The sequence below is a fragment of the Mesorhizobium sp. CNPSo 4661 genome (assembly GCF_057784215.1).
This window is the reverse complement of the sequence record NZ_JBWGIO010000002.1, coordinates 112,643-169,743: the sequence shown is the minus strand read 5'-3', so window position 1 is coordinate 169,743 and position 57,101 is coordinate 112,643. Positions and strand designations below refer to the sequence as shown.

53 protein-coding genes, 1 other RNA gene and 2 pseudogenes (2 of these 56 running past the window's edge) are annotated in these 57,101 nt (G+C 64.4%); 46 read left to right on the top strand and 10 right to left on the bottom strand.

Features of this window, described 5'->3' with window-relative positions; translation table 11 throughout:
• Both AC0YKC_RS02840 and AC0YKC_RS02835 read left to right on the top strand, forming a co-directional pair.
• Positions 1–572 carry the 3' portion of a 3-deoxy-manno-octulosonate cytidylyltransferase gene (locus tag AC0YKC_RS02840; protein WP_488509859.1) on the top strand. Its footprint begins 157 nt before the window's first position, so only the last 572 of its 729 coding nucleotides appear in the window; the start codon falls outside the window, past its left edge; it ends in the stop codon at positions 570–572.
• Between the two features lie 9 nt (positions 573–581).
• On the top strand, positions 582–1,445 hold the full coding sequence (locus AC0YKC_RS02835) for a prephenate dehydratase (RefSeq protein ID WP_488509857.1): 864 nt from the start codon (positions 582–584) through the stop codon (positions 1,443–1,445).
• A gap of 257 nt (positions 1,446–1,702) precedes the next feature.
• Here the strand turns inward: AC0YKC_RS02835 and AC0YKC_RS02830 are convergent, their stop codons facing one another.
• Genes AC0YKC_RS02830 through AC0YKC_RS02820 form a run of 3 tightly spaced genes read right to left on the bottom strand, consistent with a single transcriptional unit; the run spans position 1,703 to position 3,410 of the window.
• Positions 1,703–2,005 (bottom strand): Dabb family protein, encoded by a 303-nt coding sequence (locus AC0YKC_RS02830; protein WP_140843772.1) that lies wholly within the window; start codon positions 2,003–2,005, stop codon positions 1,703–1,705.
• Positions 2,006–2,015: 10 nt separating this feature from the next.
• Complete coding sequence (nudC, locus tag AC0YKC_RS02825; RefSeq protein ID WP_488509853.1) at positions 2,016–2,957, bottom strand: NAD(+) diphosphatase; 942 nt, start codon at positions 2,955–2,957, stop codon at positions 2,016–2,018.
• A 33-nt stretch (positions 2,958–2,990) separates the two neighbouring features.
• On the bottom strand, positions 2,991–3,410 hold the full coding sequence (locus AC0YKC_RS02820; RefSeq protein ID WP_320297775.1) for an HIT family protein: 420 nt from the start codon (positions 3,408–3,410) through the stop codon (positions 2,991–2,993).
• A 182-nt stretch (positions 3,411–3,592) separates the two neighbouring features.
• On the opposite strand from AC0YKC_RS02820, the gene ffs reads away from it, so the two are divergent.
• From ffs to AC0YKC_RS02765, 11 genes are all read left to right on the top strand, one after another.
• Positions 3,593–3,689, top strand: an RNA gene (gene ffs, locus AC0YKC_RS02815) — signal recognition particle sRNA small type.
• A gap of 106 nt (positions 3,690–3,795) precedes the next feature.
• Entirely contained in the window at positions 3,796–5,619 is a 1,824-nt protein-coding gene (locus tag AC0YKC_RS02810; protein WP_488509847.1) for a DNA polymerase III subunit gamma/tau, read from the top strand.
• A gap of 23 nt (positions 5,620–5,642) precedes the next feature.
• Positions 5,643–5,966 carry a YbaB/EbfC family nucleoid-associated protein gene (locus tag AC0YKC_RS02805; RefSeq protein WP_040993963.1) on the top strand — a complete coding sequence of 108 codons (324 nt, stop codon included), beginning with the start codon at positions 5,643–5,645 and terminating at the stop codon, positions 5,964–5,966.
• Positions 5,967–6,182: 216 nt separating this feature from the next.
• Positions 6,183–7,184 carry a cell wall hydrolase gene (locus AC0YKC_RS02800; RefSeq protein ID WP_320297773.1) on the top strand — a complete coding sequence of 334 codons (1,002 nt, stop codon included), beginning with the start codon at positions 6,183–6,185 and terminating at the stop codon, positions 7,182–7,184.
• Between the two features lie 189 nt (positions 7,185–7,373).
• The gene (gene recR / locus AC0YKC_RS02795; RefSeq protein ID WP_320297772.1) at positions 7,374–7,979 is read left to right on the top strand and encodes a recombination mediator RecR; all 606 of its coding nucleotides are present in this window, start codon (positions 7,374–7,376) and stop codon (positions 7,977–7,979) included.
• 172 nt (positions 7,980–8,151) lie between these two features.
• Positions 8,152–9,423, top strand: coding sequence for a lytic murein transglycosylase (locus AC0YKC_RS02790; RefSeq protein ID WP_488509836.1), 1,272 nt, complete (start codon positions 8,152–8,154; stop codon positions 9,421–9,423).
• A 260-nt stretch (positions 9,424–9,683) separates the two neighbouring features.
• The gene (locus AC0YKC_RS02785) at positions 9,684–11,312 is read left to right on the top strand and encodes an ABC transporter substrate-binding protein (protein ID WP_488510310.1); all 1,629 of its coding nucleotides are present in this window, start codon (positions 9,684–9,686) and stop codon (positions 11,310–11,312) included.
• An 18-nt stretch (positions 11,313–11,330) separates the two neighbouring features.
• A complete protein-coding gene (locus AC0YKC_RS02780; RefSeq protein WP_434725118.1) occupies positions 11,331–12,398 on the top strand; it encodes an ABC transporter permease in 1,068 nt (355 codons plus the stop codon).
• Entirely contained in the window at positions 12,395–13,315 is a 921-nt protein-coding gene (nikC, locus tag AC0YKC_RS02775) for a nickel transporter permease (RefSeq protein ID WP_488509834.1), read from the top strand. Before AC0YKC_RS02780 ends, nikC begins: the two co-directional genes overlap by 4 nt.
• On the top strand, positions 13,312–14,151 hold the full coding sequence (locus tag AC0YKC_RS02770; RefSeq protein ID WP_320297768.1) for an ABC transporter ATP-binding protein: 840 nt from the start codon (positions 13,312–13,314) through the stop codon (positions 14,149–14,151). The genes nikC and AC0YKC_RS02770 overlap by 4 nt, the downstream gene beginning before the upstream one ends.
• Positions 14,148–14,894, top strand: a complete 747-nt coding sequence (locus AC0YKC_RS02765) for an ABC transporter ATP-binding protein (RefSeq protein ID WP_488509831.1) — start codon at positions 14,148–14,150, stop codon at positions 14,892–14,894. Before AC0YKC_RS02770 ends, AC0YKC_RS02765 begins: the two co-directional genes overlap by 4 nt.
• 210 nt (positions 14,895–15,104) lie before the next feature.
• On the opposite strand, the pseudogene AC0YKC_RS02760 reads toward AC0YKC_RS02765, so the two are convergent.
• The 3 genes and pseudogenes from AC0YKC_RS02760 to AC0YKC_RS02750 all read right to left on the bottom strand — a co-directional run bounded on the left by AC0YKC_RS02760 (position 15,105) and on the right by AC0YKC_RS02750 (position 20,353).
• A pseudogene (locus AC0YKC_RS02760) lies at positions 15,105–18,150 on the bottom strand (efflux RND transporter permease subunit).
• A complete protein-coding gene (locus AC0YKC_RS02755; protein ID WP_488509829.1) occupies positions 18,147–19,220 on the bottom strand; it encodes an efflux RND transporter periplasmic adaptor subunit in 1,074 nt (357 codons plus the stop codon). The pseudogene AC0YKC_RS02760 and the gene AC0YKC_RS02755 overlap by 4 nt, the downstream one beginning before the upstream one ends.
• Positions 19,217–20,353, bottom strand: a complete 1,137-nt coding sequence (locus AC0YKC_RS02750; protein ID WP_320297764.1) for an efflux RND transporter periplasmic adaptor subunit — start codon at positions 20,351–20,353, stop codon at positions 19,217–19,219. The genes AC0YKC_RS02755 and AC0YKC_RS02750 overlap by 4 nt, the downstream gene beginning before the upstream one ends.
• A 317-nt stretch (positions 20,354–20,670) precedes the next feature.
• On the opposite strand from AC0YKC_RS02750, the gene AC0YKC_RS02745 reads away from it, so the two are divergent.
• Positions 20,671–21,948 carry a 4-aminobutyrate--2-oxoglutarate transaminase gene (locus tag AC0YKC_RS02745; protein ID WP_434725124.1) on the top strand — a complete coding sequence of 426 codons (1,278 nt, stop codon included), beginning with the start codon at positions 20,671–20,673 and terminating at the stop codon, positions 21,946–21,948.
• Between the two features lie 119 nt (positions 21,949–22,067).
• Here AC0YKC_RS02745 and AC0YKC_RS02740 read toward each other — a convergent pair.
• Positions 22,068–22,299, bottom strand: a pseudogene (locus AC0YKC_RS02740) (ribbon-helix-helix domain-containing protein).
• 38 nt (positions 22,300–22,337) lie between these two features.
• Entirely contained in the window at positions 22,338–23,591 is a 1,254-nt protein-coding gene (locus AC0YKC_RS02735) for an NAD(P)/FAD-dependent oxidoreductase (protein ID WP_488509826.1), read from the bottom strand.
• A 414-nt stretch (positions 23,592–24,005) separates the two neighbouring features.
• On the opposite strand from AC0YKC_RS02735, the gene AC0YKC_RS02730 reads away from it, so the two are divergent.
• The 20 genes from AC0YKC_RS02730 to AC0YKC_RS02635 all read left to right on the top strand — a co-directional run bounded on the left by AC0YKC_RS02730 (position 24,006) and on the right by AC0YKC_RS02635 (position 42,180).
• The gene (locus AC0YKC_RS02730) at positions 24,006–25,295 is read left to right on the top strand and encodes an imelysin family protein (RefSeq protein ID WP_488509824.1); all 1,290 of its coding nucleotides are present in this window, start codon (positions 24,006–24,008) and stop codon (positions 25,293–25,295) included.
• Positions 25,296–25,355: 60 nt separating this feature from the next.
• Complete coding sequence (locus AC0YKC_RS02725) at positions 25,356–25,667, top strand: (2Fe-2S)-binding protein (protein WP_320297759.1); 312 nt, start codon at positions 25,356–25,358, stop codon at positions 25,665–25,667.
• The gene (bfr, locus tag AC0YKC_RS02720; RefSeq protein ID WP_320297758.1) at positions 25,633–26,118 is read left to right on the top strand and encodes a bacterioferritin; all 486 of its coding nucleotides are present in this window, start codon (positions 25,633–25,635) and stop codon (positions 26,116–26,118) included. The genes AC0YKC_RS02725 and bfr overlap by 35 nt, the downstream gene beginning before the upstream one ends.
• Before the next feature lie 129 nt (positions 26,119–26,247).
• On the top strand, positions 26,248–27,732 hold the full coding sequence (locus AC0YKC_RS02715) for a di-heme oxidoreductase family protein (protein ID WP_488509822.1): 1,485 nt from the start codon (positions 26,248–26,250) through the stop codon (positions 27,730–27,732).
• 20 nt (positions 27,733–27,752) lie between these two features.
• A complete protein-coding gene (locus AC0YKC_RS02710; RefSeq protein WP_488510309.1) occupies positions 27,753–28,832 on the top strand; it encodes an imelysin family protein in 1,080 nt (359 codons plus the stop codon).
• A gap of 3 nt (positions 28,833–28,835) precedes the next feature.
• Positions 28,836–29,951 (top strand): DUF1513 domain-containing protein, encoded by a 1,116-nt coding sequence (locus tag AC0YKC_RS02705; RefSeq protein WP_488509820.1) that lies wholly within the window; start codon positions 28,836–28,838, stop codon positions 29,949–29,951.
• A 126-nt stretch (positions 29,952–30,077) separates the two neighbouring features.
• Entirely contained in the window at positions 30,078–30,767 is a 690-nt protein-coding gene (gene tsaB, locus AC0YKC_RS02700) for a tRNA (adenosine(37)-N6)-threonylcarbamoyltransferase complex dimerization subunit type 1 TsaB (RefSeq protein WP_488509819.1), read from the top strand.
• Entirely contained in the window at positions 30,767–31,261 is a 495-nt protein-coding gene (locus AC0YKC_RS02695) for a GNAT family N-acetyltransferase (protein WP_140854118.1), read from the top strand. Before tsaB ends, AC0YKC_RS02695 begins: the two co-directional genes overlap by 1 nt.
• 27 nt (positions 31,262–31,288) lie before the next feature.
• Entirely contained in the window at positions 31,289–32,089 is an 801-nt protein-coding gene (gene olsA, locus AC0YKC_RS02690) for a lyso-ornithine lipid O-acyltransferase (RefSeq protein ID WP_488509816.1), read from the top strand.
• Between the two features lie 107 nt (positions 32,090–32,196).
• Positions 32,197–33,606, top strand: a complete 1,410-nt coding sequence (miaB, locus tag AC0YKC_RS02685) for a tRNA (N6-isopentenyl adenosine(37)-C2)-methylthiotransferase MiaB (RefSeq protein WP_488509814.1) — start codon at positions 32,197–32,199, stop codon at positions 33,604–33,606.
• Between the two features lie 136 nt (positions 33,607–33,742).
• Entirely contained in the window at positions 33,743–34,735 is a 993-nt protein-coding gene (locus AC0YKC_RS02680) for a PhoH family protein (protein WP_226892268.1), read from the top strand.
• A gap of 11 nt (positions 34,736–34,746) precedes the next feature.
• Positions 34,747–35,244 (top strand): rRNA maturation RNase YbeY, encoded by a 498-nt coding sequence (gene ybeY, locus AC0YKC_RS02675; protein ID WP_488509811.1) that lies wholly within the window; start codon positions 34,747–34,749, stop codon positions 35,242–35,244.
• A gap of 27 nt (positions 35,245–35,271) precedes the next feature.
• The gene (locus tag AC0YKC_RS02670) at positions 35,272–36,342 is read left to right on the top strand and encodes a hemolysin family protein (RefSeq protein ID WP_488509809.1); all 1,071 of its coding nucleotides are present in this window, start codon (positions 35,272–35,274) and stop codon (positions 36,340–36,342) included.
• A 102-nt stretch (positions 36,343–36,444) separates the two neighbouring features.
• Positions 36,445–36,915, top strand: coding sequence for a VOC family protein (locus AC0YKC_RS02665; RefSeq protein WP_488509807.1), 471 nt, complete (start codon positions 36,445–36,447; stop codon positions 36,913–36,915).
• Between the two features lie 97 nt (positions 36,916–37,012).
• Complete coding sequence (gene lnt, locus AC0YKC_RS02660; protein ID WP_488509805.1) at positions 37,013–38,602, top strand: apolipoprotein N-acyltransferase; 1,590 nt, start codon at positions 37,013–37,015, stop codon at positions 38,600–38,602.
• 140 nt (positions 38,603–38,742) lie between these two features.
• Positions 38,743–39,165 (top strand): helix-turn-helix domain-containing protein, encoded by a 423-nt coding sequence (locus AC0YKC_RS02655; RefSeq protein WP_320297748.1) that lies wholly within the window; start codon positions 38,743–38,745, stop codon positions 39,163–39,165.
• Between the two features lie 165 nt (positions 39,166–39,330).
• On the top strand, positions 39,331–40,596 hold the full coding sequence (gene metK, locus AC0YKC_RS02650) for a methionine adenosyltransferase (RefSeq protein ID WP_320297747.1): 1,266 nt from the start codon (positions 39,331–39,333) through the stop codon (positions 40,594–40,596).
• Entirely contained in the window at positions 40,593–41,303 is a 711-nt protein-coding gene (gene trmB, locus AC0YKC_RS02645) for a tRNA (guanine(46)-N(7))-methyltransferase TrmB (protein ID WP_320297808.1), read from the top strand. Before metK ends, trmB begins: the two co-directional genes overlap by 4 nt.
• Before the next feature lie 64 nt (positions 41,304–41,367).
• Positions 41,368–41,667, top strand: a complete 300-nt coding sequence (locus AC0YKC_RS02640; RefSeq protein WP_320297746.1) for a type II toxin-antitoxin system TacA family antitoxin — start codon at positions 41,368–41,370, stop codon at positions 41,665–41,667.
• Between the two features lie 45 nt (positions 41,668–41,712).
• A complete protein-coding gene (locus AC0YKC_RS02635) occupies positions 41,713–42,180 on the top strand; it encodes a GNAT family N-acetyltransferase (RefSeq protein WP_488509802.1) in 468 nt (155 codons plus the stop codon).
• A gap of 52 nt (positions 42,181–42,232) precedes the next feature.
• Here AC0YKC_RS02635 and AC0YKC_RS02630 read toward each other — a convergent pair whose 3' ends face one another.
• A complete protein-coding gene (locus tag AC0YKC_RS02630; protein WP_488509800.1) occupies positions 42,233–42,382 on the bottom strand; it encodes a hypothetical protein in 150 nt (49 codons plus the stop codon).
• Between the two features lie 196 nt (positions 42,383–42,578).
• Between AC0YKC_RS02630 and AC0YKC_RS02625 the strand changes: the two genes are divergently transcribed.
• From AC0YKC_RS02625 to AC0YKC_RS02570, 12 genes are all read left to right on the top strand, one after another.
• Positions 42,579–42,827, top strand: a complete 249-nt coding sequence (locus tag AC0YKC_RS02625) for a CopG family ribbon-helix-helix protein (RefSeq protein WP_224666574.1) — start codon at positions 42,579–42,581, stop codon at positions 42,825–42,827.
• Entirely contained in the window at positions 42,824–43,111 is a 288-nt protein-coding gene (locus AC0YKC_RS02620; RefSeq protein WP_488509796.1) for a type II toxin-antitoxin system RelE/ParE family toxin, read from the top strand. Before AC0YKC_RS02625 ends, AC0YKC_RS02620 begins: the two co-directional genes overlap by 4 nt.
• Positions 43,112–43,268: 157 nt before the next feature.
• Positions 43,269–43,901, top strand: coding sequence for a ribosome maturation factor RimP (rimP, locus tag AC0YKC_RS02615; protein ID WP_320297743.1), 633 nt, complete (start codon positions 43,269–43,271; stop codon positions 43,899–43,901).
• Positions 43,902–43,947: 46 nt separating this feature from the next.
• Positions 43,948–45,543: a transcription termination factor NusA gene (gene nusA, locus AC0YKC_RS02610; RefSeq protein ID WP_320297742.1), complete on the top strand. Its 1,596-nt coding sequence runs from the start codon at positions 43,948–43,950 to the stop codon at positions 45,541–45,543.
• 38 nt (positions 45,544–45,581) lie between these two features.
• Complete coding sequence (locus tag AC0YKC_RS02605) at positions 45,582–46,232, top strand: RNA-binding protein (protein ID WP_320297741.1); 651 nt, start codon at positions 45,582–45,584, stop codon at positions 46,230–46,232.
• A complete protein-coding gene (gene infB, locus AC0YKC_RS02600) occupies positions 46,229–48,811 on the top strand; it encodes a translation initiation factor IF-2 (protein ID WP_488509788.1) in 2,583 nt (860 codons plus the stop codon). Before AC0YKC_RS02605 ends, infB begins: the two co-directional genes overlap by 4 nt.
• 124 nt (positions 48,812–48,935) lie before the next feature.
• A complete protein-coding gene (gene rbfA / locus AC0YKC_RS02595; RefSeq protein WP_320297739.1) occupies positions 48,936–49,352 on the top strand; it encodes a 30S ribosome-binding factor RbfA in 417 nt (138 codons plus the stop codon).
• Entirely contained in the window at positions 49,353–50,312 is a 960-nt protein-coding gene (gene truB / locus AC0YKC_RS02590) for a tRNA pseudouridine(55) synthase TruB (protein WP_434725140.1), read from the top strand.
• Positions 50,313–50,641: 329 nt separating this feature from the next.
• Complete coding sequence (gene corA / locus AC0YKC_RS02585) at positions 50,642–51,736, top strand: magnesium/cobalt transporter CorA (RefSeq protein WP_320297737.1); 1,095 nt, start codon at positions 50,642–50,644, stop codon at positions 51,734–51,736.
• 293 nt (positions 51,737–52,029) lie between these two features.
• Positions 52,030–52,299 carry a 30S ribosomal protein S15 gene (rpsO, locus tag AC0YKC_RS02580; protein ID WP_027165894.1) on the top strand — a complete coding sequence of 90 codons (270 nt, stop codon included), beginning with the start codon at positions 52,030–52,032 and terminating at the stop codon, positions 52,297–52,299.
• Positions 52,300–52,678: 379 nt separating this feature from the next.
• Positions 52,679–54,829 carry a polyribonucleotide nucleotidyltransferase gene (gene pnp / locus AC0YKC_RS02575; RefSeq protein WP_320297736.1) on the top strand — a complete coding sequence of 717 codons (2,151 nt, stop codon included), beginning with the start codon at positions 52,679–52,681 and terminating at the stop codon, positions 54,827–54,829.
• A gap of 71 nt (positions 54,830–54,900) precedes the next feature.
• Positions 54,901–55,908, top strand: a complete 1,008-nt coding sequence (locus AC0YKC_RS02570; RefSeq protein WP_488509770.1) for a class I SAM-dependent methyltransferase — start codon at positions 54,901–54,903, stop codon at positions 55,906–55,908.
• Between the two features lie 8 nt (positions 55,909–55,916).
• Here AC0YKC_RS02570 and AC0YKC_RS02565 read toward each other — a convergent pair whose 3' ends face one another.
• A protein-coding gene (locus AC0YKC_RS02565) for a putative bifunctional diguanylate cyclase/phosphodiesterase (protein WP_320297734.1) crosses the window boundary here: on the bottom strand, positions 55,917–57,101 show its 3' portion. 369 nt of this gene lie beyond the right edge of the window; the window shows 1,185 of its 1,554 coding nt (coding positions 370–1,554); the start codon falls outside the window, past its right edge; it ends in the stop codon at positions 55,917–55,919.

Sequence of the window (57,101 nt, the reverse complement as noted above, 5' to 3'; positions counted from 1 at the left end):
CGGTCGCGCAAACCGTGCGGGCGCACGGTTTCGAGGCGGTCATGACCCGCGCGGATCATGAATCGGGTTCCGACCGCATCTTCGAGGCGCTGACGGCCCTCGACCCCGAAAAGCAGGTGGAAACGATCGTCAACGTCCAGGGCGACCTGCCGACCATCGATCCCGAGATCATCGGCGCGTCGCTGCGGCCGTTTGAGGACAGATCGGTCGATATCGCCACGCTCGGCGTCGAGATCGTGCGCGACGAGGAGAAGACCAAGCAGAATGTGGTCAAGATCGTCGGCTCGCCGCTTTCCGCGACAAGGCTGAGAGCGCTCTATTTCACCCGCGCCACCGCGCCTTGGGGCGAGGGGCCGCTCTACCATCACATCGGCCTCTACGCCTATCGCCGTGCCGCGCTGGAACGCTTCGTCGCATTGAAGCCGTCGCCGCTGGAGCGTCGCGAGCGGCTGGAGCAGCTGCGTGCGCTCGAAGCCGGCATGCGCATCGACGCTGAGATCGTCAGATCGCTGCCGCTTGGCGTCGACACCCCCGACGATCTGGAGCGGGCGAGAAAGTTCCTTTCAAACTGAGATATCGGCATGACCGCTAAGACCAACAGAATCTCCTTCCAGGGCGAGCCAGGCGCCAATTCCGACACGGCCTGCCGCAACATGTTCCCGTCGATGGAGCCGTTGCCTTGCCCGACCTTCGAGGACGCCTTCAACGCGGTCGAGACCGGCAAGGCCGAGCTCGCCATGATCCCGATCGAGAACACGATCGCCGGGCGCGTCGCCGACATCCATCACCTCTTGCCGGAATCCAAGCTGCACATCGTCGGCGAGTATTTCCTGCCGATCCACTTCCAGCTGATGGTGCTGCCGGGGGTGAAGCGCGAAGAGATCAAGACCGTGCACAGCCATATCCATGCGCTCGGCCAATGCCGCAAATACATCCGCAAGAACGGCTGGAAGCCAGTGATCGCCGGCGACACGGCGGGTTCGGCCAAGATGGTCTCGGAGGTCCGGGACCGCACCATGGCCTCGTTGGCGCCGGCGCTGGCCGCGGAACTCTATGGGCTCGACATCATCGAGAAGAATGTCGAGGACACCGATAGCAACGTCACCCGGTTCGTCGTGCTGACCAAGAACAAGGCTTGGGTGGAGCGCCCGGCGCCGGACGCCAAGATGATGACGACCTTCATCTTCCGTGTCCGCAACGTGCCTGCGGCGCTCTACAAGGCCATGGGCGGTTTCGCCACCAACGGCATCAACATGACCAAGCTTGAGAGCTACCAGCTCGGCGCCTTCACCGCGACGCTGTTCTACGCCGACATCGAGGGTCATCCGGACGATCCGCTGGTCAAGCTGGCGCTGGACGAGCTACGCTTCTTCTCGCGCGAGATGCGCATCCTCGGCGTCTATCCGGCAAGCGCCTCACGCGAGCAGTGGAAGGTGGCGGACTAGGCTGGCTAAACCTGCGAACTTAGCCGAGACGCTCACACTTCGTCATCCACGGGCGAAGCAAGGAGCGAAGCGACGCGCGCAGACCCGAGGATCCATTCCGTGACGTTGAAGCGCCGCCCACGGCGCAGAATTCTGCTCCGCTGCGCCCTTCGGCTGAGGCAACGGCATGGATTCCAGGGTCTTCGCTTCGCTCCGTCCTGGAATGACGACCTGATGGAGGCCCGCGCTAATCTCCGACGTTTGCGCTTAACCCAATTTCAGCCGAAGCCGAGCGGCACGTAGTCGATCTCCATGAACTTCTCGACCTCCGGCACCCAGCGGTCGCGCACGAAGGCGACGTGGTCGGGATGCTCGTTGTAGCGCGTGTAGGCCGCCTGGTCGGCGAACTCCATCGAGAAGCCGAACTGGTAGTCGTTCTTCGGGCTCACCTGCCGCAACTGCTCGAAATGCGTGACGCCCTTGATCCCGGTCAGGATCTTCTTCGCGTCGTGCAGGAAGCGCTTCGTCTCCAGCGACTGCAGCGGATGTTTCAGCGTGAACACGACGGTGTGGCGGATCATGTTTCTGCTCCTATTCGCTGTCGACCCAGGCGCGGATGAGGTGATGGGCGATCGCTCCCTTCGGCGGGGTAATCAAGCCGTCGGCGTGCTGCCTGTCCAGCATCGTGCGCACCTCGTCGCGGAAAAACCAGCGGCAGTCCTCCAATTCGTTGAGGTCGGCCTGGATATCCTCGTTGAGCGGCTCGCCGAAGCAGCCGATCATCAGCGAATAGGGGAACGGCCAGGGCTGGCTGGCGTGGTAGACGACGCGACCGAGCCGGATGCCCGCCTCTTCCAGCGTCTCGCGCCGTACCGCCGCCTCGATCGTCTCGCCCGGTTCGATGAAGCCGGCAAGCGCCGAATACATGCCCGGCGCGAAATGCCTGCCGCGTCCGAGCAGGCATTTTTCGCCCGTCACCGTCAGCATGATCGCCACCGGGTCGGTGCGCGGGAAATGGTCGGTGCCGCAGGCAGGGCAATGGCGCCGGTAGCCGCCGGCCCGCATTTCCGAGCGGTTGCCGCATTTCGAGCAGAAGGCGTGGCTGGCGTGCCAGGCAAGCAGCGCGGCGCCTTGCGCCAGCGCGCCGGCGGCCGCCTCGTCGACCAGCCCTTGCATATAGACGGAACGATAGTCGATCGCCTTGATCGTCTCGGGCAGCTTTTCCGGCTCGAGGCCGGCAGGCACCGCCAGCACAGGGCCTTCCTCCGAAAAGCCGAGCAGCACGCCGTGGTCGAGCGAAACCTCGAAGGCCTGGCTTTCATCCGCCTTGAACCAGGGGTCGAATTTGCCATCGTCGAGTTTGAGGTAGAGCCGGCCGGCATGCATCAGCATGAGCCGCGCGGTGCGGTCGGCCAGCGCTTTTCCGACCGCGTCGTCAGCGCGGTTCTCGGACTGCCGGTCGATCCGGTTACCGGCGAAACCGACGAATTGGCTGGGCTCGCGCAAGGGCGCGTCGAACAGGCGAAAGCTCATGGGAACTCGGGTGCGGAATTGACACTGGTCAGCTTATAGCGCCGCCTTGATCGTTTGGGCAAACCGCCTGATATCGGAGCGCTGGTAGGGTTCGCGCATGCCGTGCCCCCAGACCGGTCCCGGCCAGCCGGGATCGCCCTCGGAGCGGGCGACGACATGGACATGCAACTGGCGCACGATATTGCCCAAAGCCCCGGTATTGATCTTGGTGCAGCCGGTCACCCGCTTCAGCGCCTGCGCCACCATGTTGGTCTCGAAGGTCAGCATCGTCTGGTCGAGCGGCGTCATGTCGTGGATTTCCTCCACGCCGGGCCGTTGCGGCACCAGCACCAGCCATGGCCAGCGGCGGTCGTTCATCAGCCTGAGCTCGCAAAGGCCAAGCCACATGAGCTGCTCGCTATCTGCCTCCAGCCGGGCGTCCAGCGTGAATCCGGCCTTGAGGCCAGGCAGCATGGGCGTTTCCTTCGCTTTTGTTGTAAGCATTTTCCAAACCCGGAACGCTAGAGCGGCGGCAAGGTGGCTGCAAGCGATTCATTGCCGTCATTATCGATTTGAAGGACTTTCCGCCTTCTATGTGGCGGCAGGTTTCGGCTCGGCCCTTGCATTTCGCCGCCGAATTGCCGATATGGAGCGCGGGAGGTTGGTGGTGGACGATCCACTCGCCAACCGGGTCAGGTCCGGAAGGAAGCAGCCCTAACGAGCCCGGAACGGGTCATTGTTCCAGCCTCCCGCCTCTTCGCCTTTCTCCCGCGACATTGACGGCCCCGAGCCGTGCGGGTGAGACTATGCGCAGGAATCGGCCGCCTTCCGTCGCGGTCCTGGGAGCTTTTGACGGCGAATGAGCGAAGCCGGAAATTTGGGGCCAGAAAGCCTGGGAACAGGTAAGGCCGGCGCTTACCGCGTCCTGGCGCGCAAATACCGCCCTTCGAATTTCTCCGAGCTGATCGGCCAGGAGCCGATGGTCCGCACGCTGACCAATGCATTCGCCACCGGCCGCATCGCCCAGGCCTGGATGCTGACCGGCGTGCGCGGTGTCGGCAAGACGACGACCGCGCGCATCCTGGCGCGGGCGCTCAACTACAAGACGGCGACCGTCGATCAGCCCTCCGTCGACCTTTCGATCCCCGGCGAGCACTGCCAGGCGATCATGGAGGGCCGCCATGTCGACGTCATCGAGATGGACGCCGCCTCCCATACCGGCATCGACGACATCAGGGACATCATCGACCGCGTCCGCTACGCGCCGGTCTCGGCCCGCTACAAGGTCTACATCATCGACGAAGTGCACATGCTCTCCACGCAGGCCTTCAACGGCCTGTTGAAGACGCTGGAAGAGCCGCCGCCGCACGTCAAGTTCATCTTCGCCACCACCGAGATCCGCAAGGTGCCGATCACGGTGCTGTCGCGCTGCCAGCGCTTCGACCTGAGGCGCATCGATGCCGGCGCGCTGGTCGGCCATTTGTCCTCGATCGCGGCCAAGGAAGGCATTGCCGTCGACGATGAGGCCTTGGCGATGATCGCGCGGGCCGCCGAAGGCTCGGCGCGCGATTCGCTTTCCATCCTCGACCAGGCGATCGCCCATGGCAGCGGCACGGTGAGCGCGCAGGCCGTGCGCGCCATGCTCGGCCTCGCCGACCGCGCCCGCATCATCGACCTGTTCGAGCATGTCATGAAAGGCGATGTGGCCGCGGCCCTGGCCGAATTCCGTGCGCAATACGACACCGGCGCCGATCCGGCCGCGGTGCTCACCGATCTTGCCGAGTTCAACCACCTCGTCACCCGCCTGCGCTTCGTGCCGGCGGCCGCCGACGATGCGTCGCTTTCCGAGGACGAGCGCCGGCGCGGCGCCGAATTCGCCGGCACGCTTTCGGTGCGCGTGCTGTCGCGGACCTGGCAGATGCTGCTTAAGGGCATTCCCGAGGTGCAGTCCTCCAACCGCCCGGTCAGCGCCGGCGAGATGGTGTTGATCAGGCTCGCGCATGCCGCCGATCTGCCGACGCTGGACGAGGCGCTGAAATCGCTCGAGGGCGCGACCCTGGTGCAGAACGGCGCGCCGCCGCGCGCCAACGGAGCGCCGGCGAGTTCCGGCAATGGCGGCGGCGCGAGCGCTGTCGCGCAGACGCGGATGCCGGCTTCCACCGGTGGCGGCGCCCAGACGATGCGCCTGGTCGAAACGCAGCCCACGCCCGCCGCCTTCGTTCCGGCGCCGGAGCCCGTTGCCGAGGCGCCCGTCGTTCCGGTGAAATCGCTGGCCGATATCGTCGCGCTTGCCGACGCCAATCGCGACATGGCCTTCAAGGTGCTCCTGAAACGCTGCGTGCGACCGGTCCGCATCGAGCCCGGCCGTCTCGATGTCACCTTGACCGACGACGCGCCGAAGATGCTGCTCAACGACCTGACCGCCAAGCTGCGCGCCTGGACCGGCCGCAACTGGCTGGTGTCGCTGTCGAAGGAAGAGGGCGGCCAGACATTGGCCGAGATGGAGACGACGAAGCGCGAGAACGCCTTCTCCGATGCCAAGAGCGACCCGACTGTCGCGGCCATTCTCGCCCGGTTCCCCGGCGCCAAGATCATCGACGTGCGCATTCCGGACGTGCCGGATGTGGAAGAGGCCGAGGCCGAAGTGCCGGTCGAGCCTGCGGCCGACGACGACGAAATCTGAAACAATCTTAGAGGACCACCCCGATGAAAGATCTTCTCGGCCTGATGGGCAAGGCGAAGGAAATGCAGGCCAAGTTCCAGGCCATGCAAGACGAGATCGCCACGCTTGAGGCCACCGGCCAGGCCGGTGGCGGCCTGGTCAGCATCACGCTGACCGGCAAGTTCGAAATGAAAGCGCTGAAGATCGATCCGTCGTTGATCAAGGCGGACGAAGCCGAGATCCTGGAGGACCTCATCCTGGCCGCTCACAATGACGCCAAAAATAAGGTCGAGCAGGTGATGCAGGAAAAGACCAAGGCGTTGACGGCGGGTCTGCCGATTCCGCCCGGAATGAAATTGCCGTTCTGAGGCGGCGTCCCCCAGTTAATTGATTATGAACGGAAATTGGGCGCGCGGCGCGTTGTTAACTATTTTGCCGGCGTTGCTCACGGCTCATTACGCGGCTTTCATAAAGTTTTACCCAAGTCCAGATTTTGCTAACCCTCTAGCCATCTTTTTGCCCGAAAGAGTCTCATTCTTGCCACATCTCGGGGCGGGCTGGCATCTGGACATGAGGCTTTTTTGGTGATCGCGACGCGATGGAAGACGCCGCTGCTGCTTATCGGCATCGTCACTTCCCCCTTGCTCCTGGCCGGTTGCAGCCAGACCACTTCTTCCCATGGCATGTCGGTCTCGGGTCTGACCGACGCCCTCACGCCAAGCTTCCTCACGCGTTCCTCCAGCCCCTCGCTGAAGGACAAGGAATGCCTGCAAAGGGCGATGTTCTTCGAGTCCAACCGGTCGAGCCGCGACGGCATGATCGCCGTCGGCACGGTCGTCATGAACCGGCTTCGCTCCGGCCAGCACGGCAGCACCATCTGTCAGGTGGTCGGCGAGCCGGGCCAGTTTGCGCCCGGCGTGATGACGCGGCCGATGAACTCCAGGGCGCTGCCCGATGTCGAGGAAGCCGCCGACGCGGTGCTGCGGGGCGAGCGCAAGGCCAAGCTCAAGAACACGATGTATTTCCACACCGCCGGCCTGCATTTCCCCTACAAGAACATGCATTACACGATGGTCGCCGGCGGCAACGCCTTCTATGAGAAGCGCGGCCGCAACTGGCAGCCGCTGCCGGACGAGCCGATGGTCGCCATGAATGTGGACAACCAGCAGAAGTCCGGTCGGCAGAAGCCCGCGGCCGACGCCCCGGTGCTGGTTGCTTCCGCCGAACCGGTGGTAAAGACGATCGTCCGTCCGGACCCGGCGAAGCAGGCCGCCTTGGCCGCCGCCGCGCGGACCGAAACCGCTTCCGCCGAACAGACCTATGTGACCGCTGCCGCGGCGCCTGCAATCCCTGCACCATCCGCGAAGTCCGGTCGTCTCGCGCAGAAGCAGATGGTCGTGGCGATGCAGGAGCCGATGGCCGAACCGGACGCCTCGCGTTTCGGCGGCACGCTCAAGGGTCGCTATATCACTTCGGTGCCGAACGCACCGCAGGAAGCATCGATGGGCTTCCAGTCGACGCCTGAGAACACCGACGCCATAGGCGCGATGATCGTCAGCCAGGACCGGCCGCTCGAAGCCAACTGAACCCGATTGCATCCGCACAGGGCCCGCCATGGCAGCATGGCGGGCCCTGTGCCGTTGCTGGCTGTCCTGAAAAATCCTGGATCAGTCCGCCGTTTCACGAAACGACGAACTGATCCATCTTTTCGTTTCACGCAATTCCGGACGGAAAACCGCTTCGCACTTTTCCTGGAATTGCTCTAGATCAGGGCGATGTCGAAGAGAATCGCCGGTCCGGAAATCGAACGCCTGATCCAGCTCCTGGCCAAGGTGCCGGGGCTTGGGCCGCGCTCGGCCAGGCGCGCCGCGCTTCATCTCATCAAGAAGAAGGAGCAGCTGCTCGAGCCCTTGGCCGCCGCCATGGGCGAGGCGGTCGACAAGGTCAGGATCTGCTCGACCTGCGGCAATGTCGACACCGCCGATCCATGCATGATCTGCACCGACCCGCGCCGCGACGCCAGTACGCTGATCGTCGTCGAGGACGTCTCCGACCTCTGGGCGCTGGAGCGCGCGGCGGCCATGAACGTGCGCTATCACGTGCTCGGCGGCACGCTGTCGCCGCTCGACGGCATCGGTCCGGACCAGCTCAACATCCGCTCGCTGGTCGACCGTGTCGCCGGCGGCGAGGTGAAGGAAGTCATCCTTGCGGTCAACGCCACCGTCGAGGGCCAGACGACCGCGCATTATTTGACGGATCAATTGTCGGGCTTCGACGTGAAGGTGACGCGGCTCGCGCATGGCGTGCCGGTCGGCGGCGAGCTGGATTATCTCGACGAGGGCACGCTGGCCGCGGCGCTACGATCAAGGACGGCGTTTTGAGGGGATTTTGGGGGACTTGGAGATGACAGCATTCCTTCGCGCCCCCCTCTGTCCTGCCGGACATCTCCCCCTCAAGGGGGGAGATTGGAAACTGCACCGGCGGCGCCCTCTTTCCCATGTTGGTGATTGGCGAAAGCCGAACCGACAGCTGATCTCCCCCCTTGAGGGGGAGATGTCCGGCAGGACAGAGGGGGGCGCGAAGGAACGCGGCTTTTCCAGCTTCGCATTTCTACTGCTCGCACTACTCGGTGTCCTTTTCACTCTTCCCTCCCGCGCCGCCCCCATCGACGATCGGTTCCAGGCCTGGCTGCAAACCGACCTCTGGCCCGAAGCCAAGTCCAAGGGCATCTCGAAGAAAACCTTCGACGCCGCCTTCATCGGTGTGAAGCCGAACCTCAAGCTGCCCGATCTCGTCCTGCCCGGCGAAAAGCCGACGACGCCGCAGAAGCAGCACCAGGCCGAGTTCGGTCCGCCGGCCAACTATTTCGCCGAGAAGATCATTCGGGCCGTCACTACCGGCGGCAGGATGCGCGAGAGCGCCAACGCCCGCACGCTCGGGCTGATCGAGAAGCGCTACGGCGTTCCAGGCGAGATCGTGCTGGCGATCTGGGGCCGCGAGACCGGCTTCGGCGCGGCCAAGATGCCTTACGATGCCTTCGAGGTGCTGGGCACCGACGCTTTCCTGTCGACCAAGAAAGACTTCTTCCGCACCGAGGTGCTGGCGGCGCTCGAAATCGTCGAGCGCGGGTTGGCGCCGGTCAACGCGATGAAGTCGTCCTGGGCCGGCGCGCTCGGCCAGCCGCAATTCATGCCGACCTCCTTCTTGAAGCATGCCGTCGATTTCGACGCCGACGGCCGGCCCGACATCTGGAATTCGACGCCTGACGTGCTCGCCTCGATCGCCAATTACCTCGTCCATTACGGCTGGGTGAGGGGGCGCGGCTGGGGGACCGAGGTGACGGTTCCGGCAAATGTCTCCTGCTCGCTCGAAGGGCCTGACCAGGGCAAGAAGATCTCCGACTGGGTGGCGATGGGCATCAGGCGCGTCGACGGCAAGGCGTTTGCGGCGAGCGAGTTGAAGGCCGAGGGTTTCCTGCTGATGCCGGCCGGGCGCAGCGGTCCGGCCTTCGTCGTCACGCCGAACTTCTATGTGATCAAGCAATACAACAACAGCGATCTCTACGGCCTGTTCATCGGCCATGCCGCCGACCGCATCGCCAAGGGCGACGCCACCTTTGCCGGCGCCTGGGGCGCGGTCGGCGATCTCCATCGCTCCGATATCGCCGCCCTGCAGCATGCGCTTGAGGCCAAGGGCTACGATGTCGGCAGTGCCGACGGCCTGCCCGGCTTCAAGACCCGCCGCTCGATCGGCATCTGGCAGTCCAAGAACGGCAAGCCCGCCACCTGCTTTCCCGATGCGGGCCTGGTTGCGCAGCTGAAATAGCGGCTGCTTCCCAAGGCGCGGCCCCTGGCAAATGTTTCCGGATCGGCGGCGTCAATTAGCCGGCGCATGGGTCGACTCATGGCGGCCCGTCTGGTCCGATATGGTATCTGCACGCTGTCGGGCGAGCGCCGTCGAATGGGTGTTGACCAACTGGACAAAAACCACGACGGTACGTGGTCCAAGCCGCTGCCGGCTTCGAGAAGAATAATGAAGGCCTGAGCCGGGAACTCAGGTCAACAAAACAGGGAACGATCACCATGATGCTGGAAAAGTTTGCTGTCCGTAGCTTGCTTGCGGGTGTGGCAATGACTGCGCTGCTCGCAACGCCTGCCTTCGCTGTCACGCCCGCCGATACGCTGGTCGAGGGCTTCGCCATCGACGACATCATCACGATGGATCCGGGCGAAGCGTTCGAGCTGTCGACGGCCGAAGTCACCGGCAACACCTACGATCTCCTGGTCCGCCTCGACCTCAGCGATACCTCAAAGGTCAAGGGTGACCTCGCCGAGAGCTGGACCGTTTCCGATGACGGCCTGACCTACACCTTCAAGCTCAAGCCCGGCATGAAGTTCGCGTCCGGCAACCCGATCACCGCGGCCGATGTCGCCTATTCCTTCGAGCGCGCCATCAAGCTCGACAAGAGCCCGGCTTTCATCATCGGCCAGTTCGGCATCACCGGCGACAATGTCACCGAGAAGGCCAAGGCGGTCGACGACACCACCTTCCAGTTCGTCGTCGACAAGGCCTACGCGCCAAGCTTCGTGCTCAACTGCCTGTCGGCCACGGTGGCCTCGGTCGTCGACGCCAAGCTGGTCAAGGAACATGTCGCGGCGGTCACGCCGAGCGCCGACTACAAATGGGACAACGACTTCGGCAATGCCTGGCTGAAAACCGGCTATGCCGGCTCCGGCCATTACAAGCTGCGCGAGTGGCGCGCCAACGAGGCCGTCGTCATGGAGCGCAACGACAATTACAACGGCGAGAAGGCCAAGCTCGCCCGCGTCATCTACCGCAACATGAAGGAAAGCTCGGCGCAGCGCCTGGCGCTGGAGGCGGGCGATATCGACGTCGCCCGCAACCTCGAGCCGAACGACCTCGACGCCATCGCCAAGAACGCCGACCTCACCACCACCAGCGCGCCGAAGGGCACGGTCTATTACATCAGCCTCAACCAGAAGAACCCGACGCTTGCCAAGCCCGAGGTGCGGCAGGCGTTCAAATATCTGGTCGACTACGATGCGCTGGGCTCGACCATCCTCAAGGGCATCGGCGAGATTCACCAATCCTTCCTGCCGAAGGGCGACCTCGGCGCTATCGACGACAATCCCTTCAAGCTCGACGTCGCCAAGGCCAAGGAACTGCTCGCCAAGGCCGGCCTGCCGGACGGCTTCAAGGTGACCATGGACGTGCGCACTGGGCAGCCGACGACCGGCATGGCGGAATCGATCCAGCAGACGCTTGGTCAGGCCGGCATCAAGCTGGAGATCATCCCTGGCGACGGCAAGCAGACCCTGACCAAGTACCGCGCCCGCAATCACGACATCTATATCGGCAATTGGGGACAGGACTATTTCGACCCGAACTCCAATGCCCAGACCTTTGCCTCGAACCCCGACAATTCGGATGCCGGCAAGTCGCATACGCTTGCCTGGCGCAACAGCTGGGACATTCCGGAACTGACCAAGGAAACGGAAGCGGCGCTGCTGGAGAAGGATTCGGGCAAGCGCGCTGACATGTACAAGGATCTGCAGAAAAAGATCCTCGACACCAGCCCCTTCGTCATCATCCACCAGCAGCTCGAAGTGGCCGGCCTGCGCAAGAACCTCAAGGGCTTCGCGCTCGGCCCGAGCTTCGACACCAACTTCGTCGGCGCGGTCTCCAAGGAATAGCGTCGGCGGATCCGCCGCGTGAGCGTAGCTGAAAACCAGGTGGCGGCAGGGCGCGGCAGCGCCCGTGCCGTCGCCTTTCTATCGTCGCTTGGCCGCTTCCTGGTCATCGCGGTGACGACCTATCTCGGTCTTCTCGCGGTGACCTTCTTCATCGGCCGTGTCATCCCGATCGATCCGGTGCTGGCTGTTCTCGGCGACCGGGCGCCGACGGCCGTCGTAGAGCGTACGCGCCGCGAAATGGGCCTCGACCTGCCCTGGATCGAGCAGTTCTACCTCTATGTCAAAGCAGCGCTGAGGGGCGACTTCGGCACTTCGGTGCTGACCACCAATCCGGTCATGTCCGACATCCGCCGCGTCTTCCCGGCGACCATCGAGCTGGCGACGCTGGGCACGATCATCGGCGCCGTCATCGGCGTGCCGCTCGGCGTGCTGGCCGCCGTCAAGCGCGGCAGCCTGATCGACCAGGTCGCGCGCGTCGTCGGCCTGATCGGCTATTCGGTGCCGATCTTCTGGCTTGGCCTGCTCGGGCTGGTGCTGTTCTACGCCAAGCTGCAATGGATCGCCTTTCCGGCGCGGCTCGACGTCGTCTTCGAATACACGTTCACGCCGATCACCGGCTTCTACCTGCTCGATGCCGCGATCCAGGGGCAGTGGGACGTCTTCTACGACGCCTGGCGCCACATCGTCCTGCCGGCCGCGCTGCTCGGCTATCTCTCGCTCGCCTATATCAGCCGCATGACCCGCTCCTTCATGCTGAACGAGCTGGCGCAGGAATACATCGTCGCGGCGCGCGCCAAGGGCCTGTCGGAAAGCCGCATCATCTGGGGCCACGCGCTGCGCAACGCCGCCGTGCCGATGGTGACGGTGATCGCGCTTTCCTACGCCAACCTGCTCGAAGGCTCGGTGCTGACAGAGACCGTCTTCTCCTGGCCTGGCATCGGCCTCTACATCACCAACTCGCTGCAGAACGCCGATATGAACGCCGTGCTCGGCGGCACCATCGCCATCGGCTCGGTCTTCATCGCCATCAACCTTCTGTCCGATCTGCTTTACCGGCTGCTCGATCCGAGGACGAAGGCCGGATGAGCGCTGAAACCATCCAATCCCGTCGCGAATGGCTGCTGAGCGACCGGCCGGCCTCGCGCCTGCAGGCAAGGCTCGGCCGCGCCTATGTCGCCTGGCGGCGCTTCTCCGCCAATCACTTGGCGCTGGTCGGCATGCTGATCATCATCGGGCTCCTGGTGGTCGCCGCCTTTGCCGATGTGCTGGCGCCCTATTCGCCGACCATCGGCGATCTGAAGAACGCCCGCCTGCTGCCGCCCGGCACAGCGCACTGGTTCGGCACCGACGACCTCGGCCGCGACATTTATTCGCGCATCGTCTATGGCGCGCGCTGGACGCTTTATGTGGTGATCCTCGTCGCCATCATCGCCGCGCCCATCGGCCTTTTGGTCGGCACAATCGCCGGTTATGCCGGCGGCTGGACCGACACGATCCTGATGCGCATCACCGATATCTTCCTGGCCTTCCCGAAGCTGGTGCTGGCGCTGGCTTTCGTCGCCGCGCTCGGCCCCGGCATCGAGAATGCCGTGCTGGCGATTGCCATCACCTCCTGGCCGCCTTACGCGCGCATTGCCCGCGCCGAGACGCTGACGGTGCGCAACTCGGACTATATCAAGGCGGTGCAGTTGATGGGCGCCTCGCCCTTCCGCATCGTGCTGCGCCACATCATGCCGCTCTGCATCTCCTCGCTGATCATCCGCGTCACGCTCGACATGGCAGGCATCATCCTGACCGCCGCCGGCCTCGGCTTCCTCGGCCTCGGCGCGCAGCCGCCGCTGCCCGAATGGGGCGCGATGATCGCGTCCGGTCGCCGCTTCATCCTCGACCAATGGTGGGTGGCGGCTGCACCGGGTGCTGCCATCCTCATCGTCAGCCTCGGCTTCAACCTGCTCGGCGACGGCCTGCGCGACGCGCTCGATCCCCGGAGCGGTGACCAATGAGCGGCGAAACACTCCTCGACGTCGACGACCTGCGTGTCACATTCCCGACCCGCACCGGCCTCGTGCAGGCCGTGCGCGGCGTCTCCTTCTCGCTCGGCCGCGAGCGCCTGGGCATCGTCGGCGAGAGCGGCTCAGGCAAATCGCAGACCGGCCGCGCCATCATGGGCCTCACTCCGCCGCAGGCCGAGGTTTCGGCGAAGAAGCTCGCCTTCGACGGCATCGACCTGCTGTCCGTATCGTCGCGCGAGCGTCGGGCGCTGCGGGGGAACCGCATCGCCATGATCCTGCAGGATCCGAAATATTCGCTCGACCCGGTGATGACCATCGGCCGCCAGATCGTCGAGACGCTGCGCACGCATGAAAAGGTCTCCAGGAGCGAGGCGCGCGAGCGCGCGCTGGCCATGCTGCAGGCGGTGCAAATCCGCGATCCGGCCCGCGTGTTCGATCTTTACCCGCACGAGGTCTCGGGCGGCATGGGTCAGCGCGCCATGATCGCCATGATGCTGGTCACCGGACCCGAGCTGATGATTGCCGATGAGCCGACCTCGGCGCTCGACGTCACCGTGCAGCTCGACGTCCTCAAGATCCTCGACAAGCTCGTCGCCGAGCGCGGCATGGGGCTGATCTTCATCTCGCACGATCTGCGCCTGGTCTCCTCCTTCTGCGACCGCGTCGTCGTCATGTATGCCGGCAAGGTCGTCGAGCAGATCAAGGCTTCCGAACTGCGCGATGCGCAGCATCCCTACACGCGCGGCCTGCTCAACTGCATGCCGAGGATCGGTTTCGAACGCCATCCGCTGCCGGTGCTCGACCGCAAGCCGGAGTGGGCGGCATGACGGCTTCCATCACCGTCGAAGGGCTGGAAGTGGTCTTCGACCGGTTTCGCGCGCTGAAGGGGGTGAGCCTCGACGTCAGGGAAGGCGAATCCTACGGGCTGGTCGGGGAGAGCGGTTCCGGCAAGTCGACGCTGCTGAGGGCGATCACCGGCCTCGCGCCGGTCGCGTCCGGCACCATCACCGTCAACGGCAAGACCCTTGGCAAAACCCGCGACAAGGCTTTTTACCGTGACGTGCAGATGGTGTTCCAGGACCCGTACGGCTCGCTGCATCCGCGCCAGACGGTCGACCGCCTGCTGCACGAACCCCTCGCGATCCACGGCATTGCCGACGGCGAGAAGCGCATCGAGCGCGCGCTGGACGAGGTCGGCCTCGGCAAGGGCTTCCGCTTCCGCTACGCGCACCAGCTCTCCGGCGGCCAGCGCCAGCGCGTCGCGATTGCGCGCGCGCTGATCCTCGAACCCTCGGTCCTTCTGCTCGACGAACCGACCTCGGCGCTCGACGCCTCGGTGCAGGCGGAGGTGCTGAACCTGCTCGAAGAGGTCCGCCGCCGCCGCAAGCTCACCTTCCTGATGGTCAGCCACGACCTCGCCATCATCACCCATATGTGCGAGCGGCTGATGGTGATGCAGAACGGCGAGGCGGTCGAGACGCTGACCGCGAGCCAGCTGATCGGCCACCGCGTCAGCGAGGATTATACGCGCAACCTGCTGAGGGCGAGCGAAGGGTTTGTGCGGGTGTAGCTTCGTAGGTAGCGTTCCTTCACACCCCCCTCTGTCCTGCCGGACATCTCCCCCGCAAGGGGGGAGATTGGATGTCGCGAATGCTTTCGCCAATTGCCAACTTTGCAGGAAAAGCGCCGTCAAACCAACTGCTGATCTCCCCCCTTGCGGGGGAGATGGCCGGAAGGCCAGAGGGGGGTGGGCGGGAACTCGGCAATCGAATTTTGCGGCTCAAACCGCCCTGCCTTCCGGTACCGCTTCTGCTTCCTCACCGTCACCCGCCTCGCGCTTCGGCTCCTTGATCCTGAACCACGTCACATAAAGCGCCGGCAGGAACAGCAGCGTGATCGCGGTGCCGGCGATGATGCCGCCCATCATGGCATAGGCCATCGGACCCCAGAACACTTCGCGCGCGATCGGGATAAGTGCCAGGCTGGCGGCCGCCGCGATCCTTGCGTACTTAGACGCGGTCCTCGATGTGCACAATCAGGTTGACCGAGTGGCGTATCTGGATGCCGATCAGCGCCAGGAGGCCGCGGATGGCGACGAAGCCGAGGGGCGCCCCGCCCGGCACCAGCGCCGCCACCACGCCGATCAGGCCGAGCGGCGCCACCGCCACCACCAGGAACAGGCGCTGGAAGCTCTGCAGCTGGATCATCAGGATGGTCGCCATGACGAACAGCATCAGCGGCACCACGGCCGCGATCGGGCCTTGGCTCTTGGCGCTTTCCTCGACCGAGCCCGCGGTCTCGACCGAGTAACCGGGCGGCAGCTTGGCGATGAAGGCGTCGACCGACGGCTTCACCTCGTTGACGACGGTCGCCGGCAGCACGTCGCCGACCAGGCCGGCACGCACGGTGATCGTCGGCGTGCGGTTGCGCCGCCATACCGTCGGCTGTTCGAGGTCGTAGCGGAAGTTGGCGATTGCCGCCAACGGGATCGATTCGCCGGTGCCGGTCGGCAGTTGCAAATTCTGCAACGTCGAGATCGAGCTGCGGTCCGCCTCGCGCGAGCGCGCCACGACATCGATCAGGTAGGTGGCGTCGCGCACCTGCGTGATGGTCGCGCCGCCGACCGTGCTGTTCAACGCGCTGGCGATGTCGGACGAGGTGATGCCGAGCTGGCGCGCCTTGTCCTGCAGCACGTCGACCCTCAGCACGCGCTGCGGTTCGTTCCAGTCGAAGGTGGGGGCGGCCAGCTTCGGATTGGCCGAGATCACGCCGGCGAATTGCTGCGCGAGCTCCCGCACCGTCTGGATGTCGGGACCGCCGACGCGGTATTGCACCGGCCGGCCGACCGGCGGGCCGAGCTCGAGCGGCTTGACGAAGGCGTCGGTGCCGACGAACTCCGCGCGCAGCAGTTTTTCCAGCGCCGGCTTCACCCGGTTGCGCGCCTTGATGCTCTTGGTGACGATGACCGTCTGGCCGAAATAGGGATTGGCCGGCTGCACGTCATAGGCCAGCACGAAGCGCACGGCGCCCTGGCCGATATAGGACGAAAAGTGGTCGATGTCGGGATTGCCGACCAGCGCGCGCTGTTCGAAGCGCTCCATCTGGTCGCGCGTTTCCGTGATCGAGGAGTTCTGTGGCAGGTTCCAGTCGACGATCAGTTCCGGCCGGTCGGAGGGCGGAAAGAACTGCTGCTGGACGAGGCCGAAGCCGGCGACCGAGGCGGCGAACACAAGCACGGTCACGATGACAGTCAGCCAATGGCGGCGAACGGAGAAGACAAGCACGCGCCGGAACAGCGAGGTGAAGCGTCCGGGCTGGTCGTGGTGCTTCTCCTTCATCGTCGCCGGCAGGATGGTGACGCCGAGCAGCGGCGCGAACAGCACCGCCACGATCCATGACACCAGCAGCGACACGGCGATGACGACGAACAGCGTGAAGGTGTACTCACCTGCCGCGCTCGAATTGAGGCCGATCGGGATGAAGCCGGCGACCGTTACCAGCGTGCCGGTCAGCATAGGGAAGGCGGTCGAGGTGTAGACATAGGTCGCCGCCTTGCGCAGATTGTCGCCGACCTCCAGCCGCGCCACCATCATCTCGACCGCGATCATCGCATCGTCGACCAATAGCCCCAGCGCGATGATCAAGGCGCCAAGCGAGATGCGCTGCAGCGAGATGCCGAGATAGGCCATCACCGTGAAGGTGATGGCCAGCACCAGCGGGATCGACAGCGCCACGACGAAGCCGGCGCGCAGCCCCAGGCTGATGAAGGAGACGGCGAGCACGATCGCGACGGCCTCGAACAGCGCCCGCGTGAAGCCCGAGACCGCCTCCTCGACGATCACGGGCTGGTCGGCGACCAGATGCACGCCGACGCCGACCGGCAGGTCGGCCAGCACCTTCTGCATCTCCTCATGCAGCGCCTCGCCGAATTTCAGCAGGTTGGCATTGGGCTTCATGCCGATGGCAAGCCCTATCGCATCCTGGCCGTTGAAGCGGAACAGCGCCGTCGGCGGATCGACATAGCCGCGCCTGATCGTCGCCACATCGCTCAGCCGGAAGAAGCGGTCGTTGACGCGCAAATTGATGGCCCGCAGGCTCTCTTCGGAAGTGAACTGACCGCCGACGCGAACGCTGATGCGCTCCGGTCCGGACTCGACGACGCCGGAGGGCGTGATCGCGTTCTGCGCCTGCAGGCTGGCGACGATTTGCTGCTGGTTGAGGCCGAGCGCCGCGATCTGCCGGCTCGAGAATTCGAGATAGATCGCCTCGTCCTGCGCTCCGACCAGATCGACCTTGCCGGCATTCGGCACGGTCAGGATCTTGGTGCGGACATCCTCCACGTAATCGCGCAATTGGCGCGGCGTCAGCCCGTCGGCGGTGAAGGCATAGATATTGCCGTAGACGTCGCCGAAGCGATCGTTGAAGAACGGTCCCTGCACGCCTTGCGGAAGCTGCGCCTTGATGTCGTTGACCATGTTGCGCACCTGAAGCCAGTTCGGCACGACGTCGCGCGCCTTGGTGGTGTCCTTCAGGTTGACGAAGATGACGGTCTGGCCGGCTGTGGTGACCGATTTGGTGTAGTCGAGGCTGTCGAGCTCCTCGAGCTTCTTCTCGATGCGGTCGGTCACCTGCTGCACCGTCTCCTTGACCGAGGCGCCGGGCCAGTTGGCCTGGATGATCATGGTCTTGATGGTGAAGGCGGGGTCTTCCTCGCGGCCGAGATTGAGATAGGAGAAGATGCCGGCCACCACGAAGACCAGCATGAAGTACCAGACCATGGAGCGATGGCTGAGCGCCCAGTCGGAGAGGTTGAAGCCCTTCATCAGACCCCGCCCTCCGGCACTTTGACCTTCTGGCCTTCGGCGAGGCTGTGCACGCCGGCGGTGACGACGCGCATGCCGGCCTCGAGCCCCTCCGCCACCGTGAAGCTGCCGCCGCCCTTGGAGGCGACCTTGATCTCGCGCGTGCTCACGCTGGAGGATTGCGGATCGACGATCCACACTTTTTGCGAGCCGTCCTTTTCGAGCAGCGCCGACATCGGCAGTTCGATCGTCGGGTTGACCTTGGTCATGCGCGTCGCCGTGATCGTCGAGCCGAGCCGGAACGCCGTCGGCGGATCGACCAGCGTCAGCTTGACGCGCCGTGTGCGGGTTGTGCCTTCCGACTGCGGCGCGATCTCGCGCAGCCTGGCGTCGGTCTTGATGGTCGGCACCGACTGCAAGACGATCTCGAAGGGCATGCCTACGGTGAGATCGCCGATCAACTGGTCGGGGATGTCGACCACCGCCTCGCGCGGGTCGGTGCGCGCCACGGTGACGACGGTCTGCCCTGCCGAAACGGTCTGGCCGACTTCGGCGCCGGTAGCGGTGACGACGCCGTCGAAATCGGAGAACAGCCTTGCATAGCCGAGCTGCTCCTGCGATTTGGCCAAAGCGGCATTGGCGCGCTCCACGCCGGCTTCCGCCGCCTGCCGCGCTTGCTTCGCGGCATCGAACGTGGCTTGCGAGGTGTTGGCCGAGGCAAGCAGCTGGCGCTGGCGATCCTCGCTGGCGGCGGCGTTGGTGAACTGCGCCTGCGCATTCGACAGATCCGCTTTCGAGGCCTGGACGGCAAGCTCCAGCGCCGTCGGATCGAGCGCCGCGATGGTCGTGCCCTTGGTGACGAGGTCGCCGACCTTGACGTCGCGCGAGACGACGCGGCCGAGCAGGCGGAAGGCAAGGTCGGCGCTGTATTGCGGCTCGACCGAGCCGGCGAAGCCGAAGGTCTCGACGGTTTTCGGTTGGATCACCATCGACAGGACCGGCCGGATGATCTCCGGCGGCTTCTCTTCCGAGCGCGAGCAAGCGGCAAGCGCCGCAAGGATCAGCAGGGGAACGATACGCGGCAACCGCTTCATTGGCTCGCTCCCGACACCTCGATCGTCTGTCCGGGGCTGAGCAACTGCCCGCCGGCGGTGACGACGCTCTGGCCTTCCTGCAGCCCCTTGTCGACGACGACAATGCCGGAATCGAAGGCGAGCACCTCGACCGGCGCCGGCGTCACCGCCTTGCTCGACGGATCGACGATCCAGACGGCGGGCTTGCCGGCGGTCGAGGTCAGCGCCTGCCAGGGCAACAGGATGGCTTTGACCGACCTGGCGCTGACCGTGCCGATCACCGCTGCGCCGAGCGGCATGCCGGCGGGCGTGTCGGGAATGCCGACCTTGACCCGGATCGATCCCGACTGGGTATCGACCGCCGGCGAGATTTCGCGCACCTTGCCCACGGCCTTGATCTGCGGGTCCGACAGCAGCGTGATCGTCACCGCGGGCGACGGCGGCGTCTGGGCAACCAGAGTTTCATGAACGTTGAAGACGGCGTCGCGATCGCCGTCCTCGGCGATGGTGAACACCGTCTGCGCCGCCTGGACCACCTGTCCGGCCTCGACCTGGCGCGCCGTGATGACGCCGGCGGCGCCCGCCTTGAGCTCGGTGTAGGAGAGGTTTTCCTTGGCGTTGGCCAAGGCGCTTTGCGCGGCATCGACGCTGCCCTGCGCCACTTTCAGCGTCTGGTTGGCGGTGTCGAAGTCCCGTCTCGTCGTGAAACCCTGCGAAAGCAGCGTCTTTTGCCGCTCGTAGGTGGCCGCGGCCTGGGTCAGCTGCGCCTGCGCGGCGTCGAGATCGGCCTGGGTCGACCGCAGGTCCGATTGCTGTTCCTGCGGATCGATGCGGGCAAGCACCATACCCTGGTCGACATGCTGGCCGACATCGACCAGACGTTGGGCGACGCGGCCGCCGACGCGGAACGACAGATTGTTGAGCGTGCGCGCCGCGATCACCCCGGTCAGCGAGGTCCGTGGCGCGTAGTCGGCGAGCGCGACCGTCTGGGTCGTCACCACCACCGGCAGCTTCTTTTCCGCCGCCTGCTGTTTCTGGCAACCGGCCGCCGAAATCGCCGCGCCGGCGCAGGCCAGCACCAGCAAGGTTTTTGTACGAAAAAGCGGGCGGGGCGGCGAAGACGGCAAGGCGGACGATGTCACGTTCCTGCTCATGGTTCCCCTCAGCCCGTGGGAGCCGCTCCTGACGGCGGCACGTCGCGGATGAAACGAGACTAATCGATCGGCGGGAAAAGGAAACCATTTCCGCAGCGCCCATCGTCACTCTGGTTAAGATCGCTTCTTTCTGCCTGATGCAAGTCCGCACGCAAAACCGCGTCACACTTTTCCCGGAATTGCGTTTAGGCAGGCCCAATCGACTGGGCCATGGTGCCGACTTGAGCAAAATGTGAAATAAGGTCAGAAGAGGCCTGCAACGGCATCAACAAGAACGGCCCAGTCTCGACATAGGGATGGCCCGATTGAGGGACGAGATGAAGAATTCAGCCATTTCCGAACGCAAGAACCAGTCGATCTCGCGCGGCGTCGGCATGACGACGCAGATCTATGCCGATCGCGCCGAGAATTCGGAAATCTGGGACGTTGAGGGCCGCCGCTATATCGACTTTTCGTCGGGCATCGCCGTGGTGAACACCGGCCATCGCCATCCGAAGGTGATAGAGGCCGTCAAGGCGCAGCTCGACCGCTTCACCCACACCTGCCACCAGGTCGTGCCTTACGAGAGCTACGTGCACCTCGCCGAGCGGCTGAACGGCCTGCTGCCCGGCAAGTTCGACAAGAAGACGATCTTCGTCACCACCGGCGCCGAGGCGGTCGAGAACGCCATAAAAATCGCCCGCAACGCCACCGGCCGCCAGGCGGTCATCGCCTTTTCCGGCGGCTTCCATGGCCGCACCTTCATGGGCATGGCGCTGACCGGCAAGGTCGTGCCTTACAAGGTCGGCTTCGGCGCCATGCCGGCCGATGTCTTCCACGCCCCGTTCCCGGTTGCGCTGCACGGCGTCTCGGTCGCCGATTCTCTCGCCGCGCTCGACAAGCTGTTCAAGGCCGATGTCGATCCGGGCCGCGTCGCGGCCATCATCGTCGAGCCGGTGCAGGGCGAGGGCGGCTTCTATGAAGCGCCGCGCGATTTCATGGCAGCACTGCGCAAGATCTGCGACCAGCATGGCATCCTTCTCATCGCCGACGAGGTGCAGACCGGCTTTGCCCGCACCGGCAAGATGTTTGCCATGGATCATCATGACGTGGCGCCCGATCTCACCACCATGGCCAAGAGCCTTGCCGGCGGCTTCCCGCTGTCGGCCGTCACCGGCCGCGCCGAGATCATGGATGCGCCCGGCCCGGGCGGGCTCGGCGGCACCTATGGCGGCAGCCCGATCGGCGTCGCCGCCGCCCACGCCGTGCTCGACGTCATCGACGAGGAAAAGCTCTGCGACCGCGCCAACGCGCTGGGCGCCAGGCTGAAGCAGCGGCTGGAATCGATCCGCGACGACGTGCCGGAGATCGTCGACATCCGCGGCCCGGGCTTCATGAACGCCGTCGAGTTCAACGACGTGAAGAAGGGCCTGCCGTCGGCGGAGTTCGCCAACGCGGTCAGGCTGAAGGCGCTGGACAAGGGCCTCATCCTGCTCACCTGCGGCGTCTACGGCAACGTCATCCGTTTCCTGTCGCCGATCACCATCCAGGACGGCGTCATGACTGAGGCGCTGGATATCCTGGAAACCTCGATCCGCGACGCGCGGGCGGCTTAAGGGCACCCTGCATTCCTCCTGACGGCTTACGTCGAAGCGATTGGATGTGCCGTCAGGAGCTAGGATTCTGTAGCCAGACTGGAATATCCGTCTTGGCGTGCAGAATCCGCCAAAATGATTTATCGGCCCTGCGCTCTTCGTCGCAGGGATACGAAGTAGTTGTCGTCAACGCGATTGCCCGGCGAGGACGACGCGCCTTCTAGCAGCAAACAGCGTAGAAGTTGACGATCCTGATCGTGGCGGATCAGTTCACGCACATACCTCGCTGCTCGTGCCATAGCCGCGCTCCGCCACTTGCTGCTCGACGAAATGCTGCAAGCTGTCAGGCAGCGAGACATTTATTGTGCTCATTCGAACATTTTGCGGCGTTCTCCCAAAATTGGCAATCTCTACGCACTGGCCTTGGCCGGTTCCATTTCCTGAAACGCCGCAAGCGCCGCCTTCAGCGCGTCCGGCCCGCCTGCCACAGTCTGCGGCGTCGGCGAGAAGCCGGCGCCGAGCATCTTGCGTCCCAACATGTGATCGGCCGGCCGGTTGACGGATTCGATGCCGAGCAGCCGGCTGCCGGCATAGTGGTAGATCGAGAACTTGTTGTCGGCGAGATCGCCGAGCACCACGTGGCTATCGCCGCCTTGCGTGAGCCCCACCATCTGCAGCTTCATGTCGCCGATATCCGACCAGAACCACGGCACCGCAGAGAATGGCTCGGCATGGCCAAGGATGGTGCGCGCGGCAAGCCGCGCCTGGTCGGTGGCGTTCTGCACCGACTCCAGCCGCACGTCGCCGCCGGTGAACCAGTGCCGGTAGGAAGCGGCGTCGCCGATGGCGAGGATTTCTGGGATCGAGCTCTGCATCTGCTGGTCGACGCGGATGCCGTTGGCAATCGCGATGCCGGCGGCTTCCGCCAACTCGACATTGGGCACCACGCCGATGCCGATGATCACCATTTGCGCCGGCAGGCGCTCGCCGCCGGACGTGATCGCGGCCGAGACGCGGCCGTCTTCGCCCTCCAGGCGGGCGACGGTGGTACCGGTCAGGATGCGCACGCCGATCGCTTCCAGGCGCTGGCGCACATGCGCGGCGATGACCGGCGCCACGGCGCGGCCGAGCAGCCGGTCGACGGCTTCGACGACGGTAACGTTGCGGCCGGCGGCTCTCAGCGTCGCCGCGATCTCCAAACCGATGAAGCCGCCGCCGAGAATGACCACGTCTTCGGTCTGCGCGCTGAGCCCGCGGATCGCCCGCGCGTCGGCCAGCGAGCGCAGCGAGACCACGCCGGCAAGGCCGGCGCCGTCGAGCTTGAGCAGGCGCGGCCGCGAGCCGGTTGCAAGCACCAGCCGGTCGAAGCCGAGCGTTCCACCGCCCGCGACATTCAATTGGCCCGCGCGGGCATCGATGCTCTCGATGCGTACGCCCGGCCGGTAATCGATGTTGTTGCCGGTGTAGAAGGCTTCGCCGCGCAGGGGCTGCGGCTTGGCCTCGGCGTCCTTGATGAAGGTCTTGGAGAGCGGCGGCTTGTGATAGGGCAGTTCCTGCTCGTCGCCGATCAGGACGACAGGCCCTCCATAGCCCTCTTCGCGCAGGCTGGCTGCGGCCTGCACGCCGGCATGGCCGGCACCGACAATCACAACCCCGTTCGTCATCGCAATCCTTTTACTCAGCAAATCTAGGCTCTTGCGCCAAGTGGCGATTGTCTGCCGCCGCCGCAAGAGTAGGCGTCCGGGTCGCACCCAGAACGGCTGCCTGTCAATCCTGTCTCCGGTCGGGCGATTGTCTTAAAGTTGATAATCCCAGTTTAGAATAATTCTAAACTATTGTTTCGATTGATTTTTTTCTGCCGCGCCAGTTGACTCCCGGCCTCTCCATCGCTTTATGGAGAGCTGCGCGCAAAGCGCATCCCTTTGATGTCTGGGCCTTGAACCCTTTCGATTGGAGGCAAGTGGGTGTCTTTTCATCGCGAACCGCGCTTCGACGCGGCCACCATTTTTCCCGGCATGCTTATGCCTCGGCGCGGGTGGGCGCCTTTTGTTGAATTTCCAAAGAACTGGAGAAGGATAATGACGGCACGTAACGGCGGCAGGCTGGCTGCGGTCTGCGCCACGGCTGCACTGACGGCGGCGGTTTTCGTGTTGCCGGCGAAAGCCGAGACCGACGCCAAGGCCGTGATCAAGACCTATGCCGATATCGGGCTTGCCAAATACGAGGATTCGCTGACCACCGCGCAGGCGCTGGACAAGGCGGTCGACGCACTCATCGCCAGCCCCTCCGCCGACGCGTTGAACGCCGCGCGCGAAGCCTGGAAGGCGGCGCGCATTCCTTACCAGCAGACCGAAGTCTACCGCTTTGGCAACAAGGTCGTCGACGACTGGGAAGGCGAGGTGAACTCATGGCCGCTGGATGAAGGCCTGATCGACTATGTCGCCAAGAGCTACGGCACGGAATCGGACACGAACTCGCTTTATACGGCCAATGTGATCGCCAACAAGGAAATCGAGATCAACGGTAAGAAGGTCGACGCCTCGAACCTGACGCCCGAATTCCTTTCGGGCACGCTGCAGCAAGCTGGCGGCATCGAAGCCAATGTCGCGACCGGCTATCATGCGATCGAGTTCCTGCTCTGGGGGCAGGATCTGCACGGCACCGGCCCGGGCGCCGGCGAACGCCCCTATACCGACTACGACCTCAAGAACTGCACCGGCGGCAATTGCGACCGCCGCGCGCAGTATCTGAAATCGGCAACTGACCTTCTGGTCGCCGATCTGCAGAAGATGGTCAACGAGTGGAAGGAAGAAGGCGCGGCGCGCAGGAACCTTGTCGATGGCGAGCCGAACACCGCCATCTCGATTATCTTCACCGGCATGGGCTCGCTTTCCTACGGCGAACTGGCCGGCGAGCGCATGAAGCTCGGCCTTTTGCTGCACGATCCGGAAGAGGAGCAGGACTGCTTCTCCGACAACACCTATAACTCGCATCTCTATGATGCCGTCGGCATCCGCGACGCCTACCGTGCCAGCTACAAGCGGCTCGACGGCTCCGTGGTTTCGGGTCCGTCGGTGTCCGACATGGTGAAGGCCGCCGATCCGGCGATCGACAAGGAACTGTCGGACAAGCTCGACACCACCGTCGCCAAGATGGAGGCCATCAAGGCACGCGCCCTGGCCGGCGAGGCCTACGACCAGCAGATCGCCGAGGGCAACACCGAAGGCAACGCCACCGTGCAGGCGGCGATCGACGCCCTGATCGACCAGACCAAGTCGATCGAGCGCGCCGTCGGCTCGCTCAAGCTGAGCCAGATCGCCTTCGAGGGCTCCGACAGCCTCGACGCTCCCGACAAGGTGTTCAAGTAGGACTAAACGTACCCACCAGCCAAGCGGCGCCGGACCGGCGCCGTCAGCCAGAGCAAACAGATGCTGATCTGCCATTGCAACATCATCACCGAGAAGGAGATCGAGCAGACGATCGTCGGCCTGCTGGATGAGGATCCCTGGCAGCTGATCGTGCCCGCGAAGGTCTATCATGCGATGCGCAAGCGCGGTCGCTGTTGCGGCTGTTTCCCGAATGTGGTGGAAACGATCATTCGGGTCACCGAGAACTACCACGCCCGCTCCGAGGTGGGCGGCGTGGACATCGTTTCACACCTGGATCGCGTGCGAGACTTGCGCGGCCAATACGGGAGCAGAACCCATGAAAGGCGAACCGCAGGTCATCGAGCGGCTTAACGAAGCTCTGTTTCTGGAGCTTGGAGCCGTCAACCAGTACTGGGTGCATTATCGCCTGCTCGAGGATTGGGGCTACACCAAGCTGGCAAAGAAGGAGCGGGCGGAATCGATCGAGGAAATGCACCACGCCGACAGGCTGATCGCGCGCATCATCTTCCTCGAAGGCCATCCCAATCTGCAATCCGTCGCGCCGTTGCGCATCGGCCAGAACGTCAAGGAAGTGCTCGAATCCGATCTCGCCGGCGAATATGACGCGCGCACCGCCTACAAGCGCTCGCGCGAGATCTGCCATGAGGAAGGCGATTTCGTCTCGATGAAGCTGTTCGAGGACCTTTTGACCGACGAGGAAGGACATATCGACTTCCTGGAGACGCAGCTCGACCTGCTTGCCTCGATCGGCGAGGAAAAGTACGGCCTGCTCAACGCCGACCCGGCCAACGAGGCGGAGTAAGGACATGCGGGAATGCGCCGCCCCGTAGATTTTTTGCGCCGCGCGCGGCGGGCCGCAATCGACGGCCTGTCGCTTCGGAAGTCTCCGCGATACCGGACCGGTTGCGGGGCTTCGCTTCTGCTGGCGATCATGCTTTCCGTTCCCGCCATGGCCGGTGAGCCAGCCGCTCTGCCGACGAGCCGCACCGACCTGACGCCGAAGGATCAGGCGCGGGTTCTGGCGGTCACCAGGCCAACGACCGATTTTACCAAGCCCGAGGCGTTCGAATTGATGCAGGGCGGCGCCGGCACGTCGCGCAAGGACGTCGATCGCGACGCCTTCTCGCAGTCCTCCGCCAACATCACTTTCGAGGAGGAGGGCACCTTCAAGCTCGGCAACGCGCTTTTCCGCAAGAACTGGGTGTCGTCGCCGTCCTCGACCCAGGCTTCAGACGGGCTCGGTCCGCTGTTCAACGAGCGCGCCTGCCAGAACTGCCATCTGAAGGACGGTCGCGGCCGTCCTCCGCAAGGCGATGCCGGATCGACATCGATGTTCCTGCGGCTCGCCCGCGACGCCGCCAGCGCCGAGGAAAAAGCCGCGCTTGCCGACCACAAGGCGCCGAACTTTCCCGATCCGGTCTATGGCACGCAACTGCAGGATCTCGCGATCCCGGGCCTCAAGGGCGAGGGCCGCATGCGCGTTGAATACTCCGAGGAAAAAGTGACGCTCGGCGACGGCACTGTCGTTTCGCTGCGCAAGCCGCGCTATTTCGTCGACAATCTCGGCTACGGGCCGCTCGGTACGCGCACCACGCTGTCGCCGCGCCTGACGCCGCCGATGATCGGGCTCGGCCTGATCGAGCAGATTGCGCCAGCCGATATCCTCGCCCATGCCGATCCGGACGACCGCGATGGGGACGGTATTTCTGGCCGGCCGAACATCGTGCGCGACGCGTTGAGCGGCGCGGTGACCTTGGGCCGCTTCGGCTGGAAGGCGCAGACCGCCTCGATCCGCCAGCAGGCGGCCGATGCCTTTGCCGGCGATATCGGCATCTCCACGCCGGAAATGCCGAAGCATTGGGGCGATTGCACCGAGGCGCAGACGGATTGCCTTGCCATGCCGAACGGCGTGCAGCAACGCCTGGGGGCGGTGGAGGCGCCGCTGCCGGTCATGGACCTCGTCACCTTCTATTCGCAGAATCTGGCCGTGCCGGCGCGGCGCGACATCGCCACACCGCAAGTGCTCGCCGGCAAGAAGCAGTTCTACGAGATGGGCTGCATTTCCTGCCACACGCCGAAATTCGTCACAATGCGCGGCACGCCCAACAAGGCGCAGGCCTTCCAGCTGATCTGGCCTTATTCCGACTTCCTTCTGCACGACATGGGCGAGGGCCTTGCTGACGGCCAGCGGGTGGGGGAAGCGAGCGGCAGCGAGTGGCGCACCCCGCCGCTCTGGGGTATTGGGCTCACCGCGACGGTCAACGGCAATGTTTTTTATCTGCATGACGGCCGCGCCCGCACGCTTGCCGAGGCGATCCTGTGGCATGGCGGCGAGGGCCAAAGGGCACGCGACCGCTTTGCCGGCGCCGCGGCCGCCGATCGTGACGCGCTGATCAAATTCCTGGAGTCCTTTTAATGTTAAAACGCGTCGCTTTGATGTCGAAACGCCTGGCTGCCGCGCTTGCCCTTCCGCTTCTTTTGGTCATCTCCCTGCCCGCATCGGCCGCGGTCAAGGCTTCCGATGTCATCGGCCGCGCGATCGACGGCTTCGTCCGCCCCGCCTATGCCAGCCTAGACGAGCATGCGATGAGCCTGACCAAGGCGATGCGCCAGCTTTGCGAGGCGCCGTCTGAAAAGAATCTCGAAGCGGCGCGCTCGGCGTTTTCAGGCATTGTGGAGGCCTGGTCGGTGGCCGAGATCATCGCCTTCGGGCCGATCAAGGAGAACAACCGGCTGGAGCGCATGCTCTATTGGCCGGACCGCAAGAGCATCGGCCTGCGACAGGTGCAGGCCACGCTCGCATCCAAGGACCCGTCAGCCACCGATCCGGCGCAACTGGCGCAAAAGAGCGTCGCCATGCAGGGCCTCGGCGCGCTCGAATATGTGCTCTACGGCGACGGCGCCGACACGCTCGCCAGGAAGGACGATCCCTATCGCTGCGCCTATGGCGCCGCGGTCGCCGGCAACATCGAAACGATCGCCGGCGAGGCGCGTGACGCCTGGCAAAGGCCCGACGGCTTTGCCTCGCTCTGGGCCAATCCGGGGCCGAAGAATCCGCTCTACCGCGACGGCAACGAAGCGGTGACGGAACTGGTCGGCGTCTTCATCAACGAGCTGGAAATGATCCGCGACGTGCGGCTCAAGGGCTTTCTCGGCGCCAAGCCCGATGCCGACAAGCCGAAGCAGGCGATCTACTGGCGCTCCCAAAACACGACGGCTTCGCTGAGCGGGAATCTCGCCGGCATCGACCAGCTGTTCCAGGCCTCGAAGCTCGGCGATGCGCTGCCCGCCGATGCGCAATGGATGGCCGAGTCCATCCACATCCAGCTCGCCAATGGCGTGGCGACGGCGAAATCCATTGCCGGTCCGATCGACAAGGCGCTGGCCGATCCGGCGCTGCGCGACAAGCTCGAGCATTTCGCGCTGATCACCTCGAGCCTGTCGACCCTGATCGGCACCCGAATGACCGCCGAGTTCGGCCTGACCGCGGGCTTCTCGTCGCTGGACGGAGACTGATCGATGGCGTGGACAGGCACACGGCTCATCGACCGCCGCGATTTCCTGCGGGCCGCGGGCGCTGGCTTCGCCGCCGCGATGGCGCCGCGCGCCTGGGCCGATACGCTTGCCGCGGACGCCGTCTTTGCCACGGCCTTCGTCAAGCGTGACGGCAGCTTCGGCGCCGCCGTGCTCTCCGAGGCGGGAAAAATCCTGCACACGGTCGATCTGCCCGATCGCGGCCATGACGTCACCTTCGATCCGGTGTCGAAGCGCTCGGTGGTCTTCGCCCGCCAGCCGGGCACTTTCGCCGTCGTCTTCGACCATGCCGGTCGCGACAAGCCGCTGACCATCGCCAGCATCGCCGGCCGGCATTTCTTCGGCCACGGCGTGTTCTCACCCGACGGTGCCTTGCTCTATGCGACGGAGAACGACTTCGACAATGCCGCCGGCGTCGTCGGCGTCTATGACGCGCGGGCGAAGTTCAATCGCATCGGCGAGTTCCCGACTTACGGCATGGGGCCGCACGAGTTGCTCCTGCTTGGCGATGGCCGCACCTTGGCCATTGCCAATGGCGGCATCGAAACCCATCCCGACTATGGCCGCGCCGAGCTCAACATCGCGACGATGAAGCCCTCCTATACGCTGGTCGACCGCGTCACCGGCGACCTGATCGAAAAGCATGAATTGCCGCCGGCGTTGCATCAGCTTTCGATCCGCCACATGGATCGCGACCAGGCGGGCACCGTCTGGTTCGGCTGCCAGTATCGCGGGCCGGCGACCGACAGCCCGGCGCTGGTCGGCCGCGCCGCGCGCGGCAAGGAGCTCGAGCTTTTGGAGATGCCGCAGGACGTGCTCTCCGGCTTCCGCAACTATATCGGCTCGGTCGCCGCCAATGCCGCGACAGGCACGGTCGCGGTCACTTCGCCGGAAGGCAATTCGCTGGCCGTCCTCGACGCCGCCAGTGGACGCGTGGTCGCCACCAGGTCGCTGGTCGAGGTTTGCGGCCTTGCGCCCGACGGCGCCGGCTTCATGGCGACGACCGGCGCCGGCGAGATCGTCGGTGGCGCCGGCGCGACCCGTTCCGAGCCGGACTATGTCTGGGACAACCACATGCTGCGCATTGTCGCGACGGCGTGATCGCCGCGCGTAGAAGCAAAGCCGCTTAACATTTCTCCGCCCTGGCTCTTGCGGCGGCGGCCCATGCCGGGCAGAGGGAATTGTGTTTCGATCCAGTTCTTTAACCGGCGATATGAAGCTGCCCGCATGAAGCTGCTTGCCATCGACTGTGCCGCCAATCTCTGTGCCGCCTGCGTCTATGACGCGGGCGCGGGGAAGGAGCTTGGCCGTGAGGTGCGCGACCTCGGCAAGGGGCATGCGGAGCATCTGATGGCCGTCATCGAGGCGGCCCTGAAAGCCGGCGGGATCGGCTACCCCGACCTCGACGCCGTTGCCGTCTCGATCGGGCCCGGCTCCTTCACCGGCCTGCGCGTCGGCGTCTCGACCGCGCGCGGCCTGGCGCTTGCGCTGAAAATCCCGGCGATCGGCGTGACGACGCTGGAAGCCCTGGCGGCGGAGGGTGCCAAACTCTTTCCCGGGCGCTCGGTGCTTGCCGCGCTCGATGCCGGCCGCGAGGAAATCCACGCTGCGCTCTACGATAAAGCGTTAGTTGAAACTTACGGACCTTCGGTGGTCACACTTGCCGAGGCAGTGTCCGTGGCGACCGGCGCCGACGCGGTCTTGGTCGGGACCGCCGCGCCGCAGATTGCCAAGGCAGCGGGTCGCGCCTTCGACACCGGTCCGGTCGCCGCGACAGCCGACATCGCGACCTATGCCAGGCTGGGCTCGGCCAGGGAGCCGGGTGAAAAGCCGAAACCGCTTTATCTGCGCGGCGCCGACGCCAAGCCGCAGGCGGGTTTCATTCTGCCAAGGCAGGACAAGGGAAACGAGCCCTGATGCGCATACCGTTCTTTCAGCCGCGCCGCAGGGACTATGCGCTGGAACCGCTGACGGTTGCCGACAGCGCCGCCGTTTCGGTGCTGCATCGCGAGGATTTCGTGCGGCCCTGGACCGATGGCGAGTTCGCCGCGCTCCTCGAACAGGACACGGTCTTCGGCTACGCCGCGCGTGAGACCGGCCAAGGCTCCAAGCCGCCGGTCGGCTTCGTGCTGGCGCGGCTCGCGGCCGGCGAAGGCGAAATCCTGACCGTGGCCGTCGCCCGCACGCATCGCCGCCAGGGCCTTGGCTGGCAATTGATGGACGCGGTACTGCGCGAGCTTCACGCGCAGCGCGCCGAGGCGCTCTTCCTCGAGGTCGACGAGACCAACGCGCCGGCGATCGGGCTCTATCGCAGGCTCGGCTTCCGCCAGGTGGGTCATCGTCCCAACTATTATCGCTCGACCGAGCACGGTCCGACCGGCGCGCTTGTCATGCGCCGCGATCTTCGCTAGCCAATCCGCGCGATAGGGCGGGAGCGAATGATCAAGAAATTACGGATTTTCCTGGCGCTCTTCTATGTCGTCGTCTGTTCACTGGTGCTGGTGCCGCTGCAGATGCTGTCGATGAAGACGGGGTTGTGGCCCGAAACCTTCATCCTGAAGATCTGGCACCGCATGATCCTGAGGGCGCTCGGCATGCGGGTGCATGTGAAAGGCGCGTTGGCCAGGGAGCGGCCGCTGCTGGTGGCGGCCAATCACATTTCCTGGACCGACATCATGGTGCTCGGCTCCTTCGCCGATGTGAAATTCATCGCCAGGGCAGACATGGAAGACTGGCCGCTGATCGGCATGCTGTCCAAGCTGCAGCGCACCGTCTTCATCGAGCGCGAGCGCAAGCGCACCTCCGGCGACCAGGCAAGCGAGATCGCCAAGAGGATGGCAAAGGGCGACGCCATGGTGCTGTTCGCCGAAGGCTCGACCGGCGACGGCAACCTCGTGCTGCCGTTCAAGAGCACGCTGTTCGGCGCGGCCTCCATGGCGATTTCGGAAGGTGCGGCGGAACAGGTCTTCATCCAGCCCGTGGCGATCGCCTATACGCGCCTGCACGGCATGCCGATGGGCCGCCGTCATCGGCCGATTACCGCCTGGATCGGCGACCAGGATCTGATGCCGCATCTGAAAACCCTGCTTGCCGAAGGCGCCATCGATGCCGAAGTGCATTTCGGCGAGCCGGTGCCGTTCTCCAAGGGCTCGAACCGCAAGGAAACGGCGAGGCTGATGGAAGCCAAGGTGCTCGAGATGATGCAGGCTATCCTCGCCGACCCGGCCAAGAGCCGCTGATCGGTATGCCGCCCAAAGGCCTGTAGCGGGTTTGGGACAGGGCGGCGCGACGCGCTACAGGCAGAATCGTCTGTTTTTTGTCATGGAAAGGCGCTAGAAGCCGCCCGATGGAATTGAACACGATTGAAAGCCATGGCGCCGGCTCGCCCGCCGAGCATTCGGCCAGCACCGACCGGACGGTGAAAAAGGTCTTCGTCAAGACCTATGGCTGCCAGATGAACGTCTACGATTCCCAGCGCATGACCGATGCGCTGGCCGCCGACGGCTATGTCGCCACCGACGCCGTCGAAGACGCCGATCTGGTGCTGCTCAACACCTGCCATATCCGCGAAAAGGCGGCGGAAAAGGTCTATTCCGAGCTTGGCCGCATCCGCGACATGAAGGCCGAACGCGCCGAAGCCGGCCGCGAGCTCCTGATTGGCGTCGCCGGCTGCGTGGCGCAGGCCGAAGGCGCCGAGATCATCCGCCGTGCTCCGGCGGTCGATCTGGTCATCGGCCCGCAGACCTATCACCGGCTGCCCGACGTGCTGGCGCGGGTCCGTGGCGGCGAAAAGATCGTCGAGACCGAATACGCCATCGAGGACAAGTTCGAGCATCTGCCGCCGCCGAAGCGCGCCGAGCTTGCCAGGCGCGGCGTCACCGCCTTCCTCACGGTGCAGGAAGGTTGCGACAAGTTTTGCACCTTCTGCGTGGTGCCTTACACCCGCGGCTCCGAGGTCTCGCGCCCGGTGACGCAGATCGTCGCCGAGGCCGAGCGCCTGGCCGAGGCCGGCGTGCGCGAGGTGACGTTGCTTGGCCAGAACGTCAACGCCTGGCATGGCGTCGGCGAAAATGGCGAGGAATGGGGCCTCGGCCGGCTGCTGTTCCGACTGGCGCAAATCCCTGGCCTGGCGCGGCTGCGCTACACCACAAGCCACCCGCGCGACATGGACGACGAGTTGATCGCCGCGCATCGCGACCTGCCCGCCTTGATGCCCTATCTGCATCTGCCGGTGCAGTCCGGCTCGGACCGTATCCTCAAGGCGATGAACCGCCGCCATACGGCGCGCGACTATCTGGCGCTCATCGAGCGCATCCGTTCCGCCCGAACCGACATCGCCATGTCCGGCGACTTCATCGTCGGCTTCCCCGGTGAGACGGATGAGGATTTCGAAGCGACGCTGAAATTGGTGCGCGAAGTGAACTATGCCTCGGCTTTCTCGTTCAAATATTCGCCTCGTCCCGGCACACCGGGCGCCGAAATGGATGGCCATGTCTCGGAAGCGGTGAAGGATGAGCGGCTGCAGCGGCTGCAGGCGCTGCTCTTGAAGCAGCAGCAGGATTTCGGCCTGAGCCTGGTCGGCAGGACCATCGGCACGCTGATCGAGAAGCCTGGCCGGCAGGCCGGCCAGAAAGTTGGCCGTTCGCCCTGGCTGCAGCCCGTTATTGTTGACGACAAGGCCGGCGGAATCGGTGACATTATCGACGTACGAATCACAAGGACCGGCTACAATAGCCTGTTCGCCGAACTGGTCTGATGCATGTCGCCCAAAAGTGCCCGCGGTTTTGGGATAACGACATGCATAGCCACAAACCTCGGCAGATGAGGAGAGACGGTTGAGCGCTGCTGAACTGAAGAATCTGCCCCAGAACCAGGCGTCCGGGGCTTCCGACATGGCGCACATCGTACTGACCTTCGACAACAACAAGCTCGCCAGCGCCCTTTACGGTCAGTTCGATGAGAATTTGGCCCGGCTTGAGCAGAAGCTCGGCGTCGACATCCGCTCGCGCGGCAATCAGCTTACGATCAAGGGCTCGGCGGCCGCAGCCGAGCAGGCGCGCCGCGCGCTGGATACGCTCTATGGCATCCTGCAGAAGGGCGTCGACATCGGCCAGTCGGACGTCGACGGCGCCGTGCGCATGGCGATTGCCGCCGACGATCAGCTGACGCTGCCGACGATGGAGCGCAAAGGCAAGGTATCGGCAGCCCAGATCGCGACGCGCAAGAAGACGATCTATGCCCGCTCGCTCAACCAGGACGCCTATATGCGGGCACTGGAGCGCTCCGAAATGGTCTTCGGCATCGGGCCTGCCGGTACAGGCAAGACCTATCTGGCGGTCGCGCATGCCGCGATGCTCTTGGAGCGCGGCATGGTCGAGCGCATCATCCTTTCGCGCCCGGCCGTCGAGGCCGGCGAGCGGCTGGGTTTCCTGCCCGGCGACATGAAGGAGAAGGTCGATCCGTATCTGCGGCCCCTCTACGACGCGCTCTACGACATGATGCCGGCGGACAAGGTCGAGCGGGCGATCGCCGCCGAGGTGATCGAGATCGCGCCGCTGGCCTTCATGCGCGGCCGTACGCTGGCGCATGCGGCGGTGATCCTCGACGAGGCGCAGAACACCACGCCGATGCAGATGAAGATGTTCCTGACCCGTCTCGGCGAGAACTCGCGCATGATCGTCACCGGCGATCCGACCCAGATCGACCTTCCGCCCAACACCAAGTCGGGACTTGTCGAGGCGCTGCGTGTCCTCGACGGTGTCCCCGGCATCGTTACCGTCCGCTTCAACGAGGGCGACGTGGTGCGCCATCCGCTGGTCGCCGAGATCGTCAAGGCCTACGACCGCGACGGCAAGCTGGCGCGGGGCCTCGGCGCCGAAAGCTGATCAAAGGCCGCATGGCTGAAGACACCAAATCCTCTGCCGGTATCCCGGTCGATATCGATATTTTCGTCGAGGCCGGCGCGTGGCCCGCGGAAGCCGAATTGACACGCCTCGTCGATCGCGCCGTTGCGGCCGCCTTTGCCGAGACCGGCTTGAGCGGCGCCTCCGAGCTCAGCGTCGTCTTTTCCGACGATGCCCATATCCAAACGCTCAATGCCGGATGGCGCGGCAAGGACAAGCCCACCAACGTCTTGTCTTTCCCGGCTTTTTCCTTTCCGAAAGGCGGTCCGCTGCCGCCGATGCTGGGCGACATCGTGCTGGCTTCCGAGACGGTGGCGCGTGAGGCCGCTCTGGAAGACAAGCCGATTGCGAACCATATCACCCATCTCGTTATCCATGGCCTGCTGCATCTTCTGGGCCATGATCACGAGACCGACGCCGAGGCGGAGGAGATGGAAGCGATCGAGCGCGCGGCGCTTGCGAGGCTTGCCATTCCCGATCCCTACGCGTAACAAAAAAGCTCAATTGACCCGATGGCGATGAACGACACACCAGAAACTGCCGCCCGTCTGGACGCCGGCAGTGCTGCCAAGCCTTCCGAAAAGACGGAAGAGGGCTCGAGTCCGAGTAGTCCGACCGGCAGCGCGGCCGCTGAGCCGCATGCCGGTCCTTCCCTTGTCGACCGCGTGCTCGGCCTGTTCCGGCACCGCAACGGCACCAGCCTGCGTGAGGAAATCGCGGGCGCGCTGGCCGAAACGGCAACCGATGCCGAATCTTTCTCGCCCGGCGAACGCGCCATGCTCAACAACATCCTTCGCCTTCGCGAAGTGCGGGTCGAGGATGTCATGGTGCCGCGCGCCGATATCGAGGCGGTCGAGATCAACACCACGCTTGGCGACCTGCTCGGCCTTTTCGAGCAATCCGGCCATTCGCGCATGCCCGTCTATTCCGAGACGTTGGACGATCCGCGCGGCATGGTCCACATCCGCGACGTGCTCGCCCACATCACCAAGCTCGCCCGTGTCAAGAAGGGCCGCACCAGGGCGAAGGCGCCGGTGACGACGGCGCTCGACCTCGCCCAGGTCGATCTCGCGCGCACCATCGGCGATCTCAATCTTATCCGCGAGGTGCTGTTCGTGCCGCCCTCGATGCTGGCCTCCGACCTGATGGGCCGCATGCAGACGACGCGCACGCAGATGGCGCTGGTCATCGACGAATATGGCGGCACCGACGGCCTCGCCTCGCTGGAAGACATCGTCGAGATGGTGGTCGGCGACATCGAGGACGAGCATGACGACGATGAGCCGATGATCACGCAGACCGGCGACGGCGTCTTCGTCGTCGACGGCAAGGCCGAGATCGACGAGGTCGCCAAGATGATCGGCGAGGATTTCGCCGCCGGCGAGCATGGCGAATATGTCGACACGATCGGCGGCATGATCTTCAACACGCTGGGACGTGTCCCGGCCAGGGGCGAAGTCGTGCAGGCTATCCCCGGCTTCGAGTTCCATGTGCTCGACGCCGACCCGCGCCGCGTCAAGCGCGTACGCATCGTGCAGAGCCAGAAGGGCGAGCGTCGCCGCCGCGCCGCGCGCACCGAACAGGCCTGATATCCCGGAGCAATTCCGGGAAAAGTGCCTGGCGGTTAAGCTCGGCGCCTTCGCCGTAGCCCTTCCGTCCGGAATTGCGCAGAGACAAAGACTTGAGGCCGCATGGTGATCGACGATCCGTTCAAGCACGCGGTTCTGGGTTCGGGTGTTTTCTATAAGGATCCGCGCGCGGCATTGAGCTGGCTGCAGGCGGCCTTCGGCTTCGAGCCGAGCATGCTGGTGAGCGACGCCGACGGCCGGCTCGTGCATGCCGAAATGCGTTTTGGCGACGGCTACATCATCGTCGATTCAGAATGGGATGAGCATATCGCCAGCCCGGCCTCCGTCGGCGGCAAGAACACGCAGGCCGTCTATGTGCGTCTGCAGCAGGATATCGACGCGCATTGCGAGAAGGCGCGCGCGGCAGGCGCGGAGATCGTCGAGGAGCCCGCCGATCATTTCTACGGCGAGCGCCAATATCGCGCGCGTGACCCCGAAGGCCATGTCTGGACATTCACCCGCACCATGCGCGTTGTCCTGAAGGACGAAGCCGAGCGACTGAGCGGGCTGCGCATCGAGGGCTGGCATAGATAGCGCCATCGTGTATCAGGCCGCGCTTATCCGCGTTTGGATCGGGCGGCGCGGCCTGTTAAACCTCTAGCTCCCTGATTCGCGCGACTTGGGAAGCTGGATGCAGCGCTTTGCCGGCCGGATAATTCTGCTTTGGGGGTGGCGGCGGGCGCTGGTGGCGTTCGCCGCCGGAGCGCTGGCGGTGCTTGCCCAGGCGCCTTACGATTTCTTCGCCGTCTGCTTCGTTTCGTTCCCGGTCCTGGTCTGGCTGCTCGACGGCGCCACCGGTGAGGCTTCCGATGGCTGGTTCCGGCGTCTGAGACCGGCTTTCGCAACCGGCTGGTGGTTCGGCTTCGGCTACTTTCTCGCCGGCCTCTGGTGGATCGGCCAGGCCTTGCTGGTCGAGGCCGACAACTTCGCCTGGGCCTTGCCCTTCGCCGTTGTCGGCATCCCCTTCGCGCTGGCCTTCTTCTACGGTTTTGCCACCGTGGTGGCGCGGCTGTTCTGGAGCAGCGATATCGGCCGCATCGCCGCCCTTGCCTTCGGGTTCGGCCTTGCCGAATGGCTGCGCGACTTCCTCTTCACCGGCTTTCCCTGGAACGCCGTCGGCTATGCCGCGATGCCCGTGCCGCTCCTGATGCAGAGCGTGTCGGTGACCGGAATGATCGGCATGAACGCGCTCGCGGTCTTCTTGTTTTCGCTGCCCGCGCTGGTCGTGGCGCGCCGGCATCTGAGGCTGGGCGTTGCCCTGTTCGTCATCCTCGTCGCCGCCCATGTCGGCTTCGGCTATTTCAGGCTCGCCATGCCGGACGAGCCGGCGACACGCTCCCTCGACGTCCGCATCGTCCAGCCCGCGGTCGACCTCAGCGAAAAGTGGGACGCCTCGGTGCGCGACCGCATCTTCGCAACGTTGCTGGGGATATCGGGGAAAGCACCCGAAGAAAGTCACGCCAAGCCCCAGCTCATCCTGTGGCCGGAGACATCGGTGCCGTTCCTCTTCACCGAGCGCCCGGACGCGCTGACGGCGCTGGGCGACTTGCTGGCCGACGGCCAGATGCTGATTGCCGGTGTCGTGCGCGAGGAGGGCGGATCTGCGAGCGCCGGCAGCCGCTATTACAATTCCGTGGTGGCGATCAACGACAAGGGCGAGATCGTCGATGCCGTCGACAAGGTGCATCTGGTGCCCTTCGGCGAATATCTGCCCTTCGCCGACCTGTTCGAACGCTTCGGCATAGGCCAGCTCGTCGCCGGACCGATGAATTTCGCCGCCGGCAACGAGCGCCATCCGATCGCCGTGCCGGGCGGCCTGCGTGCCGCTCCGTTCATCTGCTACGAGGTGATCTTTCCCGATCTCGTCGCCGCCGACTCTGCGTCATCTGACGTAATTGTGAACGTCACCAACGACGCCTGGTTTGGCGACACGCCAGGCCCGTATCAGCACTTCAGGCAGGCGCAGGTCCGTGCGGTGGAGAATGGATTGCCGCTGCTGCGCGCCGCCAACAATGGCATCTCCGCCGTCGTCGATTCGCGCGGGCGCATTGTCGATGCGCTTGCCGTCGACGCGCGCGGCGCCATCGACGCGCATGTGCCGGTTTCTGGGCGCGCTCTCCTGTCCGCCGAACAGCGGCGCATTAACGGATTGCTGATCATGTTGCTGTTTGCGCTGATTGCCTTCACACTGAATGTAAGGCAGCGGCTACGGGTGAATTGACAGTCGGCACATTAGAAACTCATACTGTAACGCCTAAAATTTTCTCGAAGTCGGTTGGAGGGTTCTGTTGGGGCAGGTGGCTCCGGCTTCATATGGGCGGAACAAAATAGAAAAAGCCGGAAAAATTCGGCGAGGAAAAAATGACAGAAGAGAACAAGAAGAAGCCGAATCCGATCGACATCCATGTCGGGAGTCGCATTCGGCTGCGTCGCAATATGCTTGGAATGAGCCAGGAAAAGCTGGGTGAAAATCTCGGCATCACCTTTCAGCAGATCCAGAAGTACGAGAAGGGCACGAACAGGGTTGGCGCCAGCCGTTTGCAGGCGATCGCCTCCATCCTGAGCGTTCCGGTCGCCTTCTTCTTCGAGGATGCCCCGGGCGAGGAGCCTGCTGGCGGCAATCGAGGATTTGCCGAAGACTCCTCGATGGCGTTCGCCATCGAATTCTGCGGCAGTCCCGAAGGGCTTCAGCTCAACCGGGCTTTCGTCAAGATCGGCGACGTCAAGGTGCGCCGCCGGATCATCGATCTGGTCAAGGCGCTCTCCGCCGAGGACGCCGATTGATTTGCCTTATGCCGTCGGCGGTGTCATGCCGCCGGTGGCATAGCCGACCTTGCCTACATTCATGCCAGATCCGTCGCGCCGCTTGACGAGCGGCGCCCGGCACCGCTAACACGTGGCGCGCCAAAATCGGCAGCCCTGCCGATCTTTTTTCAAGAGGGGACACCCGTGACGCGGCAGAATTATCTCTTTACCTCGGAATCCGTCTCCGAGGGTCATCCCGACAAAGTCTGTGACCGTATCTCCGACGAGATCGTCGATCTGGTCTATCGCGAAGCCAAGAAGACGGGCATGGATCCGTGGAAGGTGCGCGTTGCCTGCGAAACGCTGGCCACCACCAACCGCGTCGTCATCGCCGGCGAGGTCCGCGTCCCGGACACGCTCTTGAAGAAAGACAAGGCCGGCAACGTCCTCAAGGACGCATCCGGCCACCCCGTGGTCAACCCGGCCAAGTTCAAATCGGTTGCCCGCAAGGCGATCCGCGAGATCGGCTACGAGCAGTCCGGCTTCCACTGGAAGACCGCCAAGATCGACGTGCTGCTGCATGGTCAGTCTCCCGACATCGGCCAGGGCGTCGACAACGCCGCCGACCGCCAGGGCGAGGAAGGCGCGGGCGACCAGGGCATCATGTTCGGCTACGCCTGCCGCGAGACGCCCGACCTGATGCCGGCGCCGATCTATTACAGCCACAAGATTCTCGAATTGCTGGCGGCGGCGCGCCACGAAGGCAATGGCGAGGCCGGCAAGCTCGGCCCGGACGCCAAGAGCCAGGTCACCGTGCGCTATGCCGACGGCAAGGCGGCGGAAGTCACGCAGATCGTGCTCTCCACCCAGCATCTCGATGCGAGCTGGGACTCCAAGAAGGTCCGCAAGGTGGTCGAGCCCTATATCCGCGAGGCGCTTGGCGAGTTGAAGATCGCCGAGGACTGCAACTGGTACATCAACCCGACCGGCAAATTCGTCATCGGTGGGCCTGACGGCGACGCCGGCCTTACCGGCCGCAAGATCATCGTCGACACCTATGGCGGCGCGGCACCCCATGGCGGCGGCGCGTTCTCGGGCAAGGACACCACCAAGGTCGACCGTTCGGCCGCCTATGCGGCGCGCTACCTTGCCAAGAACGTGGTGGCGGCCAAGCTTGCCGACCGCTGCACCATCCAGCTCTCCTACGCCATCGGCGTCGCTCAGCCGCTGTCGGTCTATGTCGACCTGCATGGCACCGGCAAGGTGGACGAATCAAAGCTCGAGGATGCGCTGCGCAAGGTGATGGACCTGTCGCCGTCGGGCATCCGCCGTCATCTCGACCTCAACAAGCCGATCTATGCAAAGACCTCATCCTACGGTCATTTCGGCCGCAAGGCTGGTCGCGACGGTTCCTTCTCCTGGGAGAAGACCGATCTCGCCAAGGCGCTCAAGGACGCCGTCGCCGCCTGACGCCAGCGGACGCAAAGGACAGGCCGAGCCGGGCGACCGAAGGATTCTTCGGTCGCCGGCACGGCAAGACTATACGCCCGCAGCAGGCGATCGCCCTTGAAAGCGGCCTGCGCGAATACCGGCTCGACCTGACGGCGCAGGCGCCGGCCGATCTCAGGACCTTGTTCAAGGCACAGATTTCGACGCTCCAGCTGGAAATCGGCTTCGGCGGCGGCGAGCATCTCCTGCATCGCGCGGCGGAAGCGCCGGCAACCGGCTTCATCGGCGTCGAGCCCTTCGTCAACGGCATGGCCAAGATGATGACGGCGCTTGGCAAGACGCCGCTCGCCAATCTGAGAGTCTATGACGACGACGCCACGCGCCTTCTGGACTGGCTGCCGTCAGCCTCGCTCGACGGCATCGATCTGCTCTATCCCGATCCATGGCCGAAGAAGAAGCACTGGAAGCGGCGCTTCGTCGGCGCCGCCAATCTCGCCCGCTTCGCCCGGGTGCTGAAAGCGGGCGGCAGGTTCCGCTTCGCCTCCGACATCGACAGCTATGTGAACTGGACGCTGCTCGCCTGCCGCGATCACGGCGCTTTCGCATGGCAGGCCGAAGACGCCGCCGGCTGGCACCGGCCCTATGACGGCTGGCCCGGCACGCGCTACGAGGCCAAGGCCATCCGCGAGGGACGGCGGCCTGCCTATCTGACCTTTATCCGGAAGTAATCGGGCGGCCCTCTGTATTGCATATAGCGCTACAGACCGCTACATTGCCGGTAAGGAGACAGTTATGGCCGCCCCGGTCGAACGCAAGGAATACCCGATCTCGATGCGCCTGCCGGAAGCGGACGTTGCGATGATCGATCGTGCCGCAACCTTGCGCGGCCGGTCCCGCACGGATTTCGTGCGCGACGCCGCCGTGCGCGCGGCCGAGGATGTGCTGATGGACAACCGTCTTGTCCGCATGAGCCCGGAAGGGTTCGCGGAGTTCATGGAGGTCCTGTCGGCTCCGGCCGCTCCCGTTCCCGACATGGTGGAACTGGCAAAGCGGCCCGCCCCCTGGGAAGCTGGTTACACGACGAAGCGCTGACCGGTGGCCTTATCGGCTCCCGAACCGCTTACGGCACTTCACGACGTGTCCGGATTTTCCTGTGGGAAGCCTGCGCTCGATCACTGGCTGAAAACCCGCGCACTTTCCAATCAGGAGAAGGGCTTTACGGCCGTTCTCGTTGTCCAGGAAGCCGGCCGGGTGGTTGGATACTATGGTTTGGCGCCGACGGCCGTCGTGCCGTCGATCCTGCCCCGGTCGATCCGCACGGGGCAACCGCCCGACCCGGTGCCGTGCCTGCTCCTCGGCCAACTTGCGACCGATACCGGTTGGGCCGGGCGCGGCATCGGCACAGGCCTGGTAAAGCATGCCCTTCAGCGCTGCGCTCAGGCGGCGGAACTGATCGGAGGGCGCGCGTTGATGGTCAATGCCGTCGACGCCGAAGCGGCGCAGTTCTGGCAGCGCCGGGGGTTTCTCCCGACGAGGGGCGATCCGCTCATCTTATTTCGCTCGATCGCGGCAATCGCCGCCTCGCTGGCGGAGGCCCAGAGATAAGGTAGGGCACCGCCATTGGCGAAGTGGTGACGGTCGGGCTTCCATTGTGAGGCTAGAAGCGGCCGATCCTGTCGAAAGCGGCCGGATCGATGCCAGGCTTCTTCAGGTCGCTGCGGCGCGGCTTGCGGCCAGCCTCGAGCGCCCGCGCCGCGGCTGCCGCGCTGCCGAATGTGTTGAAGAAATCGCCTATGACGAAAAACAATCCACGGTCCATATGATCAGCTTCGCGCGCCACCGCGCGCGTCCCTTTTTTTGCATTGCAGCATAAATGGTGACGACACGTCGATTAGCCAAAGGGCTGCATGGCCGCCATGCGCGGCGCGCAACGCAGCCCAAGCGGGTTCTTGACGAACCAATTTGGTTCTAGCACATTCATAGTGAACCAGAATGGAGACAGGATAATGAGCGCCTTCACCGTGCGGCTTCCTGATGAGACTGTGGCCAAGCTCGACCAACTGGCCGAAAAGGTGGATCGCTCTCGTTCCTACGTGGCGGCTCAAGCGATCGAAGACTATGTCGCGAGGGAAGAATGGCAACTTGCCGAGATCGAGGCTGGCCTTGACGAAGCCGATCGAGGAGAATTTGCGAGTGAGAAGGATCTGGCAGGCGTCATAGCGAAATACGTCAAGCCGGCTTCTGAACGATGAAGCGGATCCGCTGGACCCAACGCGCCGTGCGCCGTCTCGACCAGATTGGCGCATTCGTCGAAAAGGACAATCCAGCCGCCGCGGAACGGGTCATTGCCCGTATCGTTTCCTCTGCGGACAATCTCGCCGAGCAACCCGCCATGGGGCGCGTCGGGCGGGTGAAAGGGACACGAGAGCTGGTCCTGGCTGATATCCCATACATAATTCCCTACCGCGTTGTCGGCGGCGAGATCGAGATACTCACCGTGATGCATGCGGACCAGCGATGGCCGCGCCAGTTGTAGACACCGCCGCGAGCCTTTGCCTGAAGGCTTGAAACGCCGGCGCCAATCGTCTATATCAGCCTCAAATTCTTGGTCGGTATGACGAAGAGTGGGTCCACCCGGTCCCGCTCTTTTTTATTACCCGCCGGCCGGAACGCAAAAAAGCGACAGGGATCTGATGACTGCAGCGGCAAGCGAGGCCGACGACCGTATCATCCGCGAAAGCGGCATCGATGCGCGCATTGCGCTGATCGTGCAGCCGGTGCTCAAGGCCATCGGCTTCCGTCTCGTGCGCGTGCAGCTGACCGGTCAGAACGGGCTGACGCTGCAGATCATGGCCGAACGCGAAGACGGCACCATGACCGTCGAGGATTGCGAAGAGGTCAGCCGCGCGGTGTCGCCGGCGCTCGATGTCGATGATCCGATCGAAAAGGCGTATCATCTCGAAGTATCGTCGCCCGGCATCGACCGGCCGCTGGTGCGCAAGTCGGATTTCACCACCTGGACCGGCCATCTGGTCAAGCTGGAGACATCGGTTCTTGTCAGCGACCGCAAGCGCTTCAAGGGCAAGATCGCCGAGGCGGATGCCGACGGCATCCTTGTCGAGCGCGACAAGGCGGCCTATGGCGAGGAGCCGACGGTGCGCGTGCCGTTTGACGCGATCGCCGAAGCCCGGCTGGTGCTGACCGACGATCTCATCCGCGATGCCCTGTCGAAGGACAACCGGGCGCGCAAGGAAGCCAGGAAGCGCCGCGGCGAAGCGGAAGACGCCGCCGACGGCGAGGAAAACGAAACCGAACAGGAAAGTTGATTGAGCAGCCGGGCCGTATGCCCGGCGCGAAATCGGGAGAAAGACAATGGTTGTAAGCGCCAACAGGCTTGAACTGCTGCAGATCGCCGACGCGGTCGCGCGTGAAAAGTCGATCGACAAGTCGATCGTCATCGCCGCCATGGCAGATGCGATCCAGAAGGCGGCGCGCTCTCGTTACGGCCAGGAGACCAACATCCGCGCCGACATCAACCCGAACACCGGCGAGATGAAGCTGCAGCGGCTGATGGAAGTGGTCGAGAAGGTCGATGACTACGCGACGCAGATCGCGCTTTCCACGGCGCGCGAGCGCAACCCGGACGCCCAGCTCGGCGACTTCATCGCCGAGCAGCTGCCGCCCATGGATTTCGGCCGCATCGCCGCTCAGTCGGCCAAGCAGGTCATCGTGCAGAAGGTGCGCGAGGCCGAGCGCGATCGCCAGTATGACGAGTACAAGGATCGCATCGGCGAGATCGTCAACGGCACCGTCAAGCGCGTCGAATACGGCAATGTCATCGTCGATCTCGGCCGTGGCGAGGCGATCATCCGCCGCGACGAGTTGATCCCGCGCGAGAACTACAAATATGGCGACCGCGTGCGGGCCTATGTCTATGACGTGCGCCGCGAGCAGCGCGGCCCGCAAATCTTCCTGTCGCGCACGCATCCGCAGTTCATGGCCAAGCTCTTCACCATGGAAGTGCCCGAAATCTATGACGGCATCATCGAGATCAAGTCGGTAGCTCGCGATCCGGGCTCGCGCGCCAAGATCGCCGTGATCTCGCGCGATTCCTCGATCGATCCGGTCGGCGCCTGCGTCGGCATGCGCGGTAGCCGTGTCCAGGCGGTTGTCGGCGAGCTGCAGGGCGAGAAGATCGACATCATTCCGTGGTCGCCCTCGGCTGCTTCCTTCATCGTCAACGCACTGCAGCCGGCCGAAGTCGCCAAGGTGGTGCTCGACGAGGATGCCGAGCGTATCGAAGTGGTGGTGCCGGACGACCAGCTGTCGCTGGCCATCGGCCGCCGCGGCCAGAATGTGCGCCTGGCATCGCAGCTCACCGGTTGGGATATCGACATCCTGACCGAGCAGGAGGAGAGCGAGCGTCGCCAGAAGGAATTCGTGGAGCGTTCGGCGCTGTTCATGGAAGCCCTCGACGTCGACGAGATGGTCGGCCAGGTGCTTGCCTCCGAAGGCTTCACCAGCGTCGAGGAAGTCGCCTATGTCGACTCGGGCGAAATCTCCTCGATCGACGGCTTCGACGAGGACACCGCTTCGGAGATCCAGACACGCGCCCGCGAATATCTGGAGAAGATCGAGGCCGAGCATGACGAAAAGCGCAAGGCGCTGGGCGTCAAGGACGAGTTGCGCGAGATCCCCGGCGTCACCACCGCCATGATGGTGACGCTCGGCGAGGACGGCGTGAAGACGATCGAGGACTTCGCCGGCTATGCCGCCGACGACCTGACCGGCTGGAAGGAACGCAAGGACGGCGAGACCAAGGTCTATCCGGGCGTGCTCGCCAGTCACGGCGTCTCGCGCGCCGATGCCGAGCAGATGGTTCTGGCAGCCCGCCTCAAGGCTGGCTGGATCAGCGAAGACGAGCTTGCAGCCGAACAAGTCGCGGCTGACGAAGCTGTTGGTGCGTGAGGTGAAACCGCATCGCACACAACCCGCCCCAGGACGAGATGAACGATCGCACTTGCATCGTTACGCGCAGGCAGGCCGAAGCGGATGAGCTGATCCGCTTCGTCGTCGGCCCGGATTCGGCCGTCGTTCCGGACATCAAGAGAAATCTGCCCGGCCGCGGTTGCTGGGTCACCGCCGATCGCCTACATATCGAGAAGGCAGCGGCCAAGAACCTGTTTGCCCGTGCTTTCAAGGCGCAGGTGACCGTTCCCGCCGATATCGGCGGCATGGTCGACGGGCTGCTCTCCAGATCCGCTCTGGGCATGCTTGGCCTTGCTCGCAAGGCCGGCGCCGTCGTTCTTGGCGCCGCCAAGGTCGAGGGCGCGGTGCGCGACGGTCAGGCGCTGCTGGTGCTGCACGCCACCGAGGCTTCGGACGACGGTGTCCGCAAGATCAGTCAGGCGCGGCGGGCAACCGTCCATCTCGGCGGCCCCGCCATCCTTGCCTACAAACTTTTCCCCGAGGCCGAGTTGAGCTTGGCATTGGGGGGTACAAATGTGATACATGCTGCCGTCCTCGCGCAGGACGCGGGACTGGCGGTTGAGAAGCGCGTTGTTGCGCTCGACCGATATCGGGGCGGTACCCCGAACGATCTGGCAATGCTTGCGGCCGTTGCTGACGAAGATGATGCCGCAGAGGATATGGAATGAGCGATACGAAATCGGGCGACGACAAGACGTTGAGCGTGACGCCGAAGAAGACCTTGACGCTGAAGCGTCCCGGTGCCGAGCAGGGTACCGTGCGCCAGAATTTCTCGCATGGCCGCACCAAGCAGGTCCAGGTCGAGATCAAGAAGCGCAAGTTCTCGATGCCTGGCGACAAGCCGGAGCCGGTGGCTGCGTCCGTCTTCACGCCGAAGCCCGCCGCTGCCGCCCCCGTTGCCGCCGCGCCTGTCGTGCAGGAAGCGCCCAAGGCGCCGCCCCCGCCGCCGGAGCGTTCCGGCATGGTCCTGAACGAACTCTCGCGCGGCGAGATGGAAGCGCGTCGCAAGGCGCTGGAAGGTTCCAAGGTCCGCGAGGCCGAGGATCGCCAGCGCGCTCAGGAAGATGCCAAGCGCCGCGCCGAGGAAGAAGAACGCCGCAAGCGCGAGCGTGACGAATCCGCGCGCCGTCAGGCCGAGGAGGAGGCACGCCTGCAGACGGAGGCCGAGGCCCGCCGGCGCGCCGAGGAAGAGGCTCGCCGCCGCGCGCCGCTGGCGGCGGATGTCGCCACGGCTGACGACGAGGAGGAGGCCAAGCCGCGGCGTACAGGTACCGGTGCCGGTGCGAGTGCGCCGCCGCGCCGTCTTGCGACGCCGGAAGTGGCGCGGCCGGCCAAGCCGACCAAGGGCGAGGAAGATCGCCGCCGCGGCAAGCTGACGCTGAACTCGGCGCTGTCGGATGACGACGCGCGCGCCCGCTCGCTGTCGTCGATGCGTCGCCGCCAGGAAAAATTCAAACGCGCGATGCATAACGAGCCGCGCGAGAAAGTCATGCGCGAAGTGATCCTGCCCGAAACCATCACCATCCAGGAACTGGCGCAGCGCATGTCCGAGCGCGCCGTGGACGTGGTCAAGTTCTTCATGAAGCAGGGCCAGATCCTGAAGCCGGGCGACGTCATCGACGCCGACACGGCCGAGCTGGTCGCCTCTGAATTCGGCCACACGGTCCGCCGCGTCGCCGAGTCCGACATCGAGGAAGGCCTGTTCAACATCGCCGACCGCGCGGAAGACCTTGTGTCGCGTCCGCCGGTCGTGACCATCATGGGCCATGTCGATCACGGCAAGACCTCGCTGCTCGACGCCATCCGCAACGCCAATGTCGTCTCCGGCGAGGCCGGCGGCATCACCCAGCATATCGGTGCCTACCAGATCGAGAAGAACGGTCAGAAGATCACCTTCATCGACACGCCCGGCCACGCCGCCTTCACGGCCATGCGCGCCCGTGGCGCGCAGGTCACCGACATTGCCGTGCTGGTGGTGGCAGCCGACGACAGCGTGATGCCGCAGACGATCGAATCGATAAGTCACGCCAAGGCGGCCGGCGTGCCGATCATCGTGGCCATCAACAAGATCGACAAGCGTGACGCCGACCCGCAGAAGGTGCGGACCGAACTGCTGCGCCACGAAGTGTTCGTGGAATCGATGGGCGGTGAGGTGCTGGACGTCGAGGTTTCGGCGACCAAGGGCACCAATCTCGACAAGCTGCTGGAAGCGATCCTGCTGCAGGCCGAAGTCCTCGACCTCAAGGCCAATCCCGATCGCACCGCCGAAGGCGCGGTCATCGAGGCGCAGTTGGACAAGGGACGCGGGCCTGTCGCCACCGTGCTGGTGCAGACCGGCACGCTGATGCCGGGCGACATCATCGTCGCCGGCAACGAGTGGGGCCGTGTGCGCGCGCTCGTCAACGATCGCGGCGAGCACGTGCCGGAAGCGCCGCCGGCGATGCCGGTCGAGGTGCTTGGCCTCCAGGGCACGCCGCAGGCCGGCGACCGTTTCGCCGTCGTCAACAACGAGGCGCGCGCCCGCGAGATCACCGAATACCGCCAGCGCCTGGCGCGCGACAAGGCTGTGGCCAGGCATGCCGGCCAGCGCGGCTCGCTTGAGCAGATGATGTCGCAGTTGCAGACGAGCGGGCTGAAGGAATTCCCGCTGGTCATCAAGGGCGACGTGCAGGGTTCGATCGAGGCGATCAATGCCGCCCTTGAAAAGCTCGGCAATGACGAGGTGCGTGCGCGCATCGTCCATGCCGGTGCCGGCGGCATCACCGAAAGCGACGTTTCGCTCGCCGAGACGTCCGGAGCGGCGATCATCGGCTTCAACGTCCGCGCCAATGCGCAGGCGCGTGCGGCCGCGGCCGCTGCCGGTATCGAGATCCGCTACTACTCGATCATCTACAATCTCGTCGATGACGTGAAGGCGGCACTTTCCGGCATGCTTTCGCCGGAGCGGCGCGAGACCTTCATCGGCAATGCCGAGATCCTCGAGATCTTCGATATCTCGAAGGTCGGCAAGATCGCCGGCTGCCGTGTCACCGAAGGCAAGGTCGAGCGTGGCGCGGGCGTGCGCCTGATCCGCGACAACGTCGTGATCCACGAAGGCACGCTGAAGACGCTGAAGCGCTTCAAGGACGAGGTTGCGGAAGTGCCGGGCGGCCAGGAGTGCGGCATGGCCTTCCAGAACTACGAGGACATGCGCGTCGGCGACGTCATCGAGTGCTTCCGCATCGAGATGGTAACCAGAACGCTCTAATTCAGCTATACTTGCCGGATAATAACGGGCGGCGGCCGAAAGGCTGCCGCCCAGACCCCTTACGCATGTTGAGACATGTGGCGTGGTCCCATCCCGCGCTTCACGATTTCAGGACCCAGAAAAAATGCCCCGTTCGACCACATCAGGCCCTTCGCAGCGCATGCTGCGCGTCGGCGAGCAGGTGCGCCATGCTCTGTCCGAGACCTTGCAGCGCGGCGAGATCATCGATCCGGTGATCGAGAACTGCGTCGTTTCGGTTTCCGAGGTGCGCATGTCGCCCGACCTCAAGATCGCCACCGCCTTCGTCTCGCCGCTCGGCGCGGGCGACGATGGCGCTGTGGTCGAGGCGCTCAACAAGCATGCGAAGTTCATCCGCGGCCGTGTTTCCGGCGCGCTCAGGCAGATGAAGTACATGCCGGAGTTTCGCTTCCGGCTCGATACGTCCTTCGACAATTTCGCGAAGATCAACGAACTGCTGAAATCGCCCGAAGTCGCGCGCGATCTCGGCGACGGCAAGAACAACGACAAGGACGAGGAATAGGTGGCGCGTCGCGGCAAGAAGAAGGGCCGGCCGGTTTCCGGTTGGGTGGTGCTGGACAAGCCAGTCGGCATGGGCTCGACCGAAGCGGTCTCCAAGATCAAATGGCTGTTCCAGGCAGAGAAGGCCGGCCATGCCGGCACGCTCGATCCGTTGGCCTCCGGCATGCTGCCGATCGCGCTCGGCGAGGCGACCAAGACCGTTCCTTATGTGCAGGACGGCGCCAAGGTCTACCGCTTCACCGTCGCCTGGGGCGAGGAGCGCTCGACCGACGACCTCGAAGGCCCCGTGACCAACAGCTCCGACCGGCGCCCGGCCGAGGCGGAGGTGAGGGCGCTCTTGCCGAAATACACCGGCGTCATCATGCAGACGCCGCCGCAATTTTCGGCCATCAAGATCGCCGGCGAGCGTGCCTATGATCTTGCCCGTGAAGGCGAGACGGTCGATATCCCGGCGCGCGAGATCGAGATCGGCCGCCTCGACATCGTCGAGCACGGTGCCGACAAGACCGTCTTCGAGATCGAATGCGGCAAGGGCACCTATGTGCGCTCGCTGGCCCGCGACATGGGTCGCGACCTCGGTTGCTTCGGCCATATAGCCGAATTGCGCCGCGTCGAGGTCGAGCCGTTCACCCCGGAGGATTTCGTCACGGTTGCCGAGCTGGAAGCGGCCCGCTTTGGCGACAAGGAGGAGCCGAATACGGACGAAGCCGAGGCGCCGATCGATTTCAGCGCCATCGACGCGCTGCTGGTCGAAACGGCGGCGGCGCTCGACTGCCTGCCGCAGGTTGCGGTCAGCGACGATGCGGCGACGAAGATCCGGCTCGGCAATCCCGTCATCATTCGCGGCCGCGATGCGCCGGTCGAGGCTGAGGAGGCCTGCGCCACCGCCCGCGGCAAGCTCGTCGCCATCGGCGCCATCGAGCAGGGCATGTTCAAGCCCAAGCGGGTCTTTGTCGGGTGAATCCCGTCTGGAGCAATTCCAGGACAAATGTGAGCGGTCAGGTTCGGCGCCTCCGCCGTAACTTTCCGCCCGGAATTGCGTCAAAACAAAGAGATAGGGCGTTTCGCCGTGAAACGTCGAAACGCCCTGGTGCATGTCGCCCAAAAGTGCGCAGCGGTTTGGGAGAACGACATGCATCAACACAAAGACTTGAAGCGCGTCGACTGAATCCGTTTCAGCGCGACGCGCTTAAGTGGTTGTTATTTACACAATTCCGGACGGAAAACCGCTGCGCACTTTTCTTGGAATTGCTCTAATCTCGGCCGAACGCTGAGTCCCGAGGATATCTCATGGCCAAGGCTGATGCAGGCAAGAAGCGGGCATCGCTGAAAACCCGCAGGCCACCGGTCGGGGCGTCGCCCGGCACGCTTATCGCCGATCCGGCGGCGCGGCGCAGCGAGCTTCGGCTGACACTGATCTCGCCGCAAAAATACAAGACCATCGACAATGCCTCGATCGACGATCTCAACGCCCATTGCGAGAAATGGCCCGTCGTCTGGCTGGACTGCACGGGGCTTGCCAACATCCCGCTGATCGAGGAGATCGGCCGCATCTTCAATTTGCATCCGCTGGCGCTGGAGGATGTCGTCAACACCGGACAGCGGCCCAAAGTGGATTTCTTCGAGGATCATGCCTTCGTCGTTATGCGCATGATCGACGATGTCACCTCGCACCGCTACGAGCAGATCGCGCTGTTCTTCGGCGGCAATTTCGTCGTCACCTTCCAGGAGCGCGAGGGCGACCCGTTCGATCCGGTGCGCAAGCGCATCGCCAGCGCGATGCCCAACCGCCTTCGCTCGCGCGGCGCCGACTATCTCGCCTATGCGCTGATCGATGCCATCGTCGACAGCTATTTCCCGCCGATTGAGGCGGCGAGCGAATTGGTCGACGGCATCGAGGACGAGATGCTGAACAAGCCGCACAAGGATCAGATGCGGCAGCTGCATGAATTGCGGCGCGACGCCGGCGTGCTGAAGGGCGTGCTGTGGCCGATGCGTGATACGTTGGCGACGTTGATCCGCAACGACGTGACCTTCGTGAAGGCGGAGACCAAGATCTTCTTCAACGACACGCTCGATCATTCGCTGCGCCTGATCGAGCTGGTCGAGAACCAGCGCGACATGCTCACCGGCCTGATCGAGATGCATGTCTCGCTGACCCAGGCCCGCACCAACGATGTCATTTCCTATCTGACGATCGTCTCGGTGATCTTCATGCCGCTGACCTTTCTGGTCGGCGTCTGGGGGATGAATTTCGATCCGGGAAGCTCGCCCTGGAACATGCCGGAGCTGAAAGCCTATTACGGTTATCCGGCGGCAATTCTGTTCATGGCGGTTGTCGCTGTCGGGCTGATCCTCTTCTTCAAATGGAAGAAGTGGCTCTAATGCATGTCGCCCGGAAGTGTGCAGCGGTTCTGGGACAACGACATGCATCAAAACAAAGACTTAAAGCGCGTCGCCTGAATCCGGTTCAGCGCGACGCGCTTTAGCCGCTGAACCCTTTGTTTTCACGGCAAGACCTGCGACAAGCCGGCTTGACATTTGGGCTGGCGTTTTTTCCGGAATTGCACTATATGCGCCGCAGCTTCGCGCCCTGACGCGTCGCTTGCACTGGCCTCTGCTGGACGACATCCCGGCTGTGGGCGTCCCGTTTCCTCCAACAGATAAGGAAAAACACGATGTCGATCACTGCCGATCGCAAGAAGGAATTGATGACTGAATTCGCGACCGCCAAGGGCGATACCGGATCTCCGGAAGTCCAGGTTGCCATCCTTTCCGAGCGCATCAAGAACCTGACCGAGCACTTCAAGGACCACAAGAAGGATAACCATTCCCGCCGTGGTCTGCTTGCTCTGGTCTCGCAGCGCCGCAGCCTGCTTGACTATCTCAAGCGCAAGGATGACGCGCGCTATCAGACGCTGATCGACAAGCTCGGTCTCCGTCGCTGACGAATTGACCGGCGGGCTCTCGAAGGGGGCCCGCCGGTCGCACATTGGCGCATCGGATGGTCCGGTGCGATAATGCCGGAGCGTGACGCGCTCCTGAAATTCGCATTCGCGCAGGGCGCGTTCCGGAAACAGCCGTTTCCGGCGTCATGCGCAAAGCCGGCCGATCGGTCGGCCAAACACGGTTCCGGACGCGCAGAGGGCCATTCGGAACCGCCCCATGGACGGTCATGGGGCAGGATTGCAGGATGCTCGCTCGGCTGAGGCCGTACTTATCGAGCTTCCCGTTGTCTTGCCCGTGGCTGCCCGACAAGGAAGCCAGGGAAGGGACATCCGCGAACCGTGAGACGGCGCGGCCCTTTCCGCATACGAAGGACAAGACATGTTCAATCAACACAAAGTGGAAATCGAATGGGGCGGCCGTCCGCTCATCCTGGAAACCGGCAAGATCGCACGCCAGGCTGACGGCGCGGTGCTTGCCACCTATGGCGAGACCGTCGTTCTCGCCACCGTCGTTTCGATGAAGGAGCCGAAGCCCGGCCTCGATTTCTTCCCGCTGACCGTCAACTACCAGGAAAAGACCTACGCCGCCGGCAAGATCCCGGGCGGCTACTTCAAGCGCGAGGGCCGTCCGAGCGAAAAGGAAACGCTGGTTTCTCGCCTGATCGACCGTCCGATCCGCCCGCTTTTCGCCGACGGCTACAAGAACGACACCCAGATCGTCGTCACCGTCGTCCAGCATGATCTCGAGAACGATCCGGACATCCTGTCGATCGTCGCCACCTCCGCCGCGCTCACGCTTTCGGGCGTGCCCTTCATGGGCCCGATCGGCGGCGCCCGCGTCGGCTACATCAACGGCGAATATGTGCTCAACCCGCATATCGACGAAATGCAGGAATCCAAGCTCGACCTCGTCGTCGCCGGCACCGCCGACGCCGTGCTGATGGTCGAATCCGAGGCCAAGGAACTCTCCGAGGACCTGATGCTCGGCGCCGTCGTGTTCGGCCACAAGAGCTTCCAGCCGGTGATCGAGGCGATCATCAAGCTGGCCGAGGTCGCCGCCAAGGAGCCGCGCGACTTCACCGCGCCGGATTATTCCGCGCTCGAAGCCGAGATGCTGAAGATCGTCGGCGACGAGCTTCGCGAAGCCTACAAGATCACCGACAAGCAGAAGCGCTACGCCGCCGTCGACGCCGTCAAGGCGAAGGTCAAGGCCGCGTTCGCGCCGGCCGAAGGCGAAGAGGCCAAATACACCTCCGAGCAGATCGGCTCGGTGTTCAAGGAGCTCCAGGCCAAGGTCGTGCGCTGGAACATCCTCGACACCGGCTCGCGCATCGATGGTCGCGACCTGAAGACGGTCCGCAAGATCGTCTCCGAAGTCGGCGTCCTGGCGCGCACCCATGGTTCGGCGCTGTTCACCCGCGGCGAGACCCAGGCGCTGGTCGTTGCCACGCTCGGCACCGGCGAGGACGAGCAGTATGTCGATTCGCTGACCGGCATGTACAAGGAGAAGTTCCTCCTTCACTACAACTTCCCGCCCTACTCGGTGGGTGAGACCGGCCGCATGGGCTCGCCCGGCCGCCGCGAGATCGGCCACGGCAAGCTCGCCTGGCGCGCCATCCGCCCGATGCTGCCGAGCGCGGACCAGTTCCCCTACACGCTGCGCGTCGTTTCGGAGATCACCGAGTCCAACGGCTCGTCCTCGATGGCGACCGTCTGCGGCACCTCGCTGGCGCTGATGGATGCCGGTGTGCCGCTGGCAAAGCCGGTCGCCGGCATCGCCATGGGCCTGATCAAGGAAGGCGAGCGCTTCGCGGTGCTCTCCGACATCCTCGGTGACGAGGACCATCTCGGCGACATGGACTTCAAGGTCGCCGGCACCGCCAACGGCGTCACCTCGCTGCAGATGGACATCAAGATCGACGGCATCACCGAGGAGATCATGGGCATCGCGCTTGCCCAGGCCAAGGACGGCCGCCTGCATATCCTGGGCGAGATGGCGCATGCGCTCTCCGGCGCCCGTGCCGAGCTCGGCGAGTTCGCGCCGCGCATCGAGGTCATGCATATTCCGACCGACAAGATCCGCGACGTCATCGGCTCGGGCGGCAAGGTGATCCGCGAGATCGTCGAGAAGACCGGCGCCAAGATCAACATCGAGGACGACGGCACGGTCAAGATCGCTTCGGCCAACGCCAAGGAGATCGAGGCGGCGAAGAAGTGGATCCACACCATCGTCGCCGAGCCGGAAGTCGGCGAGATCTATGAAGGCACCGTCGTCAAGACGGCCGACTTCGGCGCGTTCGTCAACTTCTTCGGTCCGCGCGACGGTCTCGTCCACATCTCGCAGCTCGCCAATGAGCGCGTCGCCAAGACCTCCGACGTCGTCAAGGAAGGCGACAAGGTTTGGGTCAAGCTGATGGGCTTCGACGAGCGCGGCAAGGTTCGCCTGTCGATGAAGGTCGTCGACCAGGCGACCGGCAAGGAAATCGCCCAGGACAAGAAGAAGTCGGACGGCGAGGAAGACGCCGCCTGATAGACCTGAACGGGTAATCCATGACGGGCGCGCCGCAAGGTCGCGCCCGTTTTGTTTGAAGGACTATGCGAATGGCCGCCGAGCCGCTGAAGACGCTGTTCTACCCGTTCGCGGCCGAGGCGGCGCCTTTGCCGCGAAAGGATGCCCGCGTCCTGTTTCTCGGCGCCGAGCCCGGCTTCCGCTTGCCTGCCGGCTTCGAGGCGGCGCTGCATATCGTGCAAGGCTTTCGGCCGCATTTTCGAACGCTGCAGGCGTCAGGTTACACTGTCACGCCGCGCGCTGAGGGTGCCGGCTTCGACATGGCGTTGGTGCTTGCGGGCCGTCATCGTGGACAAAATGAGTTGCGCATCGCCGAGGCGATAGAACGCACCGTGCCAGGCGGGCTGATCGCGATCGCGGGTGGCAAGGAGGACGGTATCGACAGCCTGCGCAAGCGGATCGACGCGCTGGCGCCGCTCGAAGGCCATCTGCCGAAGCATCACGGCGTTGCCTTCTGGTTCCGCCGGACCGGCACGGAGGCGGCTGCGACGCTGCGCGCCGGCAATCCCGATCTTGTCGTTGAAGGCGGCTTCAAGACCAAGCCCGGCATGTTTTCCTTTGATCGTGTCGACGCCGGTTCAAAATTGCTTGCCGCAAGCCTGCCCGGCGACCTCAGGGGCAGCATCGCCGACTTCTGCGCCGGCTGGGGCTATCTGGCGGCCGACGTTCTGCAGCGCTCGCAGGGCCTCGTTGCCCTTGATCTCTACGAAGCCGATTTCGACGCCCTGGAGGCAGCCAGGCTGAACGTCCATGGCGCCATCGAGCCCCGCTTCTTCTGGATCGATCTGCTCACCGAGGCGGTCGAACGGCGCTACGACGCAATCGTCATGAACCCGCCCTTCCACCGCAGCCGCGCCGCCGAGCCAGAAATTGGCGTCGGCATGATCCGTGCCGCGTCGAAGGCGCTGAAGCCGGGCGGGCGCCTGTTCATGGTCGCCAACCGCCAGCTTCCTTACGAAGAGGTATTGGCTGCCGCTTTCGCTAGCCATGCCGAGTTGGCCCGTGACGGCATGTTCAAGGTGTTTTCGGCACGCCGCTAAAGCTTGTTCTATTGAATGCTGACGATGCGGGCGGGCTCGTTCCTGCCGAAGGCGGGCCGCGCTTCGCCGAGTTCGACCTTGAGCGGCGCCGGCCTGCCGAACAGATAGCCCTGCACCACCTCGCAGCCGGCCGCTCGGAGCAGGGTGGCCTGGTTCTCGGTCTCCACGCCTTCGGCGATGATGCCGACGCCCAGCGCCCGTGACAGGCCGACAATGGTCGAAACGATCGCGCCGGAGCTGGAGTCGGTGTCGATGCGGCTGACGAAGGAACGGTCGATCTTCAGCTTGCCGAAGGAGAAATCGATCAGGTAGCTCAAATTGGAATAGCCCGTGCCGAAATCGTCCACGGCCACGGAGATGCCCATCTCGGCAAGCTGCTCCAGGATCGCTGCGGCGCGGTCGCGGTCCTGCATCATCGCCGTTTCGGTGACCTCGAGCTCCAGCCGGGACGGCTTGATGCCGGTCGATGCCATCACTTCCCGCACGATGCCGACGAAATCCCTGGTCATGAACTGGACCGGCGAGATGTTGACGGCGACGAAGCAGTCCTCCGGCAGGTAGCGGGCGTCGCTGCAGGCCTTGCGCAGCACCCACTCGCCGATCGGATTGATCATGCCGGTTTCCTCGGCGATCGGGATGAATTCCATCGGCGGGATCATGCCGCGCTCCGGATGCTTCCAGCGGATCAGCGCCTCATAGCCGACGATGCGGCCGCTCGGCAGGTTGAGCTGCGGCTGATAGTGAAGACTGAAATCGCCGCGGTCGAAGGCGGTCTTCAGCTCGGATTCGATCCACTGCCGGTAGTCCGCCACCCGGCCCATGTCGGCGTGGAAGACAGACCAGTTGCCGACGCCGCTGGCGCGCGCGTTCTGCAGCGCCAGGTTCGAACGGCGCAGGATGAGCACCGGGTCGACGCCGTCCTTCGGCATCGCCACGATGCCGACCGACAGGCTGACCGATTGCAGATGGCTCTGCAGCGGATAGGGCTCCATCATCTCGTTGATGAGCTTCTCGATGAGCCGCTCGATCGAACCCCTGATGTCGCGATCCGGCAAAAGCACGCTGAATTCGCCGGCGCCGATGCGCCCGATCACCGCGTTCTTCGGCATGTTCTCTTTCAACCTGCTGGTGAAGGCGCGGATCAGTTCGTCACCCTGGCTGTAGCCGATGGCGTCGTTGATCTGCTTGAAGCG

Coding starts and splice junctions, on each gene's coding strand:
- AC0YKC_RS02835 (WP_488509857.1), top strand. CDS start 582: ATGACCGCTAAGACCAACAGAATCTCCTTCCAGGGCGAGCCAGGCGCC.
- AC0YKC_RS02830 (WP_140843772.1), bottom strand. CDS start 2,005: ATGATCCGCCACACCGTCGTGTTCACGCTGAAACATCCGCTGCAGTCG.
- nudC (WP_488509853.1), bottom strand. CDS start 2,957: ATGAGCTTTCGCCTGTTCGACGCGCCCTTGCGCGAGCCCAGCCAATTC.
- AC0YKC_RS02820 (WP_320297775.1), bottom strand. CDS start 3,410: ATGCTGCCTGGCCTCAAGGCCGGATTCACGCTGGACGCCCGGCTGGAG.
- AC0YKC_RS02810 (WP_488509847.1), top strand. CDS start 3,796: ATGAGCGAAGCCGGAAATTTGGGGCCAGAAAGCCTGGGAACAGGTAAG.
- AC0YKC_RS02805 (WP_040993963.1), top strand. CDS start 5,643: ATGAAAGATCTTCTCGGCCTGATGGGCAAGGCGAAGGAAATGCAGGCC.
- recR (WP_320297772.1), top strand. CDS start 7,374: ATGTCGAAGAGAATCGCCGGTCCGGAAATCGAACGCCTGATCCAGCTC.
- AC0YKC_RS02790 (WP_488509836.1), top strand. CDS start 8,152: ATGTCCGGCAGGACAGAGGGGGGCGCGAAGGAACGCGGCTTTTCCAGC.
- AC0YKC_RS02785 (WP_488510310.1), top strand. CDS start 9,684: ATGCTGGAAAAGTTTGCTGTCCGTAGCTTGCTTGCGGGTGTGGCAATG.
- nikC (WP_488509834.1), top strand. CDS start 12,395: ATGAGCGCTGAAACCATCCAATCCCGTCGCGAATGGCTGCTGAGCGAC.
- AC0YKC_RS02770 (WP_320297768.1), top strand. CDS start 13,312: ATGAGCGGCGAAACACTCCTCGACGTCGACGACCTGCGTGTCACATTC.
- AC0YKC_RS02765 (WP_488509831.1), top strand. CDS start 14,148: ATGACGGCTTCCATCACCGTCGAAGGGCTGGAAGTGGTCTTCGACCGG.
- AC0YKC_RS02755 (WP_488509829.1), bottom strand. CDS start 19,220: ATGAAGCGGTTGCCGCGTATCGTTCCCCTGCTGATCCTTGCGGCGCTT.
- AC0YKC_RS02750 (WP_320297764.1), bottom strand. CDS start 20,353: ATGAGCAGGAACGTGACATCGTCCGCCTTGCCGTCTTCGCCGCCCCGC.
- AC0YKC_RS02745 (WP_434725124.1), top strand. CDS start 20,671: ATGAAGAATTCAGCCATTTCCGAACGCAAGAACCAGTCGATCTCGCGC.
- AC0YKC_RS02735 (WP_488509826.1), bottom strand. CDS start 23,591: ATGACGAACGGGGTTGTGATTGTCGGTGCCGGCCATGCCGGCGTGCAG.
- AC0YKC_RS02730 (WP_488509824.1), top strand. CDS start 24,006: ATGACGGCACGTAACGGCGGCAGGCTGGCTGCGGTCTGCGCCACGGCT.
- AC0YKC_RS02725 (WP_320297759.1), top strand. CDS start 25,356: ATGCTGATCTGCCATTGCAACATCATCACCGAGAAGGAGATCGAGCAG.
- bfr (WP_320297758.1), top strand. CDS start 25,633: ATGAAAGGCGAACCGCAGGTCATCGAGCGGCTTAACGAAGCTCTGTTT.
- AC0YKC_RS02715 (WP_488509822.1), top strand. CDS start 26,248: ATGCTTTCCGTTCCCGCCATGGCCGGTGAGCCAGCCGCTCTGCCGACG.
- AC0YKC_RS02710 (WP_488510309.1), top strand. CDS start 27,753: ATGTCGAAACGCCTGGCTGCCGCGCTTGCCCTTCCGCTTCTTTTGGTC.
- AC0YKC_RS02705 (WP_488509820.1), top strand. CDS start 28,836: ATGGCGTGGACAGGCACACGGCTCATCGACCGCCGCGATTTCCTGCGG.
- tsaB (WP_488509819.1), top strand. CDS start 30,078: ATGAAGCTGCTTGCCATCGACTGTGCCGCCAATCTCTGTGCCGCCTGC.
- AC0YKC_RS02695 (WP_140854118.1), top strand. CDS start 30,767: ATGCGCATACCGTTCTTTCAGCCGCGCCGCAGGGACTATGCGCTGGAA.
- olsA (WP_488509816.1), top strand. CDS start 31,289: ATGATCAAGAAATTACGGATTTTCCTGGCGCTCTTCTATGTCGTCGTC.
- miaB (WP_488509814.1), top strand. CDS start 32,197: ATGGAATTGAACACGATTGAAAGCCATGGCGCCGGCTCGCCCGCCGAG.
- AC0YKC_RS02680 (WP_226892268.1), top strand. CDS start 33,743: ATGGCGCACATCGTACTGACCTTCGACAACAACAAGCTCGCCAGCGCC.
- ybeY (WP_488509811.1), top strand. CDS start 34,747: ATGGCTGAAGACACCAAATCCTCTGCCGGTATCCCGGTCGATATCGAT.
- AC0YKC_RS02670 (WP_488509809.1), top strand. CDS start 35,272: ATGAACGACACACCAGAAACTGCCGCCCGTCTGGACGCCGGCAGTGCT.
- AC0YKC_RS02665 (WP_488509807.1), top strand. CDS start 36,445: ATGGTGATCGACGATCCGTTCAAGCACGCGGTTCTGGGTTCGGGTGTT.
- lnt (WP_488509805.1), top strand. CDS start 37,013: ATGCAGCGCTTTGCCGGCCGGATAATTCTGCTTTGGGGGTGGCGGCGG.
- AC0YKC_RS02655 (WP_320297748.1), top strand. CDS start 38,743: ATGACAGAAGAGAACAAGAAGAAGCCGAATCCGATCGACATCCATGTC.
- AC0YKC_RS02640 (WP_320297746.1), top strand. CDS start 41,368: ATGGCCGCCCCGGTCGAACGCAAGGAATACCCGATCTCGATGCGCCTG.
- AC0YKC_RS02620 (WP_488509796.1), top strand. CDS start 42,824: ATGAAGCGGATCCGCTGGACCCAACGCGCCGTGCGCCGTCTCGACCAG.
- rimP (WP_320297743.1), top strand. CDS start 43,269: ATGACTGCAGCGGCAAGCGAGGCCGACGACCGTATCATCCGCGAAAGC.
- nusA (WP_320297742.1), top strand. CDS start 43,948: ATGGTTGTAAGCGCCAACAGGCTTGAACTGCTGCAGATCGCCGACGCG.
- AC0YKC_RS02605 (WP_320297741.1), top strand. CDS start 45,582: ATGAACGATCGCACTTGCATCGTTACGCGCAGGCAGGCCGAAGCGGAT.
- infB (WP_488509788.1), top strand. CDS start 46,229: ATGAGCGATACGAAATCGGGCGACGACAAGACGTTGAGCGTGACGCCG.
- rbfA (WP_320297739.1), top strand. CDS start 48,936: ATGCCCCGTTCGACCACATCAGGCCCTTCGCAGCGCATGCTGCGCGTC.
- corA (WP_320297737.1), top strand. CDS start 50,642: ATGGCCAAGGCTGATGCAGGCAAGAAGCGGGCATCGCTGAAAACCCGC.
- rpsO (WP_027165894.1), top strand. CDS start 52,030: ATGTCGATCACTGCCGATCGCAAGAAGGAATTGATGACTGAATTCGCG.
- pnp (WP_320297736.1), top strand. CDS start 52,679: ATGTTCAATCAACACAAAGTGGAAATCGAATGGGGCGGCCGTCCGCTC.
- AC0YKC_RS02570 (WP_488509770.1), top strand. CDS start 54,901: ATGGCCGCCGAGCCGCTGAAGACGCTGTTCTACCCGTTCGCGGCCGAG.